Here is a 43,431-nt window from a genome sequence, read left to right as displayed (position 1 = left end):
GGCTGCACTGGTACAACTACCACCGACCCCACACCGGCATCCACGGCCTCACGCCAGCCAGCCGCGTCACCAACCTGTCCGGACAACACACCTAGTGCCGGTGCGGTCCCGGCCGGTGGACCGGGCCGTGGGTGTCCTCGCAGTGGTTGGCGGGCTGCGGCTCGGGGCCGGTGCCCAGGGTGAGGACCTCGTCGGGGGAGCCCTGCTCGCCGACGTGGTCGACCTGGAGGGTGGCGTGCGTGATGCCGTACTCCGTGCTCAGCAGCTGCTGGAGGCTGCGGCGGACCTTGTGGCAGTCGCCGGCCGGCGCGACCAGGATGTGCGCGGACAGTGCGGGCTGCCCGGAAGTGATCTGCCAGATGTGCAGGTCGTGGACCTCGACGACCTGGTCGGCGGAGACGAGGTGGTCGCCCAGCGCGTCCGGGTCGACGCCGGCCGGCGCGGCCTCCATGAAGATCCGGCCGGACTCGCGGACCAGGCCGGTGCCGGCCTTCAGCATCAGCGCGACGACCACGAGCGTGGCGATCGCGTCGGCCCGTTCGAAGCCGGTGGTCAGCACGATGAAGCCGGAGACGGCGGTGGCGATGAAGCCGAACAGGTCGGTGAGGATGTGCTGGTAGGCGCCCTCGACGTTCAGGCTGGAGCGGTTCGCCCTGGACAGGAACCAGGTGCAGATGAGGTTCACCACGATCCCGGACAGTGCGGTGATCACCACCAGTCCGCCGGTGACCTCGGGCGGCGCGATCAGCCGCTCGACCGCCTCGTACGCCAGCCAGGCGGACAGCAGCAGCAACGTGATGCCGTTGGCCTGCGCGGAGAGGATCTCGGCGCGCTTGAGACCGTAGGTGTAGCCGCCGCGCGCCGGCCGCGCGGCCAGCCGCATCGCGATCAGCGCCAGCACGATCGAGACCGCGTCGGTGAGCATGTGGGCGGCGTCCGAGATGAGTGCCAGGGACTGGGCCATGACACCGATGACGACCTCGACCGCCATGTAGGCGGTGATCAGGATGAGCGCGGCGCGCAGCCAGCGCCGGTCGGCGTCCGGGGAGACGGCGTGCTGGTGGCCGTGCGAGTGGTTGTGCGCGCGGTCTTCCGCGTGGGCCTCGGCCCCGTCGTTCCCGTGGGCGTGCTCGGTCATGGCGCGCTCCTTCCTGGGTCGTCGCTGCGAAGCAAACCGCACTTCCCCGAAAGATCCAAAGGCTGCACCGGTGACCGTTGTCATTACCGTCGAACGGGCTATCGCCCCTGGTCAGAGCGGTGTGTCCGGAGGGCGCACGAGGGGTGGACAGAGGTGTAACCGTCCGTACACGCTTGATAGTTGAGAGTGACAGTCGCGAACCTGGGATGCGTGCACACATCTCGCGGTACGGGGGCGGGGACAGGGGCGGGGACGTGGCACAGGCCTTCAACGAGCCTTCAGGCGCCCCGCGCCCCGACCGGCCCTGCCCCACCCGGCCGCGCCCCGACCGGCCTTGCCCCGCCCCGCGCCACCGGATGCAGCGCCGCGTACTCCAGCGGCGCCGACGGGTCGATCGAGACGTCCAGCGGGGCGGGCTCCGCACCGGCGCGGACCAGGAGGTCGCCGACCGCGGCGATCATCGCGCCGTTGTCGGTGCACAGCCGCAGCGGCGGTACGCGCAGCGTGATGCCGGCCGCGGCGCAGCGTTCCTCGGCCAGGGAACGTACCCGGGAGTTGGCCGCCACACCGCCGACCACGACCAGGGTCCGCACGCCGTGCTCGGCGCAGGCGGCCACCGCCTTACGGGTCAGGACATCGGCGACGGCCTCCTGGAGCGAGGCCGCGCCGTCGGCGAGGGGCAGCGGCCGGCCCGCGGCGCGATGGGCCTCCGCCCAGCGGGCTCCGGCCGTCTTCAGGCCCGAGAAGGAGAAGGTGAACCGGTTCCCGGGCGGGCCCGTGGTGAGCGGGCGGGGAAAGGGGACAGCGCGCGGATCCCCCTCGCGCGCTGTCCGGTCGATGGCCGGGCCGCCGGGATACGGCAGCCCGAAGACCCGGGCGACCTTGTCGAAACACTCGCCCGCGGCGTCGTCCAGCGTGTCGCCGAGGTGGGTGATCGGGTCGCGGGCCAGGTCGCGTACGAGCAGCAGCGAGGTGTGGCCGCCGGAGACGATCAGCACCACGCACGGGTCGGGCAGCGGACCGTGTTCGAGGGTGTCGGCGGCGACATGACCGGCCAGGTGGTGGACGCCGTACAGCGGGACGCCGAGCGCGTACGCCAGGCCCTTCGCGCCGGCCAGTCCCACCTGGAGCGCGCCGGACAGCCCCGGCCCGGTCGTCACCGCGACCGCGCCGATGTCGGCGGCCCGCAGCCCCGCGTCGGCGAGCGCGCCGCGTACGACGGGGGTCAGGGCGTGCACATGCGCACGGGCGGCGATCTCCGGCACCACCCCGCCGAACCGGGCGTGCTCATCCATGCTCGACGCGAGGGCCTGGCCGAGCAGCCGGCCGTCCCGCACCAGGCCCGCGCCCGTCTCGTCGCAGGACGATTCGATCCCCAGCACCACCGGTGAGCCCACAGCGGACCGTTCCTCCTCTGGTTCTTGCCTTCTTGCCTACTTGCCCCTCAATCCTTATTGCAACCTATATGCAAGAAGCGGTGGAGGGTGCCAAGAAGGGTGGTCGGCTTCCTCCCCCGGCGAGGGAGCCGACCACCCGGTAAGTAGAGTTCGGCTGCCGTCCCCGTCCCCGTCCCCGTCCCCCGTCCGTCCCCTCCCGACCTCTGAGGTACTCGGCAGTGAGCCCCGCATCATCGCTTCCGCACCCGCTCACCGTCGTCGGCATCGGGGCCGACGGCTGGGGCGGACTGCCCGCCGTCTCCCAGCAGGTGCTGCGCGAGGCCGAGGCGCTGATCGGCGGCCCGCGCCAGCTCGCCCTGCTGCCCGCCGAGTGCGCCGGCGAGCGCGTCCCGTGGCCCTCGCCGCTCCGACCCGCCGTACCCGGGCTGCTCGCCGCGCACGCCGGTCGCCGGATCTGCGTACTGGCCAGCGGCGACCCGATGTTCTACGGGATCGGACGGACGCTGACGGAGACGATGGCGAGCGAGACGATCGCGAGCGAGGGGACGGGGACGGCGAGCGAGGGGACGGCGCCCGGCCTGCCGCTCCGCGTGCTCCCGCACCCCTCCTCCGTCTCCTACGCCTGCGCCCGGCTCGGCTGGCCCGTGGAGGACACCGAGGTCATCACGCTGGTCGGACGGCCCGCCGAGAATCTGGCCGCGGCGCTGCACGACGGCCGACGGCTGCTGGTGCTGTCGGCAGGTGCCGGCACCCCGGCCGAGGTCGCCGCGCTGCTGCGCGCACACGGCTTCGGCCCGACCCGGATGCGGGTCCTCGAACAGCTCGGCGGGGACCGGGAGTCGGTGGCCGAGGGCACCGCGGCCGACTGGGCGCTGCCGCCCGCCGACCCGCTGAACGTCATCGCCCTCGACTGCGCCCGCGAGCCCGGCGCGCTGCGGCTGTCGGCCGTGCCCGGACTGCCCGACGCGGCCTACGAGAACGACGGCCAGCTCACCAAGCGCCATGTCCGCGCCGCCACCCTCGCCGCTCTCGCGCCCGCACCCGGCGAACTGCTGTGGGACATCGGCGGCGGCTCCGGCTCCATCGCGATCGAGTGGCTGCGCGCGCACCGCAGTTGCCGGGCCGTCACCGTCGAACGCGATCCCGTACGGGCCGAGCGGATCGGCCGTAACGCGCGCGCGCTCGGCGTACCGTCGCTGCGCGTCGTGCACGGTCCCGCGCCCGCCGCGCTGGACGGCCTGCCGACGCCGGACGCGGTCTTCATCGGCGGCGGCCTGACCGCTCCCGGCCTGCTGGCCGCGTGCTGGGAGGCGCTGCCGCCGGGCGGCCGGATCGTCGCCAACACGGTGACGCTGGAGTCCGAGGCGCTGCTCGCCGACTGGTACCGGCGGCACGGCGGCGAACTGGTCCGGCTGGCGGTCGCGCACGCGGTGCCGGTCGGCGGCTTCACCGGCTGGCGGCAGGCGATGCCGGTCACGCAATGGGCGGCGGCCAAGCCCCCGTCGTCCCCGTCCGCCCTATCCCAGGAGCCTCGACAACCATGACCGTCCACTTCATCGGCGCGGGACCCGGTGCGGCCGACCTGATCACCGTGCGCGGCGCCCGTACCCTCGCCGCCTGCGGGGTCTGCCTGTACGCCGGCAGTCTCGTGCCGCGCGAACTGCTCGCCGAGTGCCCGCCCGGCGCCCGGCTCATCGACACCGCGCAGCTGGACCTCGACACCATCACCGCCGAGCTGGTCCGCGCCCATCGGGAGGGCCACGACGTCGCCCGCCTGCACTCCGGCGACCCGTCCGTCTTCAGCGCGGTCGCCGAGCAGATGCGGCGCCTGGACGCGGCCGGAGTGCCCTACGAGGTCGTGCCCGGCGTCCCGGCCTTCGCTGCCGCTGCCGCCGCCCTCAAGCGCGAGCTGACCGTTCCCACCGTCGGCCAGACCGTCATCCTCACCCGTGTCGCCCAGCGCGCCACCCCCATGCCCGAGGGCGAGGACCTCGCCACCCTGGGCCGCAGCGGCGCGCTGCTCGTACTGCACCTGGCCGCCATGTACGTCGACCGCGTCGTCGACGAACTCCTCCCGCACTACGGCGCCGACTGCCCGGCCGCCGTCGTCGCGATGGCCTCCCGCCCGGACGAACTGGTGCTGCGCGGCACCCTCGCCGACATCGCGGACCAGGTGAAGGCCGCCGGTGTCGTCCGTACGGCCGTCATCATGGTCGGCCGCACCCTCGGCGCCGAGCAGTTCCGCGACAGCCACCTCTACTCTTCGGACCGCGAACGGCCGCATGCGCCGTGCGACGCGCCGGAGGAGGCAGGCTCGGGAAACGCCTAGAGCGCTACCCCGCCGCCTCGTCCGGCGTCGGGATGACACCGAGTTGCTGCATCAGGCCGAGGAGATCCTTGTCCGACCACTTCTCGGCGAGCCTGCCGTCCTCGATGCGATGGATCACGGTCCCCGTCATCGTCACCGACTTACCGGTGGCAGGGATTCCGGGCAGGTCCTTCTCGTGCACCCCACGGGCCGTCAGCCGGGTCACGACCTTGTCGCCCTCCGCGATCTGGTCCTCGATGTCGTGGGTCCCGGGTGTGGCCTCCCAGAACAGCCGGATCGCCTGCTTGATCCCCTCGCGGCCGTCTGCGAATCCCGGGAACGGTGGCGGCGAGTGGTCCTTGTAGTCCTCGGCCACGAGTTCGTCCATGGCGTCGACGTTGCCCTCGTCGATCTCCTGGTAGAAGCGGCGGACCAGCCGCTTGTTCTCCTCGACGGTCACGGGAACCCTCCGTGTGCTCACGACGTGTGGCCTGAACGGCACATACGGTGTGAATCGTCGCCCGTCGAGGTCGCGGACCGTCCCCCGCCGCGCCACCCCACCACGGCCGTTCACTCCGACGCACGCCGTGGCCGGACGAGGAAGCCCTACGTCCCCGGCCCCCGCGGCTCCGCCCGCCCCACCACCATCCCCGCCCGGTCGATGCAGATGACGTCGACCGCGACCGGCGCCCCGCGCAGTACGGCGAGCGCCTCGTCGCGGGCCGTGGCGGCCACCAGATCGCCGAGCGGGACGCCGGCCGCGGCGCACAACTGGAGCGCGGCGAGGCCGGTGTTGGCCTCGGCCACCGCCGTCGCCAGCGTCTCGTCCGCGCCGCCGCGCCGGGCCAGTGCGGCGAGGAATTCCTTGTTCACCTGGGACCGCGCGGAGTGCAGATCCAGATGCCCGGCCGCCAGCTTGGACAGCTTGGCGAACCCGCCGCAGATGGTGAGCCGCTCGACGGGATGACGGCGGATGTACTTGAGCACCGCCCCCGCGAAGTCCCCCATGTCCAGCAGCGCGTCGTCGGGGAGCTTGTGCACGGCGACGGCGACCTTCTCCGACGTGGAGCCCGTACAGCCCGCCACATGACGCCGTCCGGCCGCACGTGCCACATCGACACCCCGCCGGATGGAGTCGATCCACGCCGAGCAGGAGTACGGCACCACGATCCCCGTGGTCCCCAGAATGGACAGCCCGCCCAGGATGCCCAGCCGCGGATTCCACGTACTGCGGGCGATCTCCTCACCGTGATCGACCGAGATCTCGACCTCGACGTCCCCGCTGCCGCCGTACCGGGCCGCGACCTGCGCGAGGTGGTCGCGGATCAGCTGCCGCGGCACCGGGTTGATCGCCGGCTCGCCGACGTCCAGCGGCAGTCCGGGCCGGGTGACGGTGCCGACCCCCGGCCCCGCCTTGAAGACGACTCCGGAGCCGGCCGGCAGCACCCGCACCGTCGAGCGGATCAGCGCACCATGCGTCACATCCGGATCATCACCCGCGTCCTTCACCACGCCCGCCATCGCGCTGGTCCGCCCCGCCGCCAGCTCCTCCACCGCGAGCGCGAACGACGGCGTCTGCCCCTTGGGCAGGGTGATCGTCACCGGATCCGGGAAATTGCCGCTCAGGAGGGCGGTGTACGCCGCCGTGCTCGCCGCGGTCGCACAGGCGCCGGTCGTCCAGCCGTGCCGCAGCCCGGTGTGCGCGAGCTGCGCGCTGCGGCCGCCCGCGGCTCCCGCGCCCCCGGCGTCTTTCGTGCCTCCCGTACCCTTCGGTTGCGCTTCAGCCATGGGAGGACCCGCAGCCGATGACCGACGACGCCCGCCCGGCGGGACCCGCCGATGGCCCTGTCCACGTGCTGATCCTCGGGGGCACGACCGAGGCCCGCCGCCTGGCCGCCGAACTGACGGCGAGCGCACCATCCCCCAAGCTCTCAACTCTGTTCGAGCAGGGGGTACCCCCACCGCGCCTCCGCGTCACCACATCGCTCGCCGGCCGCGTCGCCGCGCCCCGGCTGCCCGCCGGGGAGGTCCGCATCGGAGGGTTCGGCGGCCCCGAGGGCCTCGCCCGCTGGCTGCGCGAGCACGCGGTGGACGCGCTCATCGACGCCACCCATCCTTTCGCCGGCACGATCAGTTTCAACGCGGCACAGGCCGCCGCCACCGCCCATGTTCCCCTGCTCGCCCTCCGCCGTCCCGGCTGGGTACCGGGCCCGGACGACACCTGGCACCCGGTCGCCTCCTTGGACGAGGCCGCCGCCGCCCTCCCCGCCCTCGGCACCCGCATCTTCCTCACCACCGGCCGAATGGGCCTCTCCCACTTCGCCCACCTCACCGACCTCTGGTTCCTCGTACGCTCCGTGGACGCCCCCGAGCCACCGCATCCGCCCCAGATGCGGACCCTCCTCGACCGCGGCCCCTTCACCCTGGAGGGCGAGCGGGACCTCCTCCGACGCCACCGCATCGACGTCCTGGTCACCAAGGACAGCGGCGCCGCCGCGACCGCCGCAAAACTGACGGCCGCGCGCGAGGCGGGCCTCCCGGTCGTGGTCGTCCGCCGCCCACCGGTCCCGGAGGGCGTACCGCTCGCGGCGGACCCGGCGGAGGCAGTGAACTGGCTGCTGCGCCATGCGGTGAGCTGACCGCCCGCGGACGAGTGCCTTGAACTCGCCCTGGCCTTGCCTTGGAGCGCACTCCACCTCATAACGTCGGACGCACGGCGACAGAGCTGACCTGTCGTCACATGCCCCCGACCGAAGAGGAACAGGAACACCTCGTGCGATACACACTGTTCGGCAAGACCGGCCTGCGGGTGAGTGAGCTGAGCCTCGGTGCGATGACCATCGGCAACGACTGGGGGTGGGGCGCCCCCAAGGAAACCAGCGCCCGGATCCTCGACGCCTACGCGGACGCGGGCGGCAACTTCATCGACACCGCCAACAACTACACCGCGGGCAGCTCGGAGCGGATCCTCGGCGAACTGCTCGAAGGCCGCCGGGACGGCTTCGTACTGGCCAGCAAATACACCTGCGCGACCCGCAAGGGCGATGTGAACTCGGGCGGCAACCACCGCAAGAACCTGGTCCAGTCGGTGGAGGCCAGCCTCGCCCGGCTGCGTACCGACCGCCTGGACGTCCTGTGGGTGCACGCGCGGGACAACTTCACCCCGGTCGAGGAGGTCATGCGGGCGCTGGACGACCTCGTACGTACCGGAAAGGTGCTCTACGTCGGGGTTTCCGACTGGCCCGCCTGGGAGATCGCGCAGGCGAACACGCTCGCCGACCTGCGGGGCTGGACCTCCTTCGCGGGCTCGCAGCTGCGCTACAACCTGCTGGAGCGCACGCCGGAGCGCGAACTGCTCCCGCAGGCCCGCGCCTTCGACCTCGCGGTGCTGGCCTGGGCCCCGCTCGCGGCCGGCAAGCTCACCGGCAAGTACCGCCGCGGCGAGACGGGCCGACTGGACTCCGAAGGCTTCAACGGCACGGCCGATCACCATGAGGACGAGGTCATCACCGCGGTGCTGGAGATCGCCGAGCAGGGTGGCTGGAGCCCGGCGCAGGTAGCGCTGGCCTGGCTCCGCGACCGGCCCGGCAACATCATCCCGATCATCGCCGCCACGAAGGAAAGCCAGCTCGCGGACAATCTCGCCAGCGTCGACGTCCAGCTCGACGCCGCTGCCGTCGCACGGCTCGACGAGGTCAGCGCGGTACCGCTCGGATTCCCGCACGACTTCCTGGCGGAACCGGGAATCAAGGAGAACGTCTACGGCGACCGCTGGCCCGACATCGAGGACCGTCGCTCCACGTACCGCCGCACGACGACCGAGATCCGCTAGGCCGGACCGCCGCCGCGGCGAACAGCAGCACGCAACGTTTCTGCGCGGCGTCCGCTGCCGCCGCCTATCCCGCTCACCTCATTCACCTTATTCACCGCGGGCATTCCCGCAGCACTTCCGCGAGCCGGCGCGCGACGTCGGGTGCGCAGCGGCCCAGTTCCACGAGCGGCCGGGGCGTGTCGCCGGCCAGCGAGACCGGGTCAAGGGACAAGGACGGCAGGGTGATTCCCACCCCTTTCAAGGCAGCACGAAGTTCGTCATGAGCCTTCTGGGCTTCCCTGATCTCTCCGGTGGCTGGACGGCGTTCTGCCATTTCCATGCTTATTTGCTCCGTTCTTGTCCCGACCGGTCTGCCAAGGCCCCTGCGAAATATTCCAGTTGCCCGCGCAAGCTGACCGCGACCAATGTGTGGTAAGTGGCGTTGTCATCGCACATTCCGACAAAGAGAGTTGGGGCGGCCGAACAAAAATGCGAAGCCGAGGCTTTGGTCCGTGCGTTGCCGGCCGCCAAACTCCATCGGCTGGCGGTGACAAGTGTCAGGGAAATAACTGACGCGGTCGGCGGAGGACACGAGCTATGGCCGTCCCGTCTGTGCGGAGTCGTCGGGCCCTGGCGGACTGAGACGCGGAGGCCGCCGCGTTCCACCAGATCGGTGATGGACGTCAAGCCGGCACGGGAAAGAGGGGGTCGGGGAGGGTGAGGTGCGGTCGCCTCTGAGCGGGTCCGGGGCTGTACGGCCGCGATGACACCCGCGAGATCAAGCCCCGCACGCTCCCCGCAGGCCTTAATTGGCTTGTGATGCGGGCTACTTCGTCTCTTTTGTAGGCATAGGCGTAACCGGATCTTATGCACTTGTCTGCGGGCCTCACGTATGCTGAACGGTCGTCAAACTCTGGGGGGCTCCGACGATGCGTGCTGCTCTCGGGTTCCCCTGAAGGGTTTGACTTTTTGGCACCGGAACTCGCACAGCAGCTTCACCACGGGGGAAAAGAGAACAGTGAGCGGCACCACAGACATAGATCCGAGAGCGTTGCGCGCGGCAGCAGCACCCGCCTCAGACATGAAGTCCGAGATGGGCACGGGACGCAAACAGCTGGAATCCGGACACCACGGAATTATGGCCAGTGGCCAGGGATTCACCTACCTCACGCAAGTCCAGGTGGTCCTTGAATCCTGGATGGGGCGTCTGGACGACATAGGCAAAGAGAGCGGCGAGATCTCCGAGCTCCTCAAGGCCACCGCAAAAAGCCATGAGAGTAATGACGAAGCGGTCGCGCAAAGCTTCAGCGCACCAGCGTCCGGAATCGACGGGGGCTCGGGGCAGGTCCACACCAGGCCCGCCCATACCGCCATGGATCCCGGCCTCATCGGTTCCGACAATTCCGCCACGCCGATCCGTACGCGTGAGGAATGGACGGCCGACGAGATGCAGAATGCCAAGCCAGCCGCTGGAGGCGTGTACCAGGACCCGCGCGAGGCCATTCGCATTCCCTCCGTAGAGGGTGGCTCAGGTTCGCGCCAGGACATCGGTATCCCCTCCGTAGAAGGCGGCCCGCGCCCGCGCCCGGAGAGCAGCATCCCCTCCGTAGAGGGTGGCCCAGGTCTGAGCCAGGACATTGGCATCCCCTCCGTAGAAGGCGGCCCGCGCCCGCGCCAGGACATTGGCATCCCCTCCGTAGAAGGCGGCCCAGGCCCACGCCCGGAGAGCAGCATTCCCTCCGTAGAAGGCGGCCCAGGCTCAGAGGGCTCTCTCGGCAGGTCGATCTCCCGTCCCAACACGTTCGGATGATGCCCCATGGTCACGATGCGTCAGCTGCAGAACTACAAGCCCGAGCCCAGCCATGGGGCCAGTGAGGAGTGGGGCGTCATGATGAGCCGCTGCTCGAATTACATGGACTTGGTCGATTCCGCGATGCGCCGCCCTCTCCAGGGCTCCTGGAAGGGTCACGACGCCGACGTCGCACAGGGCCGCATGGACAGACTGGGGCAGAACTTCCAGTACGCCGCCCAGCAGAGCAGCCTCATCCGCACAGCCCTGGACGGCGCAGCGACCGAGCTGGCGGCCGAGCGCCGCAAGCTCATCGAGGCACTGGAGGAGGCCGAGTCCCGCAAGTACACGGTGCATGAGGACGGCACCGTCGAATACACCGCCGACCCCGACGCGATCGGAGCCTCCGACCCGGACCCCAATGTCCACTGGGTCCTGGAGATCCAGGACCAGATCACCCAAGCGGTGAAGAGGGCCAACGAGATCGATCAGGAGTACGCAAGCACCCTCAACCGCCTCCAAACAGGCCGCGGACTGACAATCGACGACCGCATGTGGCTCGACGCGGCCCGCGACTCGAAGGCGGTCAGGGAGGCCGCCGGCGATGGTCTGGGGCTGGACTCCATTCCCAAGAAGGGAACGAATCCCAAGGATGTCAATTCCTGGTGGCGTGGTCTCAGCTACGAGGAGCGGCAGGAGTACCAGGCCCTCTACCCGGGGGAAATTGGCGCGCTTGACGGAATCCCCTCAGACGTCCGGGACGAGGCCAATCGCGGCCGCCTGCGTCAGTCCCATGCCGACGCGCAGATGAAGCTCAACCAGCACCTCCAGGAAGAGCCGCAGAGGTTGTTGGGCGACATCCCGGGTCGGCAGATACCGAACCCGGAGTGGGAAGAATGGGACGAGAAACGGCAATCGCTTCAAGGGCTTTCCGACGGCACTAACGCCATCCAGTCGAATTTGGACAAGGGTGGCAAGAAGGGCCTGCCAGAGGGGTATCTCCTCGGCTTCGATGACAAGGGGATCGGCCGCGCGATCGTCGCCCGCGGCAATCCGGACACTGCCGACCACACCGCCGTCTACGTCCCTGGTACCAAGACCAACCTTCCCGAGATCGGAACGGACCTTGAGCGCTCCGACGCACTATGGCGGGAGAGCGCGAAACAGAGCGACGGGCAGAGCGTCTCGACCGTCACCTGGCTTGGCTACGAAGCACCCCAGGATCTCACGGGTGACGCCACGGAGAGCGAGAAGGCGAACGACGGCGGGCCGCTCCTGAATCAATTCGTCGACGGCACCCGCGCCACCCACGACGGCGACTCACCCAGCCATACGACGGTGGTCGGCCACAGCTACGGGTCCGTGGTGATCGGCTCGGCAGCACGGCAGGGAGACCTCAACGCCGACGACATCGTGGTCGCCGGCAGCCCCGGAATGCAGGTCCACCACGCCGACCAGCTGGATGTTGGTGCGGACCACGTCTGGGCCGAGGAAGCTGACAATGACTTCGTTCCCGGCCTCGGTGCCCCCTACCACGGGTTCCCGGAGGGACACTTGACGGGCCCTGAATGGATAACGCCTACCGATGACGCGTTCGGCGCGAACCAGATGGAGACCGACACCAGTGGACATGGCGACTACTGGGATGACAACTCGGAAAGCCTCCGCAACCAATCCCGCGTGATCGCCGGCAACTATGACGAGGTGTCACGTGATGAATGAGGCGCTTCAACGCTACCGACGCAGGTTTCCCGCACCACGACTGGTGTGCGGTCTCCTGCTTGCCCTATTGCTCACTGGATGCTCACTGTTCGGCTCGGAGGACCTGCAGACCATGAAGCCCGAAGCGGCAGAACAGACGGCCGCCGAGATCTCTCACGGCCTCCTCGAACTCACCGCCGTTCGCGACCAGAAGGGCTCGCCCGGCGCTCTCATCCTGACCATCGACAGAGCGGAGAACACCTTCTACACGCGTGACCCCTGGGCGATCAACAATGCCTCACCCGATGAGCTGCGCCGTGGCATGAAAAATCTCGTCGACAAGATGCCTGCGGCAGGCTGGGAGATCGAGAGTTACGAACCGGCGAACTCCGAGGCCAAGCAGCCCCAACTTCGGGCCGTGCACAAGAAGTCCGGATACAAGGTTGTCGCCGAGCTGCTGATCAGGAGCGAACGCAAGAACGCGAACCACCGCCCGAGCGCATCGCGGAAGGATCTGATCGGCTTCACCGTCACCTCACCGTCCTACCAAGCGCCCCAAGATACAAAAATCGACGAGTACACCCACGCCCCGATAGAGCCGCAGGTGGTGGAGCAGCTCCCCTACGCCACACGCCATACCGACTCCAACCCATTCGGCTGACCTCCGAGACCTGGCGGCTCGGCGGTACGCGCTGATCATGGCGCCGAGAATCCGGGTCCACAGCACCCATCGGGCGTAGAGGAGTTGCCCTGCCTGACGCAGTGCTGCGCCGGCACCGATGCGTCTGTTGCGGGAGAGGAACGTGGAAAGCGGGGCGGCGCGGACTTCGTGAAGGTTCTAGATGGAATACAGGCAACTCACCCGGGAGAGCGGCCGCATGTCACGGCGATCGGGGCGGCATTGGAGGTATCGCCGGTGGTCATATCGGGCCCGGGGGAACCCTGAATTCTCCCGGGCCGTGTGCGCGTGGGTCGGATCAGGCGGAGAGCTGGCCGTTTTTGACGGCGGTGACGAAGGACGACCAGCTGACGGCCGGGAAGATCAGGGCGGGGCCGTTAGGGGACTTGGAGTCGCGGACGGGGACGCCGGTCGGGTGGCCGTCCAGGACCTCGACGCAGCTGGCTCCTTCGTTGTCGCTGTACGACGACTTGCGCCAGCCGCTCAGCGCGGCGGCGCTCGGTATGGCGTGCTGCTCAGTCATGGTGTCCGTATTCCTTCGCTGTGGCCCTCATGAGGGCGAGTGACTCCTTCAGCGGCAACGCATCGCCCAGTGCGAGAGCATAGAGACCCTGCAACCGTTGGACCGCGGCCGGGGAATCATGCACCTTGCCGACGGACAGTCCCTCGGAATAGGCCGCCGGGGGCTGGTCCTCGAACCACATCAGCGTCAGCAACCCGGACATGAGCGGATGAGAGCCCAGGCCGAGCGGCAGCACATGAACCCGCACCCGCTCGTCCTCAACCAGGTGGACGATGTGCATGATCTGTTCCGCCATGACGTCCGGGCCGCCGACCGGCCGGCGCAGCACGGCCTCGTCCAACAGCACCCACACGACGGGCGTCACCGGGTCGGTGAGGATCTTCGCGCGCTCAAGCCGTGTGACAACGAGCCTGTCACATTCCTTCTCACTCCACGGAGGGAAGGCGGTACGCATGACCGCGCGCGTGTACTTTTCCGTCTGGAAGATTCCTGGCACGAGAGAGCCCGCGAACTCCTGGATCCTCGTGGCCTGTTGCTCAAGTTTCAGCGCGTCCGCGAACCGGTCGGCTACCGCCGTGTCGTCCTTCGGCAGAAAGCTACTGAGCACATTCCCCGTGTTCAGAGCCTTGTCCAGCCGCCGCGCGTCCTCCTTGGACGGGATCCGGCGCCCCGCCTCGATGTGCGCGATGTGCGATCTGGTCATCACCGCCGCATCGGCCAGTTCCTGCTGGGTCAGGTCAGCGTCCTCGCGCTTCTGCCGGAGCCAGTCGCCGTAAGCACTGCCCATGGGTTAACTCCCCTATGTGACAAAGGCTTTGTCACCCTGCACCTACTGGCGACTCTACGCACTGCTGCCCAACTCTGTTCCTGAACAGCGAAACGATCCGGTCGAAACCAGCCGGGCAGCAAGACGTATGACGTATGGGGAGTGCATCGGATGTCATCGAAGATCCGGGAGGCGGAGGTGGCGCGTGATGCGCTGGCCGCTGCCCTCAGGAAGGCGGGCATTCAGTTTCCCGCCATGGACATCACGCCGGGCGGGTTCGAGCGTCCGCCGAAGTACGGGTTCGTGAACCTGGGGCAGGTCTCCGCCCCGGTGGTGCACGCGCTTGCGGACGTCATCACGAAGGGCGCGGCCGTCAGTCAGACGGAGTGGACGGCGTGATCCGAGTTGTCGCGAAACTCTTCGAGCCGTTCCCCATGGTGCGGGGCGAAGACACCAAACTCGTCCGCCCCTACCTCATCGCACACGAGCTGAACCACGGCATGGAGGTGAGCGTGTGAGGAGCGAGCGGTCGCGGTTCGTCGAGTGGACGTTGTCGACCATGCCCGCCATGCCCGTGCGCTACGTCGGCAAGTGCCTGTCGTGCCAGGAGCGTTCCCCGGACACGGCCGACCCGGACGACGCTCAGCTGTGGTGTCTGAAGCACGCCGGGGCGACCGGGGATTCGGGCTATGAGTTGTCGGCGTTTCTGTACTTCAACGCGATCATGACCGATCCGGCGGTCGGACACCGGACGGCTCCGCCCCACAGCTAGGGCCTGTCCGATGGGTCCGCGGCCCTTCCCGACCCTGACCCATCGGACAGACCCTAGGGCCTGCCCCATCGGACAGACCCCAGCGGCCTCCCTCACCCCTCCGGATACCGCCGCGGCGTCCACACGACCTCCGTGCCGTCGTCGCGGCGTACCGCCTGCGTCTGGGACGAGCCGACCAGCAGGATCGTGCGCATGTCGACCTGGGTGGGGTCGAGGTCGGCGAGGCGGACGGTGCGTACGGATTCCTCGGGGCCGCCGATGTCGCGGCCGAGGACCACCGGGGTGTCGGGTGCGCGGTGTTCCAGGAGGAGTTCGCGGGCCTTGCCGACCTGCCAGGTGCGGCTGCGGGAGCCGGGGTTGTAGAGCGCCATGGCCATATCAGCGGTGGCGGCGGCCCGAAGGCGTTCGGCGATGACCTCCCAGGGCTTGAGGCGGTCGGAGAGCGAGATGACCGCGTAGTCGTGGCCGAGCGGGGCGCCCGCGCGGGCCGCGGCGGCATTGGCGGCGGTGACGCCGGGGAGGACCCGTACGGGGACGGAGCGGTAGGGGGATCGGGAGGCCACTTCGAGGACGGCGGTGGCCATGGCGAAGACTCCCGGGTCGCCGCCGGAGACCACGGCCACCCGCCGTCCGCGCCGGGCCAGGTCGAGGGCGAGTTCCGCGCGCTCGGACTCGACCTTGTTGTCGGAGGCGTGGCGGAGCTGGCCGGGGCGTACGGGGACGCGGTCGAGGTAGGTGGTGTAGCCGACGAGGTCTTCGGCGGCGGCCAGCGCGCCGCGTGACTCGGGGGTCAGCCAGAGTGGGCCGGCCGGGCCGGTGCCGACGACCACCACCTCCCCCCTGGGGGCGTCCTCCGGAGGCTCCGGCGCCGGGTTCGCGATGCGGCTCGGGACGACTGCGAGGGAGAAGTAGGGGACTGACTCGGGGTCCACGGAGGAGAGTTGGGCGGAGCGTTCGCCCTCCATCGTGGCGCGTTCGACGTACCGGGCCTCGTCCAGCCGCCCGGAGCGCTCCAGCGCCCGCCGCACGGCGGGGAAGGTCCGGCCGAGCTTCATCACCACGGCGGAGTCGGTCGCGGCCAGGCGTGCGGTCAGTTCCTCCTCGGGCAGGGTGCCCGGCAGGATCGTCAGTACCTCCTCGGCCTCGACCAGCGGCGTGCCGAGCCGGGCCGCGGCGGCGCTCACCGACGTCACGCCGGGGATCACCTCGGTGTCGTAGCGGTCCGCGAGCCGCTGGTGCATGTGCTGGTACGAGCCGTAGAAGAGCGGGTCGCCCTCGGCGAGGACCGCTACTGTGCGCCCGGCGTCGAGGTGTGCGGCGAGCCGGGCCGCCGCCTTCTCGTAGAACTCGTCGAGCGCGCCCCGGTAGCCGCCGGGGTGGTCGGTGGTCTCGGTCGTGATCGGGTAGACCAGCGGCTCTTCGATGTGGTCGGGGCGGATGTGGCGGGCCGCGATGGAGCGGGCGATCGAGCGTCCGTGCCGGGCGCTGTGATACGCCACCACGTCGGCCTCGGCTATGACTTCCACGGCCCGTACGGTCATCAGCGACGGGTCACCGGGGCCCAGCCCCACCCCGTACAGCCGGCCCGGAGCGGCCGCCTCCCGTGCGCCACCGTCGCTGGTTGCCTGCTGCTCGCTCACGCTTACTCTTCCTCGCTTGCCAGGGCGTTGATCGCGGCCGCGGCCATGGCGCTGCCGCCACGCCGTCCGCGCACCACGATGTGGTCCAGCTTCGACGGATGGGCGATCAGCGCGTCCTTGGACTCGGCCGCACCGATGAAGCCGACGGGGATCCCGATGACGGCGGCGGGGCGCGGCGCGCCCTCCTCGATCATCTCCAGGAGGCGGAAGAGCGCGGTGGGCGCGTTGCCGACCGCGATCACCGCGCCCTCCATACGGTCCCGCCACAGCTCCAGCGCGGCGGCGCTCCGGGTGGTCCCCATACGGGCCGCCAGGTCCGGCACCGTCGGGTCGGCGAGGGTGCACAGCACGTCGTTGTTCGCCGGCAGCCGCTTACGGGTGACGCCACTGGCGACCATGTTGGCGTCGCACAGGATCGGCGCGCCGGCGCGCAGCGCCTTACGGGCGTTCGCCGCCACCTCGGGGGTGAAGGCGAGATCGCGTACGAGGTCGACCATGCCGCAGGCGTGGATCATCCGGACCGCGACCTTGCTGACGTCGGCGGGCAGGCCTGCGAGGTCCGCCTCGGCGCGGATGGTGGCGAAGGACTGGCGGTAGATCGACGCCCCGTCCTTCTCGTAGTCGAACGCGGTCACTGTGGCCTCGTTTCTTGTGTTGCCGGTGGTGCATCCGGCCGGACGACGGATACCTGGTAGCCCTCCGACGTTGCCAGGACGTCGATCCAGGTGCCGTGCGGGTGTCCGCAGCGGCGTTCGCAGCCGGACCAGTAGAGGGGGAGATCCCGTACGGGGATGTCGGGTACGGGGATGTCGGGTACGGCGGCGGGGAGGGTGCCCGGCACGGGTGTGCCTGCCGTGACCGCGGTCGCGGCGTCCGCGCGTACGTCCGAGCGGGACTTGGCGCAGCCGGGGCGGCCGGTGCAGGCGCCGAGCCGGTGCCAGGGGGAGGCGGGGTCGGTGACCAGCCCGGCGGCGGCCAGCTCGCGCAGCCGGGGTTCGGCCGTGGCGGTCGACAGGCCGGGGATGACCACGCCGCGCCAGGGGGTGAGCCGCAGTTCGCCGGCTCCGTCGTCGGCGGCAACGGCGGTCAGCAGGCGCCACTGCGCGACGGTCAGCCGGCCGAGCGGCGCCAGGACGGAGAGCGCGCGGCGGCCGTCGGGTCCTTCGACGATCCCGGGGAGGGGAACGGGAGCGCGCCCGGCCGAGGTGTCCTCTGCCCCGACGCACTCTGCCCCGACGTACTCCGCCTCAACCCCTGCCTCTCGCAACGCATCCGCCACATCGCGCGCGTTCAGGGCATATCCGGCAGGAAGTTCGCGCACCCGCCACGCCCCCGTGCCGCCCGCCTCCGCGGCGGCCAGGAACGTCTCGGCGGTGGCGAGCGCCGCGCGCGGTACGTCCGGGTCGGCGATCCGCACCGCCGCCGGATCGTCGCCGATGTACAGCAGCGCCCCACCTCCGGAGGCGCCCCCCGGCGCACCGTCGCTCGCCCCTTCTGCGACCAAGGTCACATCCCCGCCGAGCGCCGCCACATCGCCCCGCCCGTCGTCCAGGACGAACAGAAATCGGCCGGAGAGGGCGGTCGCGGACGTGCTCGCGCAGAGCAGGGCGTCCAGCTGCCGGGCCCACAACTGCACGTCAGAGTGGGTGTGATGGTCCAGGCAGGCCAGCGGGGAGGCCAGGATGTTGCGGATGCGTTCATGGCGCGCGGAGGGCAGCAGGCCGGCGGCGCGCAGAAGATCCGCCAGCTCCTGGCCGCAGCCGTCCGGGAGGCCGCGGAGCTCCGCGTTGCCGCGCGAGGTGAGGGAGAGCTGGCCGTCGCCGAGCCGCTCCGCGGCGTCGGCCAGCGCAGTTGCCTGATGTGCCGTCAAATAACCGGCGGGTAGCCGCACTCGCGAGAGCCGGCCGTCGGCGGCGGAGTGCAGCCGCAGCGCTCCCGGGCAGGCGTCACCGCGGTCCCGTACGGGCGGTTCGGCCCCATGGGGGCTGAGCTCGGGGGATGGCGGCATGGCGGCGAGCATACCGACGTCGGGGAACGGCGGATCCGGGCTCCGGGCGGACGGAGATCCGGCCTTGCGCTCCCCCGGCGCGGGGTCTGGAGGTGCGCCCTCCCCCGCACCGCCCCCAGCCCTTACTATGCAGGTCGGTGGGTCAGCTGGCCCGCCGGACGCCAGCGACGGCGCTGGGCCTTGTGCCCAAGGGAGGAAGCCCGGTGAGAATCCGGCGCGGTCCCGCCACTGTGAACCCGGCCACCACCGGGTGAGCCAGGAACTCCCGTCGTCCACACGACCACCCGGGGCGCGGACACCCCGAGGAAGGCCTGCGCTCGCATGCTCCTGCTGCTGTCGACCTCCGACACCGACCTGCTCAGCGCCCGCGCTGCCACCGGTCCCGTGCCGTACCGGCTCGCCAACCCCGCCCGCCTCGAAGTCGATGAGCTGCCCGCGCTGCTGGACGGTGTCGATCTCGTCGTCGTACGCCTCCTCGGCGGCATCCGCGCCTGGCAGGAAGGCCTCGACCTGCTGCTCGCCGAGGACCAGCACCGGCCGGTGATCGTTCTCACGGGAGAACAGGCCCCCGACGCCCAGCTCATGGAGGCGTCCACGGTCCCGGTCGGCCTCGCGGCCGAGGCGCACGCCTACCTCGCGCACGGCGGTCCCGCCAACCTCGAACAGCTCGCCCGCTTCCTGTCCGACACCGTGCTGCTGACCGGCCACGGCTTCGAGCCGCCGGCGCCCGCCCCCACCTGGGGACAGCTGGACCACACCCCGCTGCCCGGCGTCACCGCCGACGCCCCGCTCATCGCCGTGCTCTACTACCGCGCCCACCACATGAGCGGCAACACCGGCTTCGTACGGGCCCTGTGCGAGCAGATCGAGCGCGCGGGCGGCCGTGCCCTCCCGCTCTTCGTCGCCTCGCTGCGCGCCCCCGAACCGGAGCTGATCGACGCGCTGCGGCCGGCCGACGCCATCGTCACCACCGTCCTGGCCGCCGGCGGCACCAAGCCCGCGGAGGCGTCGGCCGGCGGCGACGATGAGTCCTGGGACGCCGGCGCGCTCGCCGCCCTGGACGTGCCGATCCTCCAGGCGCTGTGCCTGACCGGTTCGCGTGCCGCCTGGGAGGAGAACGACGAGGGCCTGTCCCCGCTGGACGCCGCCTCGCAGATCGCGGTCCCGGAGTTCGACGGCCGCCTGATCACCGTGCCGTTCTCCTTCAAGGAGGTCGACGAGGACGGTCTGCCGGTGTACGTCGCCGACCCCGAGCGCGCCGCCCGGGTCGCCGGTATCGCCGTACGCCACGCCCGGCTGCGCCATATCCCGGCCGCCGACAAGCGCCTGGCGCTGGTCCTCTCCGCATACCCCACCAAGCACTCCCGTATCGGCAACGCGGTCGGCCTGGACACCCCGGCGAGCGCCGTGGCGCTGCTGCGCCGCCTCCGCGCCGATGGCTACGACTTCGGTGACGAGTCCGCGGAGCCGGTGCCCGGTCTGGCCTCCGGCGACGGCGACGAGCTGATCTACGCCCTCATCGAGGCCGGCGGCCACGACCAGGAGTGGCTCACCGAGGAGCAGCTCGCCCGCAACCCGGTCCGTATCCCGGCCGCCGACTACAAGCGCTGGTACGCCACGCTGCCGCAGGAACTCCGCGACGCCGTCGAGCAGCACTGGGGCCCGCCGCCCGGCGAGATGTTCGTCGACCGCAGCCGCAACCCCGAGGGCGACATCGTCCTGGCGGCCCTGCGCCGCGGCAATCTCCTCGTCCTCATCCAGCCCCCGCGCGGCTTCGGCGAGAACCCCATCGCGATCTACCACGACCCCGATCTGCCGCCCTCGCACCACTACTTGGCGGCCTACCGCTGGATCGCGGCCTCGCAGCAGGACGGCGGCTTCGGGGCGGACGCCATGGTCCACCTCGGCAAGCACGGCAACCTGGAGTGGCTGCCGGGGAAGAATGCCGGGCTCTCCGCCGCCTGTGGGCCCGACGCCGCGCTCGGCGACCTTCCCCTCATCTACCCCTTCCTGGTCAACGACCCCGGCGAGGGCACCCAGGCCAAGCGCCGCGTCCACGCCACCCTCGTCGACCACCTCGTCCCGCCCATGGCGCGCGCCGAGTCGTACGGCGACATCGCCCGCCTGGAGCAGCTGCTCGACGAGTACGCCGCCATCTCCTCGATGGACCCGGCCAAGCTGCCCGCCATCCGCGCCCAGATCTGGACCCTGATCCAGGCCGCCAAGCTCGACCACGACCTGGGCCTGGAAGACCGTCCCGACGACGACGGCTTCGACGACTTCCTGCTGCACGTCGACGGCTGGCTGTGCGAGGTCAAGGACGCCCAGATCCGCGACGGTCTGCACGTCCTCGGTGGCGCGCCGACCGGCGAGGCGCGGGTCAACCTCGTCCTCGCGATCCTGCGGGCCCGCCAGATCTGGGGCGGCACCTCCGCGCTCCCCGGGCTGCGCGAGGCCCTCGGCCTGGACGAGTCCGCGGCGACGCGTACGACGGCCGACGAGGCCGAGGCGACGGCCCGGAGCCTCGTCCAGGCGATGGAGGACGCCGACTGGGACCCGGCCGCGGTCGCCGCCGTAGCCGGCGGTCATGGCCAACAGGTAGCCGACATCCTCGACTTCGCCGCCCGCCAGGTGGTCCCCCGCCTCTCCTCCACCACCGACGAACTCGACCACGCCGTGCACGCGCTCAACGGCGGCTTCGTCCCGGCGGGCCCGTCCGGCTCGCCCCTCCGCGGCCTGGTCAACGTCCTTCCGACCGGCCGCAACTTCTACTCCGTCGACCCCAAGGCGGTCCCGTCCCGCCTCGCCTGGGAAACCGGCCAGGCCCTCGCCGACTCCCTCCTGGAGCGCTACCGCACGGACAACGGCGACTGGCCGGAGTCGGTCGGCCTCTCCCTCTGGGGCACCAGCGCGATGCGCACGAGCGGCGACGATGTGGCCGAGGCGCTCGCCCTGCTGGGCATCCGCCCCGTCTGGGACGACGCCTCCCGCCGCGTCACGGGCCTGGAGCCGATCCCCCTCGCCGAGCTGAACCGCCCCCGTATCGACGTCACGCTCCGCATCTCCGGATTCTTCCGCGATGCGTTCCCCCACGTCATCGGCCTCCTCGACGACGCCGTACGCCTCGCCGCATCCCTCGACGAGCCCGCCGGCGACAACTTCGTCCGCGCCCACACCCAGGCCGACCTCGCCTCCCACGGCGACGAACGCCGCGCCACCACCCGCATCTTCGGCTCCCGCCCGGGAACGTACGGCGCGGGTCTGCTCCAGCTCATCGACAGCCGCGACTGGCGCACGGACGCGGACCTCGCCGAGGTCTACTCCGTCTGGGGCGGCTACGCCTACGGCCGCGGTCTCGAAGGGCGCCCAGCCCGCGACGAGATGGAGACCGCCTACAAGCGCATCGCGGTCGCCGCCAAGAACACCGACACCCGCGAACACGACATCGCGGACTCGGACGACTACTTCCAGTACCACGGCGGCATGGTCGCCACGGTCCGTGCCCTGCGCGGCACGGCCCCCGAGGCGTACATCGGCGACTCCACCCGCCCCGAAACGGTCCGCACCCGCACCCTGGTGGAGGAAACCTCCCGCGTCTTCCGCGCGCGCGTCGTGAACCCCCGCTGGATCGAGGCCATGCGACGCCACGGCTACAAGGGCGCCTTCGAACTCGCCGCGACCGTCGACTACCTCTTCGGCTACGACGCGACCACGGGCGTCGTCGCCGACTGGATGTACGACAAGCTCGCCCAGACCTACGTCCTGGACCCGGAAAACCGCGCCTTCCTCCAGGACGCCAACCCCTGGGCCCTGCACGGCATCGCCGAACGCCTCCTGGAGGCCGAATCCCGCGGCATGTGGGAGAAGCCGGACGCCGAAACCCTGGCGGCCCTGCGCCAGGCATTCCTGGAGACGGAGGGGGACTTGGAGGGGGAGGACTGAGGACAGCGGGGGCTCCGGGGGACGGCAGCATCGCCCCCCGGAGCGCTGGACGAAACGTCCCGTAAGAGTCAGGGTTCCCTGTCTCGATCAACGCCGAAGTCGACGATGGCGGTGTCGCCTCGACGGACAATGGGGTGCGCCACCTGGGTGGGTCTCCGCACCCAAACACATTCGCCGGTCTTGGTGACCGTCAGTCCCATGTCGGTGTCGGCTGGACGATCCAGCTTGTCCCACTCGCGCCGGACCGCCTCCACCTCACCCCACAAGCTGCGGACCCCGAACTCGGTGACGGTGCCGTCGGCATCCGCGATGGCACCCGAGCCTCGGCCGTCGTGCACCCACACGCGTAGGTCTGTGCCCTCTCGCCCTTCAGCGAGCGTGATGCCGGGGAGGCGGGCGCCCGCGTACAGCGCGAACCCGGGTGTGAGCGTCTCTTGAGGCAGGACCTCGGTGGACCGTGAGCGGGGCGAGGATGTGTCCGGGGTGATACCGGCGGTGCCACGGTGAGAGCGCATCGGCATGTAGGCGGCGCTCCCCGCGAACGAGCCCGACGCCGTGCCGTCCTCGTCGGCGGTGAGGCGGACCATGGCGCCGCACCAGAAGTCGCTCACTCTGGGCGCCACCAGCACGCCGCCCGGCCGCAGTTCCTTGATCAGGGCGTACGGAACATGGCGCAGGGCGCAGGTCGCCACGATCCGGTCGTACGGCGCGCCTGCCGGCCAGCCGTGCTCCCCGTCGGTGACGACCAGCCGCGGCCGATATCCGGCGGCCGACAGATACCGCTCCGCCTGCGCCGACAGGGACGCGTCGATCTCGACGCTCGTGACGCGGTGGTCGCCGAGCCGAGCCGACAGCAACCCGGCGACGTGACCGGTGGCGGTGCCGATCTCCAGGACCTTCTGTCCATCCCGCACATCGAGCAGGCTCAACATCTTGGCCACCATCGACGGCATGCTGTTGGACGAGGTGGCGACCCCAGGGCCGTCCGTCGCTCCGTCGTCGACCTGCGTGACGACTGGTTCATCGGAGGACACCAGGGCACTGCGCTCTTCGGCGGTCGTGATCGGACGGCACCGGTCGGGGTCCTGCCGCCAGACGTGCTCAGGCAGATACGCCTGACGCGGGGTGCGTTCCCATACGGCGCGCCACTCGGGGGTCAACAGGCCGCGCTCGTCCAGAGACTGGACGAGCGCGGCGTGCCCCTCTTGGGGATCGGTCACCGGCTCATGCCACCTTGGGACGGTCCCCGATGGCGTACGCCCTGGTGCGCTGCTGGGCGAGGGCGGCGCACACATCGCACCCGGCAACCGGCTGGGGCTTCGGCACCGACGCCGGTTCCTTCAGATGAACGGGGCGGCACATGCGGGGCATCAGCTCACCACCTCCACCCCGTGAATCCAGCGCGGCCCGGCGTCGACCCCGTACGCCGCGAGCCACAGCGCCCGCCGCCGTCCGCGCTGCAACCGCCGTTCGCGTCGTTCCTCGGGTGTGAGGACATACGGGCGGATCAGGGCGGTGTCCTCACCACGCAGCAGCACTGGCTCACGTGCGGGCACGCGGGGAAGCACCGACGTCAGCGCATCCGCGCGCGCCACGGCGGGCAACGGGCTGGCGGACCGGTGGCGCCCCCGCGCGGGCAGTAACAGCCGCAACAGCAGTGCGAAGATCCAGGCGCTATGTTTGCGCATGTCGTCAACCTTCCAGGGGTTGGTGGCCATGCCCCCGGGCCGGTCGTAACGGTCGCGGGGGTCTGTCTCAGTCATCTGGACAGGATTCAGCGCAGGACGGCATGAGCCCCATATCCCGGCGGTAATCTCACCGTGGGATGACTTCTCATCCCATCGCGATACGGGGGAGGATCATGCCGACGGCACCACTCGTACCGATCGAACTGCCCGAGTGGGCTTGGCAGCGAGCCGAAGTCCGCGAAGCCTTACGAGAACGCGCCATGGGCGCCGTGTTCCGACACGTCCAGCAATACGGCGGGGCGAGTCAGGCCAGAATCGCTACGGCCGTAGCCATGACACAGGCACGGGTGAACGAAGTCATCAACGGACGACGGGAGATCACGCGCCTTGACGTGTTCGAGCGCATCGCGGACGGGCTGAACATGCCGGACGACGCCCGGCATTTGCTCGGCCTTGCGTCGGCACGGGACACGCACAGCAGTGGGCGCGCGTTCGACCTGGCCGCATTCCCGGAAGTCGTGCGGGTGTATGCCACCCAAGCTGCGGCGTCCGAAGATATCCGACAACTTGCCATGTCTGCACAACAGTTGGACATTCTAGCCGTGCGGGGGCTTGGTCTTATTGGGCTGAACGATTCTCTACTTCGTTCAGCCCTCATTCGACCAGAAGATCAGCAGGCGCCACAGATTCGCGTGTTGTTGCTTGACCCTGAATCTCCTGCCCTTGCCGTGCGAGCGGCAGAAATTGGAGAATCGGCCGAGTCACTCGCCGGAGGCGTCGAACTGGCCGAGTCTCGATTGCGCGAATTGTCGAGCGTCTCAGACCTTCAAGTCTACCGGTATGGAATGTATCCAACGTGGCGCATTATCAGGCTGGACGGCACCATGTTCGTCTCGGCCTTCGACGCCGGATGGGAGGGGCACGAATCGGCTACCTACAAGGTCATGGAGACGCCGCACGGGCCGCTGTATCGAGGGTTTCAGCGAATGTTCGCGTCCATGGTCGAAACAGGAATCCGTACTGTCTGAGCGGAGGATCGTGCGTTGATTGAGGCGGAGCTGAAAGCGCGGGTGTACAACCCCGAGTACGTCATGGCGCAGCTTGACCAGAAGGCCGAGGGGCGGGCCGAGGTCTATCAAGACACCTACTACGACGACCCGTCGGGAAGCCTCGATGCGCAGGACCAAGAATTGAGGGTTCGCACGATCCACGGTCCGAACTCGACGCGATCCGTTCTTACATACAAGTGCGCCCGAGTTGATTCGGAGTCCGGCTCGAAGCCGGAGCATGAAACGCGCGTGGACAACCCGGAAGCCGTTCACGCCATGCTGCGGGGACTCGGGTACGTTCCGGCAATCGCATTCCAGAAGCGGTGCCGAAATTACGAGTTCAGTTCTCGCGGCCGCCTTTTCCTTGCCACGCTGGTCCAAGTTCCGGAGATCGAAGGAACCTTCCTGGAAGTCGAGACCATGGTTCCGCAAGAGAAGGAACTCTCTTTGGCCCTTGACGACGTCCGGTCAGTCATGGGTGAACTCGACATTCATGAAGCCGACTTCACGACAGAGCTCTACACGGACGCCGTGGCGGCACACCGTGCCCCTGGTGCGGGAGCCCGGGGCCCTAGCCTCCCGTAGGGGCGAAGTCCGGCCCCACCGTCAGTGTGACCTCCCCCGCCGTCGCCTCCGCCGACTGCTTCAGCTTGGTGCCGGGGAAGCGGGAGGCCAGTACTTGTGCCTGGGTTTTGAGGGCGGCGGGGTAGGTGATGGTGGTTTTGTCGGTTGACGGGGCGTTGCCGGTGGCCGTGACCGTGAAGCCGAGGCCGCGGAGGCGGGTGGCGGCGGTGGCAGCCTGCCCCGCGGCGCCGGTGCCGTTGAGGACGCGGACCCGGACGGCGCGGGCGGTCACCGGGTTCTTGGCGGCTTCGGCGAGTTTCTTCTTGCCGGCGGCGCCGATCTCGCGGTCGTGCGCGAGGTCGCTGAACAGGTCCCCGGCCTGCGGGTACTGCCAGATCACATTGGCCTTGTCGGTGGGGACGTCGGCCTCGCGGTAGTAGTTGGGCACGGTCAGGAAGGTGAGGCGGTCGCGCGGGATGCCCTTGACCGTCGCGGCGAGGTCGTAGAGGGGCTTGAGGCCCGCCAGGTCCTTGTCGGTCTTGATGGACTTGGTGAGCGAGTTGAGGAAGTCGTAGAGGGCGCCGGGGCTGGTGAGTTTGTCCTGGGCCTTGGCGCCCAGCGCCTGCATGAACTCCTGCTGGCGGCCGATGCGTCCGAGGTCGGAGCCGTCGCCGACGCTGTAGCGGGTACGGACGTAGCCGAGGGCCTTCTCGTCCCGGACGGTCTGGCAGCCCGCGTCCATGTCGAGGTGGGCCTTCTCGTCGTGGATGGCGTGCTTGGGGCAGACCTCTATGCCGTCCAGGGCGTTGACCATGCCTTTGAAGCCTTGGAAGTCGATCGACGTGAAGTGGTCGATGCGCAGTCCGGTGTTCTTCTCGACGGTCTTGATGGTGCAGGTGGCGGCCTTGCGGATGTCGCCGGTGTCGCCGCCGATCGAGAACGCTTCGTTGATCTTGAAGTGGTGGGGGGAGGACGCGGAGCCGTTGCCGCGTTCGCAGGCGGGGATCTGCACCCAGGAGTCGCGCGGGAAGGACAGCGCGGTGGCCCACTTACGGTTGGCGGCGATGTGCAGCACCATCAGTGTGTCCGACTGCATGGTGGTCAGGCCCTTGCCGTACTTGGCGTTGGCGCCCGCGCGGCTGTCCGAGCCGACGACCAGGATGTTCTTGGAGCCGGGGCTGAGGTTGGCGGGCCGGTCGCTGCCCAGTCCGAGATCCAGGCCCTGGATGTTGCCGTCCAGCTTGAAGTAGACCCATGCGCCGGCCCCGGCCGTGCCGAGCAGCAGGACGCCGAGGACGCCGCCGGTCCAGGCGAGGATCCGGCCGCGGCGGGTGATGCGCAGTTTGCCGCCACCGGCGCGGGTGCCGGATGCCCGGCCTGCCCTGCGGGAGCCGCGCTCGGCTCTGCGGGAAGTGCCTTCGGCCGTACGGGACCTGGGGGCGGCGGCGGAGCCGCTGCGCGAATCGGGGCCCGCGGTTCTGCGGCGGGATGTGCCGGGCCGGTCCGACCCGTCGCCCGAGGGCGCGGTGGCCCGTCGGGGCGTCGTCTGCCTGTGCGTCTGCCTGTCATGCACGCCGGTGGCCCTTCTGGTCCTTCAGATACTTCGTGGGGGAGCGGGCGGCATCGGCGGCCGAAGGCGGCAGCAGGGGGGAGTGCGGCGGTTGCGGCAGGGGGTGGGTGGTCAGATGCCGGTGCTGGGGAGGAGTCGTACGGACTCGGGGTCGTAGCGGAGCCATTGCGGACGCGGGCCGCCGGGGAGGGTGCGCAGTCGGCACCACTCGTCGCCGGTGCCGTCCGTCCACCAGGCGCTGATCCGCCCCAACTCCCAGGTGCCGTCGGGGTATTGGACCTCCACGGGTTGGTAAACCCATCGCACCTCCGCCTCTGGAGGCGGACAATCCCAGGTCAGGAGTCCGCGCTTCGTCGCCATCTCCCCCTTCGGCCGCGCCTGTTGCATGTGTCGGACGCAATTCTACCGGCCGTATCTACAGCGTTGTAGAAGTTGTCCGATTTGGAGCGGATCACAGCGTCAGCCATGAACCACAGCGTCAGCCATGAACCACAGCGTCAGCCATGAACCACAGCGTCAGCCACGAACCACAGCGTCAGCCATGAATCGCGGCGTCAGCGGAGCTTCCGGCGGCAAGTGCAGGAGGTCGAGCGTCAATTGTGGATCATTCTGCCTTCACAACGGCGTGGCCGCCTTGAGAACGACGAACAGCGCTACCGCCGCGTTCAGCGCGGAGAGGGCGGAGGCGGCGGTGCCTGCCGCGGCGACGAGCGCGGCCAGGCCCGCCGGGGTCAGGGCCGGCGGCCAGCTGCGGGCCGGCGGCACGGGCGCCAGCAGCGCCGCCACCCGGCGCGGCACCGGGCCCGGCTCGGGCGCCGCGAACTGCGCCAGCTCCGGGTGCGGCGCGGGCCGTGCGACCAGCGCCGCCTTGCCCACGGCACGGGCGGTCAGCCGCCGGTCGCCGACCACCCGGGCCGCCTCCTCGTCCGCCCACCGCTCGGTGCTGAAGGCGACCGCGGAACGCAGCGGAAGAAGCAGCGGATTGACGCAGCCGGCCAGCCGTACGGCCAGGAGATAGCGGTGGTGACGGCAGCTCAGATGGGCGCGCTCATGGGCGAACAGGGCCGCCTGCTCGTCGGTGTCCAGGCTGCGCAGCATGCCGCGGGAGACCGCGATCCGGCCCGGCCGGGCGGGGCGGCCCGGGCGGCCGGGGGTGCCGGGCACGGCGTATGCGTACGGATCGTCGTCCGGCAGCACCGCCGGGTCGGCGCCGGCCGGCAGGACGTCCAGCGCCCGGTGCGTACGGGCCCGGATACGGCGGTGGCGGCGCAGCGCGGTCCCGCACCCGGTGAGGGCGGCGGCCAGCGCGAGCATCGCGGCGGTCCCGGCGACCTCGACGTACGGCACCGCGGCCCGCACCTCCGGGTCCGACCAGCCGTCGGGCAGCGGATTGCCGGGCAGCTGGGCGGTCCCGACGACCAGCAGCAGTCCCAGGCAGAGCGTGCTGCACAGGCCGAGGACGGCGGCGAGCAGGGTCAGCAGGCGGGTGACGCCGCGCGGGTGGAGGTGCTGCTCGGCGAGCCGGGCGATCGGCAGCGCGGTGAGCGGCAGGACGAGCGGCAGGAAGACGAAGACACCCACCGGTCAGCCTCCGCGCGCTTCGTCCGAGGGGCGGGGCGGGGAGCAGGGGTGGTCGGCCGGGTGGGCCTGGCCGGGGCCCGGGTCCTGGCCGGCGTCCTCGGCCGTGGCGCGGTCCAGGAGGCTGCGCAGCAGTTGCTCGTCGTGCGCGGAGAGCGCGGAGACGAAGCTGGTGAGGACGGCGTCCCGGTCCGGTTCGCCGTCCAGGACGCGGCGCATCCGCAGCGCGGCGAGACCGGCCTCGTCGGCGGCCGGGGTCCATACGTACGCACGGCCGACGCGCTCGCGGGTGACGGCCTTCTTGTCGTGCAGCCGGGACAGGATCGTCATCACGGTCGTGTACGCGAGGTCGCCGCCGAGCCGTTCCTGGACCCAGGCGGCGGTCGCCGGGCCGGGCGAGCGGTGCAGCGCGGCCAGCACCTGGGCCTCCAGCTGGCCCTGGCCGCGCCGGCGGGCGCGGCCGTGTCCGCCGGCGCCGAACGCGCCGCCGAACTCCCCCAGCCTCGGCTTCTCCCCCAGCCTCGCCTTCCGACCGTGGGTGCCCCCATCGCCGAGCGGATCACCCAGGGAGTCACCGCGGGGCTCCCCGAGGGACTCGCCGAAGTCCCCCGGTCCGGGCTTCCCCATGCCGTCGCCTCCCGTCGCGCCGGGTGTCCCGCTGGCCGGGACGTCGGGGCATTTTACTGAGCGGCCGGATACCGGGATGCGGTCCGTCGGTACGCGGATGCGGTCCGTCCCGGTACATCCCGCCCGATAACTTCTACACTCCTGTAGATTTTAGCTCCCGTACGCGGACACAACCACGCGGACACGGCAACACCCGGACACACCACCTGGAGGGGAAACCATGGGAGTCTCGCTGGCCAAGGGCGGCAACGTCTCGCTGTCCAAGGAAGCGCCCGGACTGACCGCGGTCACGGTCGGCCTCGGCTGGGATGTGCGGACGACGACGGGCGCGGACTACGACCTGGACGCCAGCGCCCTGCTGTGCACCGAGGCGGGCAAGGTCGCCTCGGACCGGCACTTCGTCTTCTACAACAACCTGACCAGCCCGGACGGCTCGGTGGAGCACACCGGCGACAACCTGACCGGTGAGGGCGAGGGGGACGACGAGGCCATCAACGTGAACCTCGCCGGCGTGCCCGCCGAGATCGCGAAGATCGTCTTTCCGGTCTCCATCCACGACGCGGAGACCCGCGGCCAGAGCTTCGGCCAGGTCCGTAACGCCTTCATCCGCGTGGTCAACCGGGCGGACGGGGTGGAGCTGGCGCGCTACGACCTGAGCGAGGACGCCTCGACCGAGACCGCGATGGTCTTCGGCGAGCTGTACCGCAACGGCGCGGAGTGGAAGTTCCGCGCGGTGGGCCAGGGGTACGCGTCCGGACTGGCGGGCATCGCGGCCGACTTCGGCGTCAACGTCTGACGGCGGCGCGGGCGTCCGTACGGCGCGGGCGGACGTAGGTGAACGAGGGGGTGGCGATGGCCACCCCCTCGCGTCCGTCCCTCAGAGGTCGAACTCGCCCGGCGCGATGCCCAGCGCGAAGCACACCTCGCGCACCAGCGCCTGCTCCGTCTTGTCGAAGTCGCCGTCGGCGCCGCCGATCACAATGCCGATCTGGATCACGGCCCGCGCCTCGACCGGCTTCTTCTTCACCTTGCCGACCTCCTGCATGACGGCGACCTTGCCGAAGTCGAAGTCCGCGGCCAGCTTGTCGAGGTAGCCGTCGAAGCGGCGCTGGAGATCGTCCGCGGGGAAGTTCTGCAGCACCTCGTTCGTGGCGATGAGCTGGGCCACGCGCCGGCGTTCCGCGGGGTCGATGGAGCCGTCCGCGGCGGCCACCAGGGCGCATATCGCCATGCTCGCGTCCCGGAAGGCGCCGCTCTTGAGGTCGTTCTTCTTGGCGACGAGCTGGGTCTGCATCGTCTGGGCGGAATCCTTGATCCGGTCCCACAGGGCCATTGGTCCTCCTTGGTCGTCGTTGTGCCGCACGGCGGGCGCGCGGGTCATGCGGTCGGGGCGTGCACTCGGACCGTGCGCTCGGACCGTGCGGTCGGTCATGCGGTCAGCCGTGCGGCCATCCATGCGTCAGCAAAATCTACAGGCTTGTAGAAGTTGCCCGTACGGGATCATCCCTATCTGGGTAGATCAATCGCGTAATCACCGTGGTTGAGGCGATTTGTGGGCAGGGTTCGCGTACCTTGGAACCACCGAAGGGAATCCGTACTCCGGCGGTCGCGCCGGATTCGTCCCGAGGTGCCTGAGGTGAGCACCATGCAGACTCTGTTGACCGTGATCGTGCTGCTCGCACTGGTCGCTCTGGGGGCCCTCTTCATCGCCCGGGTCAACGCCCAGACGACCGGGCGGCTTGCCACCCACCGATACGCGGCCCTGCGCCCGTCGTTCCGGCTCCGGCTGCGCAAGCGGCCGCACGGCGACACCACCCACCCCGGGCCGCACCAGGCCGGACCACCGCCACCCACCCCCAAGACAGGCGACGACTTGTGACGTCCACCGCCCGTAACGCCCCGTCGACGCAGCAACCGAGCCGGCAACCGAGCCGGCCGTACGACGGAACGTCGCCGTTTCCCACCGATGACCATGAAGCCCCGCCGAGCAGCGGCCGCCGGATGTATGTGACGGTCACCGGCATCATCGTCGTCGCCCCGTTCGTGGGCCTCGCGGTCGCCATCCCGCTGCTGTGGGGCAGCGTCGTACGCCCCGCCGACCTCGTACTCGCCGCCGTGTTCTACGTCGTCACGGGCCTGGGCGTGACCGTCGGATTCCACCGCGGCCTCACCCACGGCAGCTACACCGCGACCCCCGCACTGCGGATCGCGCTCGCCATCGCCGGATCGCTCAGCTTCCAGGGCGATGTCATCGACTGGGTCGCCACCCACCGCCGCCACCACGCCTTCACCGACCGCCCCGGCGATCCGCACTCCCCGTACCGCTACGGCACCAGCCTGCGCGGACAGTTGCGCGGCCTGGTGCACTCGCACATCGGCTGGCTGTTCGGCAACGACCCCACCTCGCATGAGCACTTCGCGCCCGACCTGCTCGCCGACCGCGGCATCCGCGCGGTGGACCGGGCGTTCCCCGCGCTGTGTCTGCTCACCCTCGGGCTGCCGTTCGCGCTCGGCTGGGCCATCGGGGGCTCCTGGGTCACCGGGCTCACCGCCCTCCTCTGGGCGGGCTTCATCCGGATCGCGCTGCTGCACCATGTCACCTGGAGCGTGAACTCCCTCTGCCATGTGATCGGTGAGCGGCCGTTCCGCACCCGGCGGTACGACCGGGCGACCAACCTGTGGCCGCTGGCCCTGCTCTCGTTCGGTGAGAGCTGGCACAACCTGCACCACGCCGACCCGACCTGCGCCCGGCACGGCGTCGACCGCGGTCAGCTCGATCCGTCCGCCGCCCTCATCCGGCTCTTCGAACGCGCCGGCTGGGTGCACGATGTGCGCTGGCCGGACCCGGCCCGGGTCGCGGCCCGCCGCGTCCAGGCGGGCTGAGGGGCCGTGACCGGGATGCGCCGCCCGTGACCTCCCGCCAGGAGCACACCATGACCACCGCCTCCGGTGCTCTCCCCGAACACCCGGCCCCACCGCCCGTCGCCCGCCTGACCATCGCCCCGCACAGCGAGGCCGCGCGCCGGATAGACGGGGTCTGGTGGCCGCACTCGGCCGATCTCGTCACCGAACTGCCCGAGCTGCTGGCCGCGTTGCCCTTCGACTGGCCGCGGATGACGCACGCCACGGTGAACGGCGCGAGGTGGTCCGCGCTCCCCTGCCACATCCTCGTCGCGGGCCACGTGGTCCGGCTGCGCAGGACCGCCAACCGCCCCGGCCCGGACACCATCTGCCTGGTCTCCACCGGCATCGGCCGCCGGGACCTGCTGATCATCCCGCCCGATACGCCCGAGCCGGAGGCCATCCACGTCATGGCGGAGATGGCCGGTACGGGGCACCTCGCGACGGCCTGACGGGCGGCGGCCACGGCGAGCGCACGGGCCCGGCTTTGCCGAACGGTCGACGAAAGGTGGACGAACGGTCGACCCGCCATCGCCACCGGCCGGATACCTTCCAGGCGTCCCTTGATCCTGTTGACCCTCAGGTGCGGGCCCTTCTGCGTACGGACTCTGCGTGCCCGAATCTGCGTACCCGAATCTGCGTACCCGCCTCTGTGTACGGATTCTGCGTACGGATTCCGGCTAGCGATTCCGTGTCCGGAAGGAGCTCGCTGGAAGGCATGCCATGAATCCGGCCGACGGCCCCTTGACCAGCCCTGTCGATCCCCTCGTTTCTGTGGTTCCTGTCGTTCCCGTCGATGTATGCGCCACCGCGGCCGCGCTGCCGGATGCCTGGCGTTCCCGCCCGCTCGGCCGGGTCGGTTCGGCCTGCGTCAAGGTCCTGAGGATGAATGAGCTGCCGGTCGAGGAGGAGCAGCACGACGCCCCCGAGGCGCTGTTGGTGCTCGACGGCAGGCTGGAGCTGACGGTGGCGGGGGAGCCGGTGTCGGTGGGGCCCGGCGAGATCTACTGGGTGGCGGCGGGCGCCCGGCACGCCGTACGGCCCGGCAGCGTCGGCACGCTGGTCATCCTGGATGTGCCCGGCTAGTGCGTCCGGGTGGTGTTCATCCGAAGAACGCCAACCCGGGGGCGTCGCTCCCACATTCCTCGCATTGCGTACTCATCATAAGAAAGCGCAACGGATCTCCCCACGGATCTCCCCGCCAGTGAGATCTCTACCGAAAGCGAGGGGCCATGGCTGCGACCAAGGTCACGAAGTTCTGGGCGGTGTGCCTTGCCGTACTCGGCAAGCTGCTGGCCTCACTGGGCGTCTCCGCCGCGGCGTCGGCGGCGCGCCGGGAGGCGGCGATGCACGGGGACGGCGCGCGCACCACCTCGGACGCCGCGCGGGACGCCGCGCCGGACCGTGACCCTGTGCCGTCGTGCGGCCAAGTCGGCTCCGGCCGAAGGATGTTGGGGGACTGCGCGCAGCTGCCGCCCACCATCAAGCAGCGCATCCGTGCCGAGGCCCACGGCGCTTCGCCCACCTTGCGCACCCGCCTCGCCGCCGGCGTCGAGCCGCTGCACACCGTCCCCGCCATGGCCGCTCTGCACACCGGAACCGACGCGGACGAGATCCCCACGGTCCTCCCGGCGGCCCACCGCCGCGCGCACGCCGACTGCGCCGCCTGACACACAGATACTTTGGCCCGACGGGTCAATGGGTGAGTGGGTTAACGGGCCAACGGCTCAACGGGGCAACGGGGCATGAGGGCTCCGGCCTCAGTTGTGCGCGCAGTGCCCTGACGTCGCCCTGACGTCACCCCGCCCGTCCCTCGCGCCCGAAGGACAGCGGCCGGATTCCCCCTCGCCTACCGGATCCGCTGCGGTGTCGGGTGACCGGCCGACGCCGCTCACACCAGGGCCCGCTCCGGCATCGGCTGCTCCACGCCGTCCATCTCCAGCGTGCAGCGCGGCCGGGTCGGGACGAGGTGCGGCTCGCGCACCCGGACCAGGAGCGGACGGGCCGGCTCTCCGGGCAGCTCGGCGGCCAGCGTGCTCATCCCGCGGCCGTGCTCCTTCTGGTACGCGACCACTTTGCCGTCGACCAGGAGCTCTATCTCGCCGTCCCGGCCGGGCCCGATGTTCACGGTGATCGAGTGGTCGCCCCGGTCCACATGGAAGTGGTGGCTGTGCCCCATCACGCACCTCCCGCAGTGAGCTGTCCGTACGTTCCAGCCTAGGCCCTGTCGTCACACTCCCGCCTGCCCCGCGACGCCTGGCACGCGCGCTCGCTGCGTTGTCGGGCTCTTCCCGGTACGCCCAGTACCGGGAAGACCCTCCGCCTTGCGATCGCACGCACCAGACGCCGCGGGGCCTGCCCTTCGGGCAGACGGCGCGAGTGTGACGACAGGGCCTAGGCCCGCCGGGGAATTCCGCGAGCGACAGCGCTGTGCACTTCCTGGAGCGACAATTGTGGTGAATGGGAGACGGCGATGAACGGCTCGGTCCGTGTCGGACGTGTTGTCGGGGTCCCGCTGCGGATGCACTGGAGCGTTCCGCTGCTGGTGGTCCTCTTCGCGTACGGGCTCGGCAGCCAGACCCTGCCCGTATGGACTCCGGGGCGGTCGGACGCCGTGTACGCCCTGGCCGGTGTCGTAGGGGCCGCGCTGCTCATGGGCAGCCTGCTGCTCCACGAGGCGGCGCACGCTGCTGCCGCCCGGCGGAAGAAGATCTCGGTCGAGGACGTGACGCTGTGGGCGCTGGGCGGCATGACCCGGATGGGGCGGCCGAAGACCGCGGGGGCGGCCTTCGTGGTGGCCGTCAGCGGGCCGCTGACCAGCCTTGTCATCGGTGGCGCCGCGCTCGGAGCGGGTCTCGGACTGCTTGCGGTGTCCGGCTGGGCGGCGGTGCCCGCCGTCGTCCTGGTGTGGCTCGGCTGGGCGAATCTGTTCCTGGGTGTGTTCAATCTGCTGCCCGCCGTGCCGCTCGACGGGGGGCGGGTGGTGCAGGCGCTGCTGTGGTGGCGCACCGGAGACCGGGACCGCGCGGACCTCGCCGCTTCCCGGAGCGGCCAGGTCATGGGCGTGCTGATGGTGGCGGTCGGCTGGATCTCGGTGCTGCGCGGGGCGCCGGGCGGCCTGTGGATCGTCTTCGTCGGCCTGTTCATCATGATCGTCGCCGGGGCGGAACGCCGGCGCACCGCCATGCACACCGCGCTGCGGGACATACGGGTGGCCGACGCCATGTCCAGCCCGGTGACCACCGGCGCCGACTGGCTGACCGTCCGGCACTTCATCGACGAGGTGGCCGTGCAGGCCCGCCATTCCGCGCTGCCACTGCTCGACTTCGAAGGCCGTCCCAGCGGAATCGTGCAGGTGGGCAGGCTTGCGGGGATACCGGCGGCGCGCCGGGAGACGCTGCGTGTGCGCGAGGTGGCGACCCCGCTGTCCCAGTGCGTGGTCGCCGCTCCGGACGATCTTCTGAGCGATGCCCTGGACAAGCTCAGCCTCCGCACCGGCATGCGCGTCCTCGTCGTGGACCAGGGGCATCTGGTGGGGATCATCACCGGGAAGGACATCGCCCGGCTGATGCGGCGGCACACGCTGGGCGGCAAGGGGGCAGATGGCCGGGGGACCGAGGGCCAGGGCACCGATGGTCAGGGGACCGACTGAGCCGGTGGAGGTGTGATGCGGTACGTAACGGTCACTGCGCTGAGCCATCCCGGGCTGATGCGCGAGCACAACGAGGACAGCCTGGTCGTCGGTCCGTGGACGCTCTGCGGCACCGTGACGGAGAACCCGCAGACCCTGGTGTTCCCACTCGGCAGACCGCTCGTCGTCGCGGTCGCCGACGGCATGGGCGGGCAGCCGGCCGGCGAGGTGGCCAGCGCGCTCATCGTCCGGCACCTGGCGTCGTACGGTCCGTCACTGGACAGCGAGGAAGCCGTCCGTGACGCCCTGAACCTCTGCAACCACGCGGTGTACGCGGCCGCCGACCGCGATCCGGCGCTGAGCACCATGGGCAGCACGGTCGCCGGCGCCGTCGTGCTGCCGGATGCGCTGATGGTGTTCAACGTCGGCGACAGCAGAGTGCTCGACGCGACGCATGACGGACTGCGCCAGGTGAGCGTGGACGACAGCCCGCCGCTGCCGCCGGGGCGGCGCACCACGTCGATCGTCACCCAGTCGCTCGGCGGCGCGGACCGGTTCATCGCCATCACACCGCACGTCACCACGTCGCCGCTCACCACCGACGGCCGCTACCTGGTGTGCACCGACGGCCTGACCGACCCCGTACCGGAGGACGAACTCGACGGCCTGCTGCGGGCCCACAGCGACGGCAGGGCCGCCTTCGAGCTGTGGAAGTCCGCCATCGAGGCGGGCGGCCCGGACAACATCACGCTCGCGCTGATCGGCGTCGGCGGGACTTCGGACGCTCCCCCAGCCTCCGGCCGGGGGGACCCCCATCTCGCTTAGCTCGGCTAACCTGGGGGAATGGGCGGTGACTTGATCACCGTGTTCCTCTGCGGTGACGTGATGCTCGGCCGCGGCGTCGACCAGATCCTGCCGAATCCCGGTGACCCGGCGCTGCGGGAGGGGTACGTCCACGACGCCCTGGACTATGTCGCGCTGGCCGAGGCGGCGAACGGCCCCATCCCCCGCCCGGTCGACTTCTCCTGGCCATGGGGAGACGCGCTCCAGGTACTCGATGACGCCGCGCCCGACGCCCGGGTGGTCAATCTGGAGACCAGCGTCACCGGGGACGGCACCTTCGCACCCGGCAAGGAAGTCCACTACCGGATGCACCCCGCGAACCTCCCCTGCCTGGCCGCTGCCCGCCCCGACGTCTGCGTACTGGCCAACAACCACGTCCTGGACTTCGGGCACCGCGGACTGGACGAGACGCTCGACGCCCTGGCGGGCGCGGGGCTGCGGACGGCGGGCGCGGGCCGGGACGCCGACGCGGCGGGCCGGCCGGCGATCGTGCCCGTCGAGGGCGGCCGCCGGGTGCTGGTCCTCTCCTTCGGGATGCCGTCCAGCGGCATCCCGCGCACCTGGGCCGCCACCGGAAGCCAGGGCGGTGTCGACTTCGTGGCCAGGCCGTCGGACGCCGCCGCGGCCGAGGTCCTCGGCCGGGTACGGCAGGTGAAACGACCGGGCGATATCGCGGTGGCCTCGGTCCACTGGGGTTCCAACTGGGGCTACGAGGTGCCCCGTGACCAGGTCGCCTTCGCGCGTGCGTTGATCGACGGCGGCGTGGACGTGGTGCACGGGCACTCCTCGCACCATCCCCGCCCCCTGGAGGTGTACCGGGGAAAGCTCATCCTCTACGGGTGCGGCGACTTCATCGACGACTACGAGGGCATTACGGGATACGAGCAGTACCGGGACGATCTGCGGCTGCCGTACCTCGTCTCGCTGGAACCGGACACCGGCAGGCTCCGCGACCTGCGGATCACACCCCTCCAGGCCTGGCGGATGCGGCTGCGGCACGCCTCGTACGAGGACGCGCTGTGGCTGCGGGCGCTCCTCGACCGGATCGCCGTCGGCTTCGAGTCGAGCTTGGAGCGTGAGCCGGAGGACACGCTGATTCTCCGGCCGGCATAGGGACAGTGGCCCACAAAGGCACCCCCCGACCACCTCTTGACCACCCACCTACGGGAGGGGCCGGACCGCAGGACGAAGTCCGGAGGTCCGGCACCGCGGCCGAACAGCCCCGCGCAGCGGCAACCGCCCAACCTCAGCCCCAACGGCGGGAAACCCAAAGACGGCCCAGCCCAAGCGCAGCGTCACGTGTCATCGCGTTCAAAGCCGAGCCGGTCGACCACCTCCACCACCCCGTCCACGCTTTCGCAGAGCCGTACGACGACGGGGGCCAGGCTCCTGCTCTCCAGGATGCCGCTGAGGGTCACCGTGCCCTCGGTGACGTCGACGGTGAGGGCGGCCGGCGACAGGCCGAGGATGCAGGTCAGGACGTCCTCCAGGATCTCCTCCTGGATCGCCCGGTCACGCCGCAGGAACAGCTGCATGAGGTCACGGCGGCTGATCACACCGATCAGGCGGCCGGAGTCGTCGACCACGGGAAGACGCTTGATCTTTTTCTGGTCCATGGTTCGCGCCGCCTTGACCGCGCTCCACCCGGGCCGTGCCACGATCGCCGGGCTCGACATGAGCGCTTCGGCGGTGCTGGGCCCCTGCTTCTCGGTCTGCCTGCGCAGCAGATCCGCCTCGGACACCACGCCCACGGTCCGCTCGTCCTCGTCGACGACCGGCACGGCGGTGATGCCGTATTCGTCGAGCAGCCGGGTGATCTCCTTGAACGGGGTGCCGGGCTGGACGACCACGGCGTTCGGCGTCATCAGGTCGGCAACGCTGCGGTGCCTCATCGCTGGCCATCCCTTCGCGGCAGCGGGTTCTCGTACGCACGCGTAGTCATGACCCATGACCCATGACCCATGACGCAACGCGGAGCCACGACTCACGACGTACTCACGAGCCTGCACCGCGCGGATGCCCGCGGGTAGGGCCGAGCGGGACCACACGGCGCGACGTGCCCCGGACGGACCACCGGGCCGGGCGCGCACCGACCGCCGGATGTGTACTTGGTGCATCACGTGATGCACCACGTCGCTGCACATCTCACCGGCCACCGCACGCATGAGGGGAGCGGTCCGTGTCGTCATCGGATGCCGCGGCCCACCCGGACCGGCCTGACCGGATGTTCGACCGGGAGACCGAGTGGGACAGGCTGCTGCGTTTCGTGTGCGATACACGCCCGGGGGCCACCCTCGGCCTCGTCTCCGGCCAGCGCAGACACGGCAAGACCTACCTGCTGGAAGCCATGACCAAGGCCACCGGTGGTTTCTATTTCGACGGCCAGGCCGCGGCGGAGGCCGAGTCGCTGCGCCGCGTCGCCGACCGTCTCGCCGAACACACCCATGCGCCGCAGCCACCCCGCTGGCACAGCTGGGAAGGCGCCGTCGACGCAATGCTGGCGCTCGGCGACGAGGGCCCGGCCTCCGTCGTCATCGACAACTTCCCCGACCTCGTCGGCCAGAGCCCCGCGCTCCCCGCCGTCATCCACAGCGCTTACCGCCGCCTGCACACGGCACGTTCGCAGAACCGCGCGCGCCTGATCCTCAGCGGCGGAATCCCCTCCATCGTGACGAGACTCTTCTCCGGCCCTTCCTCGCTGCACGACCTCGCCGGTCTGGAACTCGTGGTGCGGCCCTTCGACTTCCGGACGGCGGCACGGTTCTGGGGCATCGAGGACCCACGGCTCGCGGTCCAGGTCCATGCCGTCGTGGGCGGAACCCCGGCGTACCGGGGCGACTTCGTGTGCGACGACGCGCCCGCCGGCCCGGACGACTTCGATGCGTGGGTGTGCCGAACCGCCCTCAACCCGCGCATGCCGCTGTTCTGGGAGGCGCGCCACCTGGACGAGGAGGCGGATCACGCGGACCGGGCCCTGTGCCACTCCGCGCTGGTCGCGATCGCGTCCGGCTGCTCCACCCGCGGGGAGATCGCCGAATGCGTCGAAGGCTCGCTGAACGATGTGTCCCATGTCCTGGCGATGATGCAGAACCGCCATCTGCTGCACGGTGAGCCGGACGCGTTCCGGGCGGGCCTGACGCACTACCGCATCGCGGAGCCCCTACTGGCCTTCGAGCACGCCGTCGCATGGCCCCACCGCGTCGCGCTGGAGCAGGAAGACGTCGCCGCGGTCTGGCGCCGGGCCCGCGCCGGCTTCGACGCCACCGTGGCCGCACCGCACTTCGCCCAGCTGTGCCGGGACTGGGTCGTGGGATGCGCCGCCCCGGACACCTTCGGCGGCGCCCCCGAGTCGGCCGTACGCGGCACGGTTCACGATCCGGCGCGGCACACCCGCCTCGATGTCGACGTGGCGGTACGCGGCATGACCGACGGCCGGCCCGGAGTCCTGCTGTCGGTCGGACTCGCCCGCTGGAACGAGACCATGGACACCCGCCACCTGGACCACCTGCGCCACATCCTCTCCGTCCTCGCCGCCTCCGGCGAGGACACCGGCCAGGCCCTCCCGGCCTGCTACAGCGCGACCGGCTTCACCCCGGAACTCCGCGCCGCGGAGGCCAAGGGCGAGGTGCTCCTGGTCGGCGTGGACAGGCTGTACGGCGGGGAGTGACGGCTCAGGCGGCGACTTGCGCCACTCGGACGCCGAGGCTCCGGATGGCCGCGATCTCCTCCTCGGAGGTGGCCGTGTCGGTGATGACCGATTCGTAGACCGCGACGGTGCCGTACGCGTAGGTGGCGGTCTTGCCGAACTTCGAGTGGTCCGCCAGGAGCACGGCCTTGTTGGCGGAGGCGAGCATCGCTTCCTTGACCTCGGCGTACTCCCGCAGGGGGTGGAAGAGCCGGCCTTCGAGGACCGCGGTGGCGGACATCAGGGCGAGGTCGGCGCGGATCCGCGAGAGGGCGCCGATGACCTCCGGCCCGGTGCAGGAGTTGAACTCGCCGTGGTAGCGGCCGCCCAGCAGCGTGATGTCCACACCCGGCGCGGACCCCAGGCGCTGCGCCAGGCCCACCGAGTTGGTGACCACGGTGAGCTGGCCGATGCCGGGCAGCGCGTCGGCCAGGGGGTAGAGGGTGGTGGAGTCGTCGATGAACAGGGTGCTGCCCGGTGTGATCCGGTCGGCCACCGCCTCGCACAGCGCGGTCTTGGCCGCGAGGCCGGCGCTCTCGCGGAAGCGGGTGGCGGTCTCCATGGTCAGGGCGGGGAAGGCGACGGCTCGTCCGCGTTCCTTGCGCAGCAGATGGCGCCCGTCGAGGTCGTCGAGGTCGCGGTGCATGGTCATCAGGCTGACGCCGAAGCGGGCGGCGAGATCGTCGGTGCGGATCTCGCCGTGTTCGGCGACGTAGCGCAGGACGGCCTGCCGCCGCTGTTCGACCTCGGCCTGCGACAGCCGTGTCTTGGCGGGCCCGCGCCCGTCCTTGCTCCCCATGCCGACGGCCCTCCTTCCCTCCCCGCGCCCCTGTGGTGGCCGGCTCGCCCGCGGACGCACCAGCGGCTCTGTCGCCGTACGGGATCTCGAAGTTTTGCACATGGGCCGGCGGCAGCGGGATGGCATCACCGCGCATGCCGAGCGGTAGGGTCCGGCCCGCCCGACCTGTGAAGCGAGTGACAGGAGAGGCCTGTGGGGAACCCGTCCGCACTCCAGGGCGTCTTCCGGCGTGTTGGCGTTGACGGTCCGTGGAGGAACCCGGTGGAACAGAGGATATTGGGGCACCGCTACGAGCTGGTGGAGCAGCTCGGGCAGGGTGGCATGGGCACGGTGTACCGGGCCGTCGACCGCCGGTTGCGCCGTACCGTCGCCGTGAAGACCCTCTCCGCGGAGCTGGCACTGCAGCCCGAGTTCCTCGCCCGGTTCCAGCGCGAGGCGCACGCCGCCGCCGCGCTCAACCACCCCGGTGTGGCAACCGTTCACGATGTGGGTGAGGACGCCCACGACGGTGCTGTCGAGCCCTATCTGGTGATGGAGTACGTGGCGGGGCGGACCCTCAGCCGCGTCCTGAACGACGGCTCGCTGCCGGTGGCGCAGGCGGTCGACATCACGGGCCAGGTGCTGGAGGCCCTGGAGCACAGCCACCGGCACGCCATCGTGCACCGGGACATCAAGCCCGCGAACGTCATGCTCACCGGTACCGGCAAGGTCAAGGTCGTCGACTTCGGCATCGCCAAGGCGCTCAGCGAGGTGGCCACCCGGCTGACCGGAACGGGCGTGGCGGTCGGCACACCCGCCTACCTGGCCCCGGAGCAGATCAACGGACACGAGACCGACCACCGCACGGACCTGTATGCCGTGGGCTGTCTGCTGTACGAGCTGCTGACGGGGCGTCCCCCGTACACCGGGGATTCACCGTTCTCCGTCATGCACCAGCATCTGGCCGCGGAACCGGTGCCGCCCTCGCAGCTGCGCCCGGAACTGCCGCCCGCGGTGGACGCGGTGATCGCCAGGGCGCTGCACAAGGACCGGGAGGACCGCTTCGCGAACGCGTCCGCGATGAAGGCGGCACTCCGCGAGGCGTCCCGGGCCGCACTGGCTCCTCCCGTCCGGACGCCGACCGCACTCGACCCTGCCGCGAGGGCCTCGGCCCCGGCGGCGACCGGCTCCCCCGGGCCCTCCGGGAGTGAGCAGGCGCCTTCCGGGAGCGAGCCGGAGCCCCCCGGGAAGGAGCCGGAGCCCTCCGGGAAGGAGTCGGAGCCCTCCGGGAAGGAGTCGGAGCCCTCCGGGAAGGACCGGGTGCAGCAGCCCGCCGCCCGTCGGAGCCCGGTGCGAGTGGTGTTCCGGCCGACGGCCGAAGGAGCGGTCGCCCTGCTCGGCTGCTTCCTGTCGCTGATGATCTCCCGGACCGACATGGTCGAGGTCGGCCAGTTCTCCCGCGTCGCCCTGCTCGCCTCCGTCGCGGGAGCCGTGCTCCTGCTGTGGTCGGCGCGGCTCGCGTGCGCGGTGGCATGGGGCCCGGTGGCGGAGGCCGTGGCGGTGTGGTCCGAGTTCGCCCGCGGCTACGTCGACTGGGACACCCCCTACGTCATCATCGCCCTGGTCCTGGGGATCGTCGCCGCACTGTGCTTCGCCGCCGGGTACAGGGACGAGCGCGCGGGCGGATTCGCGCTGGTGGCGTTCTGGTTCACCGCCCTGACCTCCATCTGGTTCTTCCTCGACGATCTGCGCAAGATCGGCGTCTTCTACGTCCTGCTGCTGGGGGTCACGCTGGCCGTCGGCGCCCACGTGGTGACAGCACGCACCCGGCAGCCGTCAGCCGACCGCGCCGCTTAGCCGCACAGTGCGGCCAGGCATGGCGCCACAGTAACTTGTCCTGACGCCATCATGATGCCATGATGGCGTCATGGACCTCACGCCCTACGTCGACAATCTCCGGCACGAGCTCGCGGTCGCCGCGGATGCGGCCGGGGAGGAAACTCGTGCTCTGGCCGAGCGGCTCACCGCGCCGCTGGAGTCGGC

The 43,431-nt window shown here is 70.6% G+C and carries 44 protein-coding genes and 1 riboswitch; of the genes, 24 read left to right on the top strand and 20 right to left on the bottom strand.

Annotated elements, in window-relative coordinates:
* Window positions 1-91 precede the first annotated feature (91 nt).
* Complete coding sequence (locus tag AB0I10_RS29240) at window positions 92-1,138, bottom strand: cation diffusion facilitator family transporter (protein ID WP_363155651.1); 1,047 nt, start codon at window positions 1,136-1,138, stop codon at window positions 92-94.
* 278 nt (window positions 1,139-1,416) lie between these two features.
* Window positions 1,417-2,535, bottom strand: coding sequence for a tRNA (adenosine(37)-N6)-threonylcarbamoyltransferase complex transferase subunit TsaD (gene tsaD / locus AB0I10_RS29235; RefSeq protein WP_363155650.1), 1,119 nt, complete (start codon window positions 2,533-2,535; stop codon window positions 1,417-1,419).
* A gap of 218 nt (window positions 2,536-2,753) precedes the next feature.
* Here tsaD and cbiE point away from each other — a divergent pair, with 218 nt between their 5' ends.
* The gene (cbiE, locus tag AB0I10_RS29230; RefSeq protein WP_363155649.1) at window positions 2,754-4,079 is read left to right on the top strand and encodes a precorrin-6y C5,15-methyltransferase (decarboxylating) subunit CbiE; all 1,326 of its coding nucleotides are present in this window, start codon (window positions 2,754-2,756) and stop codon (window positions 4,077-4,079) included.
* On the top strand, window positions 4,076-4,864 hold the full coding sequence (gene cobM / locus AB0I10_RS29225; RefSeq protein ID WP_363155648.1) for a precorrin-4 C(11)-methyltransferase: 789 nt from the start codon (window positions 4,076-4,078) through the stop codon (window positions 4,862-4,864). The genes cbiE and cobM overlap by 4 nt, the downstream gene beginning before the upstream one ends.
* A gap of 4 nt (window positions 4,865-4,868) precedes the next feature.
* Here cobM and AB0I10_RS29220 read toward each other — a convergent pair whose 3' ends face one another.
* The gene (locus AB0I10_RS29220) at window positions 4,869-5,303 is read right to left on the bottom strand and encodes an ester cyclase (protein WP_363155647.1); all 435 of its coding nucleotides are present in this window, start codon (window positions 5,301-5,303) and stop codon (window positions 4,869-4,871) included.
* Between the two features lie 146 nt (window positions 5,304-5,449).
* Window positions 5,450-6,631 carry a cobalt-precorrin-5B (C(1))-methyltransferase gene (locus AB0I10_RS29215; protein ID WP_363155646.1) on the bottom strand — a complete coding sequence of 394 codons (1,182 nt, stop codon included), beginning with the start codon at window positions 6,629-6,631 and terminating at the stop codon, window positions 5,450-5,452.
* A 17-nt stretch (window positions 6,632-6,648) separates the two neighbouring features.
* On the opposite strand from AB0I10_RS29215, the gene AB0I10_RS29210 reads away from it, so the two are divergent.
* On the top strand, window positions 6,649-7,482 hold the full coding sequence (locus AB0I10_RS29210; protein ID WP_363155645.1) for a cobalt-precorrin-6A reductase: 834 nt from the start codon (window positions 6,649-6,651) through the stop codon (window positions 7,480-7,482).
* A 134-nt stretch (window positions 7,483-7,616) separates the two neighbouring features.
* Complete coding sequence (locus tag AB0I10_RS29205; protein WP_363155644.1) at window positions 7,617-8,675, top strand: aldo/keto reductase; 1,059 nt, start codon at window positions 7,617-7,619, stop codon at window positions 8,673-8,675.
* 91 nt (window positions 8,676-8,766) lie between these two features.
* Here AB0I10_RS29205 and AB0I10_RS29200 read toward each other — a convergent pair whose 3' ends face one another.
* Window positions 8,767-8,994 (bottom strand): hypothetical protein, encoded by a 228-nt coding sequence (locus AB0I10_RS29200; RefSeq protein ID WP_363155643.1) that lies wholly within the window; start codon window positions 8,992-8,994, stop codon window positions 8,767-8,769.
* Between the two features lie 741 nt (window positions 8,995-9,735).
* Between AB0I10_RS29200 and AB0I10_RS29195 the strand changes: the two genes are divergently transcribed.
* The 3 genes from AB0I10_RS29195 (at window position 9,736) to AB0I10_RS29185 (ending at window position 12,805) form a co-directional block, all read left to right on the top strand.
* Entirely contained in the window at window positions 9,736-10,464 is a 729-nt protein-coding gene (locus AB0I10_RS29195; protein WP_363155642.1) for a hypothetical protein, read from the top strand.
* Window positions 10,465-10,470: 6 nt separating this feature from the next.
* Window positions 10,471-12,165, top strand: coding sequence for an alpha/beta hydrolase (locus AB0I10_RS29190; RefSeq protein WP_363155641.1), 1,695 nt, complete (start codon window positions 10,471-10,473; stop codon window positions 12,163-12,165).
* 112 nt (window positions 12,166-12,277) lie between these two features.
* The gene (locus AB0I10_RS29185; protein ID WP_363155640.1) at window positions 12,278-12,805 is read left to right on the top strand and encodes a hypothetical protein; all 528 of its coding nucleotides are present in this window, start codon (window positions 12,278-12,280) and stop codon (window positions 12,803-12,805) included.
* Between the two features lie 316 nt (window positions 12,806-13,121).
* Here the strand turns inward: AB0I10_RS29185 and AB0I10_RS29180 are convergent, their stop codons facing one another.
* Both AB0I10_RS29180 and AB0I10_RS29175 read right to left on the bottom strand, forming a co-directional pair.
* The gene (locus AB0I10_RS29180) at window positions 13,122-13,346 is read right to left on the bottom strand and encodes a DUF397 domain-containing protein (protein WP_363155639.1); all 225 of its coding nucleotides are present in this window, start codon (window positions 13,344-13,346) and stop codon (window positions 13,122-13,124) included.
* Complete coding sequence (locus AB0I10_RS29175; RefSeq protein ID WP_363155638.1) at window positions 13,339-14,133, bottom strand: helix-turn-helix transcriptional regulator; 795 nt, start codon at window positions 14,131-14,133, stop codon at window positions 13,339-13,341. The genes AB0I10_RS29180 and AB0I10_RS29175 overlap by 8 nt, the downstream gene beginning before the upstream one ends.
* A gap of 150 nt (window positions 14,134-14,283) precedes the next feature.
* On the opposite strand from AB0I10_RS29175, the gene AB0I10_RS29170 reads away from it, so the two are divergent.
* Genes AB0I10_RS29170 through AB0I10_RS29160 form a run of 3 tightly spaced genes read left to right on the top strand, consistent with a single transcriptional unit; the run spans window position 14,284 to window position 14,884 of the window.
* Entirely contained in the window at window positions 14,284-14,511 is a 228-nt protein-coding gene (locus AB0I10_RS29170) for a hypothetical protein (RefSeq protein ID WP_363155637.1), read from the top strand.
* Window positions 14,508-14,630: a hypothetical protein gene (locus AB0I10_RS29165; RefSeq protein ID WP_363155636.1), complete on the top strand. Its 123-nt coding sequence runs from the start codon at window positions 14,508-14,510 to the stop codon at window positions 14,628-14,630. The genes AB0I10_RS29170 and AB0I10_RS29165 overlap by 4 nt, the downstream gene beginning before the upstream one ends.
* 41 nt (window positions 14,631-14,671) lie before the next feature.
* Window positions 14,672-14,884 (top strand): hypothetical protein, encoded by a 213-nt coding sequence (locus tag AB0I10_RS29160; protein WP_363155635.1) that lies wholly within the window; start codon window positions 14,672-14,674, stop codon window positions 14,882-14,884.
* 92 nt (window positions 14,885-14,976) lie between these two features.
* On the opposite strand, the gene AB0I10_RS29155 is transcribed toward AB0I10_RS29160, so the two are convergent.
* The 3 genes from AB0I10_RS29155 to cobG are packed head-to-tail and all read right to left on the bottom strand — an operon-like array spanning window position 14,977 to window position 18,532.
* Window positions 14,977-16,524, bottom strand: a complete 1,548-nt coding sequence (locus tag AB0I10_RS29155; RefSeq protein WP_363155634.1) for a precorrin-2 C(20)-methyltransferase — start codon at window positions 16,522-16,524, stop codon at window positions 14,977-14,979.
* A 2-nt stretch (window positions 16,525-16,526) separates the two neighbouring features.
* Entirely contained in the window at window positions 16,527-17,159 is a 633-nt protein-coding gene (locus AB0I10_RS29150) for a precorrin-8X methylmutase (protein WP_363155633.1), read from the bottom strand.
* On the bottom strand, window positions 17,156-18,532 hold the full coding sequence (cobG, locus tag AB0I10_RS29145; RefSeq protein WP_363155632.1) for a precorrin-3B synthase: 1,377 nt from the start codon (window positions 18,530-18,532) through the stop codon (window positions 17,156-17,158). The genes AB0I10_RS29150 and cobG overlap by 4 nt, the downstream gene beginning before the upstream one ends.
* A gap of 150 nt (window positions 18,533-18,682) precedes the next feature.
* A riboswitch (cobalamin riboswitch) is annotated at window positions 18,683-18,818 on the top strand.
* A 35-nt stretch (window positions 18,819-18,853) separates the two neighbouring features.
* Here cobG and cobN point away from each other — a divergent pair.
* Window positions 18,854-22,474, top strand: coding sequence for a cobaltochelatase subunit CobN (gene cobN, locus AB0I10_RS29140; protein ID WP_363155631.1), 3,621 nt, complete (start codon window positions 18,854-18,856; stop codon window positions 22,472-22,474).
* A gap of 68 nt (window positions 22,475-22,542) precedes the next feature.
* Here cobN and AB0I10_RS29135 read toward each other — a convergent pair whose 3' ends face one another.
* A complete protein-coding gene (locus AB0I10_RS29135) occupies window positions 22,543-23,694 on the bottom strand; it encodes a methyltransferase domain-containing protein (RefSeq protein ID WP_363155630.1) in 1,152 nt (383 codons plus the stop codon).
* 150 nt (window positions 23,695-23,844) lie between these two features.
* Window positions 23,845-24,237: a hypothetical protein gene (locus AB0I10_RS29130; protein WP_363155629.1), complete on the bottom strand. Its 393-nt coding sequence runs from the start codon at window positions 24,235-24,237 to the stop codon at window positions 23,845-23,847.
* A 62-nt stretch (window positions 24,238-24,299) separates the two neighbouring features.
* Here AB0I10_RS29130 and AB0I10_RS29125 point away from each other — a divergent pair, with 62 nt between their 5' ends.
* Window positions 24,300-25,190 carry a helix-turn-helix domain-containing protein gene (locus AB0I10_RS29125; RefSeq protein WP_363155628.1) on the top strand — a complete coding sequence of 297 codons (891 nt, stop codon included), beginning with the start codon at window positions 24,300-24,302 and terminating at the stop codon, window positions 25,188-25,190.
* A 15-nt stretch (window positions 25,191-25,205) separates the two neighbouring features.
* Window positions 25,206-25,796, top strand: a complete 591-nt coding sequence (gene cyaB, locus AB0I10_RS29120; protein ID WP_363155627.1) for a class IV adenylate cyclase — start codon at window positions 25,206-25,208, stop codon at window positions 25,794-25,796.
* Here cyaB and AB0I10_RS29115 read toward each other — a convergent pair.
* From AB0I10_RS29115 to AB0I10_RS29100, 4 genes are all read right to left on the bottom strand, one after another.
* Window positions 25,783-27,111, bottom strand: a complete 1,329-nt coding sequence (locus AB0I10_RS29115) for an LCP family protein (protein WP_363155655.1) — start codon at window positions 27,109-27,111, stop codon at window positions 25,783-25,785. The genes cyaB and AB0I10_RS29115 overlap by 14 nt on opposite strands.
* Before the next feature lie 345 nt (window positions 27,112-27,456).
* Window positions 27,457-27,630 (bottom strand): hypothetical protein, encoded by a 174-nt coding sequence (locus AB0I10_RS29110; protein WP_363155626.1) that lies wholly within the window; start codon window positions 27,628-27,630, stop codon window positions 27,457-27,459.
* 330 nt (window positions 27,631-27,960) lie between these two features.
* Window positions 27,961-28,926, bottom strand: coding sequence for a M56 family metallopeptidase (locus tag AB0I10_RS29105; protein ID WP_363155624.1), 966 nt, complete (start codon window positions 28,924-28,926; stop codon window positions 27,961-27,963).
* A 3-nt stretch (window positions 28,927-28,929) separates the two neighbouring features.
* On the bottom strand, window positions 28,930-29,424 hold the full coding sequence (locus AB0I10_RS29100; RefSeq protein WP_363155654.1) for a BlaI/MecI/CopY family transcriptional regulator: 495 nt from the start codon (window positions 29,422-29,424) through the stop codon (window positions 28,930-28,932).
* A 346-nt stretch (window positions 29,425-29,770) separates the two neighbouring features.
* On the opposite strand from AB0I10_RS29100, the gene AB0I10_RS29095 reads away from it, so the two are divergent.
* Window positions 29,771-30,346: a TerD family protein gene (locus tag AB0I10_RS29095; protein ID WP_363155623.1), complete on the top strand. Its 576-nt coding sequence runs from the start codon at window positions 29,771-29,773 to the stop codon at window positions 30,344-30,346.
* Between the two features lie 81 nt (window positions 30,347-30,427).
* Here AB0I10_RS29095 and AB0I10_RS29090 read toward each other — a convergent pair whose 3' ends face one another.
* Window positions 30,428-30,883 carry a TerB family tellurite resistance protein gene (locus AB0I10_RS29090; RefSeq protein WP_363155653.1) on the bottom strand — a complete coding sequence of 152 codons (456 nt, stop codon included), beginning with the start codon at window positions 30,881-30,883 and terminating at the stop codon, window positions 30,428-30,430.
* A gap of 312 nt (window positions 30,884-31,195) precedes the next feature.
* Between AB0I10_RS29090 and AB0I10_RS29085 the strand changes: the two genes are divergently transcribed.
* The 5 genes from AB0I10_RS29085 (at window position 31,196) to AB0I10_RS29065 (ending at window position 34,121) form a co-directional block, all read left to right on the top strand.
* On the top strand, window positions 31,196-31,429 hold the full coding sequence (locus AB0I10_RS29085; protein ID WP_363155622.1) for a hypothetical protein: 234 nt from the start codon (window positions 31,196-31,198) through the stop codon (window positions 31,427-31,429).
* Window positions 31,426-32,433, top strand: coding sequence for an acyl-CoA desaturase (locus AB0I10_RS29080; protein ID WP_363155621.1), 1,008 nt, complete (start codon window positions 31,426-31,428; stop codon window positions 32,431-32,433). The genes AB0I10_RS29085 and AB0I10_RS29080 overlap by 4 nt, the downstream gene beginning before the upstream one ends.
* Before the next feature lie 50 nt (window positions 32,434-32,483).
* A complete protein-coding gene (locus AB0I10_RS29075; RefSeq protein ID WP_363155620.1) occupies window positions 32,484-32,903 on the top strand; it encodes a DUF5994 family protein in 420 nt (139 codons plus the stop codon).
* A gap of 322 nt (window positions 32,904-33,225) precedes the next feature.
* Window positions 33,226-33,537 carry a cupin domain-containing protein gene (locus tag AB0I10_RS29070; protein ID WP_363155619.1) on the top strand — a complete coding sequence of 104 codons (312 nt, stop codon included), beginning with the start codon at window positions 33,226-33,228 and terminating at the stop codon, window positions 33,535-33,537.
* A 146-nt stretch (window positions 33,538-33,683) separates the two neighbouring features.
* Window positions 33,684-34,121, top strand: coding sequence for a DUF6344 domain-containing protein (locus tag AB0I10_RS29065; protein WP_363155618.1), 438 nt, complete (start codon window positions 33,684-33,686; stop codon window positions 34,119-34,121).
* Between the two features lie 221 nt (window positions 34,122-34,342).
* Here AB0I10_RS29065 and AB0I10_RS29060 read toward each other — a convergent pair whose 3' ends face one another.
* Window positions 34,343-34,630, bottom strand: a complete 288-nt coding sequence (locus tag AB0I10_RS29060; protein ID WP_363155617.1) for a hypothetical protein — start codon at window positions 34,628-34,630, stop codon at window positions 34,343-34,345.
* Window positions 34,631-34,924: 294 nt separating this feature from the next.
* Between AB0I10_RS29060 and AB0I10_RS29055 the strand changes: the two genes are divergently transcribed.
* The 3 genes from AB0I10_RS29055 to AB0I10_RS29045 are packed head-to-tail and all read left to right on the top strand — an operon-like array spanning window position 34,925 to window position 38,038.
* A complete protein-coding gene (locus AB0I10_RS29055; protein ID WP_363155616.1) occupies window positions 34,925-36,103 on the top strand; it encodes a site-2 protease family protein in 1,179 nt (392 codons plus the stop codon).
* A 15-nt stretch (window positions 36,104-36,118) separates the two neighbouring features.
* Window positions 36,119-36,907, top strand: coding sequence for a protein phosphatase 2C domain-containing protein (locus AB0I10_RS29050; protein WP_363155615.1), 789 nt, complete (start codon window positions 36,119-36,121; stop codon window positions 36,905-36,907).
* Between the two features lie 18 nt (window positions 36,908-36,925).
* On the top strand, window positions 36,926-38,038 hold the full coding sequence (locus AB0I10_RS29045; RefSeq protein WP_363155614.1) for a CapA family protein: 1,113 nt from the start codon (window positions 36,926-36,928) through the stop codon (window positions 38,036-38,038).
* Between the two features lie 182 nt (window positions 38,039-38,220).
* Here the strand turns inward: AB0I10_RS29045 and AB0I10_RS29040 are convergent, their stop codons facing one another.
* Window positions 38,221-38,817 (bottom strand): CBS domain-containing protein, encoded by a 597-nt coding sequence (locus tag AB0I10_RS29040; RefSeq protein ID WP_363155613.1) that lies wholly within the window; start codon window positions 38,815-38,817, stop codon window positions 38,221-38,223.
* 287 nt (window positions 38,818-39,104) lie between these two features.
* Between AB0I10_RS29040 and AB0I10_RS29035 the strand changes: the two genes are divergently transcribed.
* Window positions 39,105-40,592: an ArsR family transcriptional regulator gene (locus AB0I10_RS29035; RefSeq protein WP_363155612.1), complete on the top strand. Its 1,488-nt coding sequence runs from the start codon at window positions 39,105-39,107 to the stop codon at window positions 40,590-40,592.
* A 4-nt stretch (window positions 40,593-40,596) separates the two neighbouring features.
* On the opposite strand, the gene AB0I10_RS29030 is transcribed toward AB0I10_RS29035, so the two are convergent.
* Window positions 40,597-41,409: a DeoR/GlpR family DNA-binding transcription regulator gene (locus AB0I10_RS29030; RefSeq protein WP_363155611.1), complete on the bottom strand. Its 813-nt coding sequence runs from the start codon at window positions 41,407-41,409 to the stop codon at window positions 40,597-40,599.
* 261 nt (window positions 41,410-41,670) lie between these two features.
* Here AB0I10_RS29030 and AB0I10_RS29025 point away from each other — a divergent pair, with 261 nt between their 5' ends.
* Window positions 41,671-43,245 (top strand): protein kinase, encoded by a 1,575-nt coding sequence (locus AB0I10_RS29025; RefSeq protein ID WP_363155610.1) that lies wholly within the window; start codon window positions 41,671-41,673, stop codon window positions 43,243-43,245.
* The last annotated feature ends 186 nt before the right edge of the window (window positions 43,246-43,431 follow it).

It is taken from the genome of Streptomyces sp. NPDC050636, assembly GCF_040654775.1.
Lineage (GTDB): Bacteria > Actinomycetota > Actinomycetes > Streptomycetales > Streptomycetaceae > Streptomyces.
Note: the sequence above shows the minus strand (reverse complement) of the source record. Positions and strands in the feature narration are given on the sequence as shown.

Bases quoted from the DNA above. Each gene is read 5' to 3' on its own strand.
- AB0I10_RS29065 (WP_363155618.1), top strand. From the start codon at position 33,684: ATGGCTGCGACCAAGGTCACGAAGTTCTGGGCGGTGTGCCTTGCCGTA.
- cobG (WP_363155632.1), bottom strand. From the start codon at position 18,532: ATGCCGCCATCCCCCGAGCTCAGCCCCCATGGGGCCGAACCGCCCGTA.
- AB0I10_RS29240 (WP_363155651.1), bottom strand. From the start codon at position 1,138: ATGACCGAGCACGCCCACGGGAACGACGGGGCCGAGGCCCACGCGGAA.
- AB0I10_RS29085 (WP_363155622.1), top strand. From the start codon at position 31,196: ATGCAGACTCTGTTGACCGTGATCGTGCTGCTCGCACTGGTCGCTCTG.
- AB0I10_RS29160 (WP_363155635.1), top strand. From the start codon at position 14,672: ATGCCCGCCATGCCCGTGCGCTACGTCGGCAAGTGCCTGTCGTGCCAG.
- AB0I10_RS29200 (WP_363155643.1), bottom strand. From the start codon at position 8,994: ATGGAAATGGCAGAACGCCGTCCAGCCACCGGAGAGATCAGGGAAGCC.
- AB0I10_RS29090 (WP_363155653.1), bottom strand. From the start codon at position 30,883: ATGGCCCTGTGGGACCGGATCAAGGATTCCGCCCAGACGATGCAGACC.
- AB0I10_RS29055 (WP_363155616.1), top strand. From the start codon at position 34,925: ATGAACGGCTCGGTCCGTGTCGGACGTGTTGTCGGGGTCCCGCTGCGG.
- AB0I10_RS29075 (WP_363155620.1), top strand. From the start codon at position 32,484: ATGACCACCGCCTCCGGTGCTCTCCCCGAACACCCGGCCCCACCGCCC.
- AB0I10_RS29040 (WP_363155613.1), bottom strand. From the start codon at position 38,817: ATGAGGCACCGCAGCGTTGCCGACCTGATGACGCCGAACGCCGTGGTC.
- AB0I10_RS29170 (WP_363155637.1), top strand. From the start codon at position 14,284: ATGTCATCGAAGATCCGGGAGGCGGAGGTGGCGCGTGATGCGCTGGCC.
- AB0I10_RS29130 (WP_363155629.1), bottom strand. From the start codon at position 24,237: ATGACTGAGACAGACCCCCGCGACCGTTACGACCGGCCCGGGGGCATG.
- AB0I10_RS29050 (WP_363155615.1), top strand. From the start codon at position 36,119: ATGCGGTACGTAACGGTCACTGCGCTGAGCCATCCCGGGCTGATGCGC.
- AB0I10_RS29190 (WP_363155641.1), top strand. From the start codon at position 10,471: ATGGTCACGATGCGTCAGCTGCAGAACTACAAGCCCGAGCCCAGCCAT.
- AB0I10_RS29125 (WP_363155628.1), top strand. From the start codon at position 24,300: ATGACTTCTCATCCCATCGCGATACGGGGGAGGATCATGCCGACGGCA.
- AB0I10_RS29095 (WP_363155623.1), top strand. From the start codon at position 29,771: ATGGGAGTCTCGCTGGCCAAGGGCGGCAACGTCTCGCTGTCCAAGGAA.
- AB0I10_RS29195 (WP_363155642.1), top strand. From the start codon at position 9,736: ATGAAGTCCGAGATGGGCACGGGACGCAAACAGCTGGAATCCGGACAC.
- AB0I10_RS29030 (WP_363155611.1), bottom strand. From the start codon at position 41,409: ATGGGGAGCAAGGACGGGCGCGGGCCCGCCAAGACACGGCTGTCGCAG.
- AB0I10_RS29215 (WP_363155646.1), bottom strand. From the start codon at position 6,631: ATGGCTGAAGCGCAACCGAAGGGTACGGGAGGCACGAAAGACGCCGGG.
- AB0I10_RS29210 (WP_363155645.1), top strand. From the start codon at position 6,649: ATGACCGACGACGCCCGCCCGGCGGGACCCGCCGATGGCCCTGTCCAC.
- AB0I10_RS29060 (WP_363155617.1), bottom strand. From the start codon at position 34,630: ATGGGGCACAGCCACCACTTCCATGTGGACCGGGGCGACCACTCGATC.
- cobN (WP_363155631.1), top strand. From the start codon at position 18,854: ATGCTCCTGCTGCTGTCGACCTCCGACACCGACCTGCTCAGCGCCCGC.
- cobM (WP_363155648.1), top strand. From the start codon at position 4,076: ATGACCGTCCACTTCATCGGCGCGGGACCCGGTGCGGCCGACCTGATC.
- AB0I10_RS29045 (WP_363155614.1), top strand. From the start codon at position 36,926: ATGGGCGGTGACTTGATCACCGTGTTCCTCTGCGGTGACGTGATGCTC.
- AB0I10_RS29185 (WP_363155640.1), top strand. From the start codon at position 12,278: ATGAAGCCCGAAGCGGCAGAACAGACGGCCGCCGAGATCTCTCACGGC.
- AB0I10_RS29175 (WP_363155638.1), bottom strand. From the start codon at position 14,133: ATGGGCAGTGCTTACGGCGACTGGCTCCGGCAGAAGCGCGAGGACGCT.
- AB0I10_RS29180 (WP_363155639.1), bottom strand. From the start codon at position 13,346: ATGACTGAGCAGCACGCCATACCGAGCGCCGCCGCGCTGAGCGGCTGG.